This is a genomic window from Effusibacillus lacus (assembly GCF_002335525.1).
Taxonomy (GTDB): Bacteria; Bacillota; Bacilli; order Tumebacillales; family Effusibacillaceae; genus Effusibacillus; species Effusibacillus lacus.
This window is the reverse complement of the sequence record NZ_BDUF01000112.1, coordinates 19,048-76,718: the sequence shown is the minus strand read 5'-3', so window position 1 is coordinate 76,718 and position 57,671 is coordinate 19,048. Positions and strand designations below refer to the sequence as shown.

General features: G+C 47.9%; 56 protein-coding genes (1 of these 56 running past the window's edge). 17 read left to right on the top strand and 39 right to left on the bottom strand.

The window, feature by feature from the left end; translation table 11 throughout:
- From EFBL_RS19605 to EFBL_RS19575, 7 genes are all read right to left on the bottom strand, one after another.
- Positions 1–147: the start of a GT-D fold domain-containing protein gene (locus tag EFBL_RS19605; RefSeq protein ID WP_096184348.1), read on the bottom strand. 600 nt of this gene lie to the left of the window's left edge; the window shows 147 of its 747 coding nt (coding positions 1–147); the start codon lies at positions 145–147; the stop codon falls past the left edge of the window.
- Positions 117–1,295, bottom strand: a complete 1,179-nt coding sequence (locus tag EFBL_RS19600; RefSeq protein ID WP_165912618.1) for a YheC/YheD family endospore coat-associated protein — start codon at positions 1,293–1,295, stop codon at positions 117–119. The genes EFBL_RS19605 and EFBL_RS19600 overlap by 31 nt, the downstream gene beginning before the upstream one ends.
- A gap of 43 nt (positions 1,296–1,338) precedes the next feature.
- Positions 1,339–2,088 (bottom strand): glycosyltransferase family 2 protein, encoded by a 750-nt coding sequence (locus EFBL_RS19595; protein WP_165912619.1) that lies wholly within the window; start codon positions 2,086–2,088, stop codon positions 1,339–1,341.
- A 24-nt stretch (positions 2,089–2,112) separates the two neighbouring features.
- Complete coding sequence (locus EFBL_RS19590) at positions 2,113–3,183, bottom strand: glycosyltransferase (protein ID WP_096184342.1); 1,071 nt, start codon at positions 3,181–3,183, stop codon at positions 2,113–2,115.
- A 77-nt stretch (positions 3,184–3,260) separates the two neighbouring features.
- Positions 3,261–4,253, bottom strand: a complete 993-nt coding sequence (locus tag EFBL_RS19585) for a CotS family spore coat protein (protein ID WP_096184340.1) — start codon at positions 4,251–4,253, stop codon at positions 3,261–3,263.
- A 3-nt stretch (positions 4,254–4,256) separates the two neighbouring features.
- Positions 4,257–5,282, bottom strand: a complete 1,026-nt coding sequence (locus EFBL_RS19580; RefSeq protein ID WP_165912620.1) for a CotS family spore coat protein — start codon at positions 5,280–5,282, stop codon at positions 4,257–4,259.
- Positions 5,279–6,430 (bottom strand): glycosyltransferase family 4 protein, encoded by a 1,152-nt coding sequence (locus EFBL_RS19575; protein ID WP_096184336.1) that lies wholly within the window; start codon positions 6,428–6,430, stop codon positions 5,279–5,281. The genes EFBL_RS19580 and EFBL_RS19575 overlap by 4 nt, the downstream gene beginning before the upstream one ends.
- Before the next feature lie 651 nt (positions 6,431–7,081).
- Between EFBL_RS19575 and EFBL_RS19570 the strand changes: the two genes are divergently transcribed.
- The 4 genes from EFBL_RS19570 to EFBL_RS19555 all read left to right on the top strand — a co-directional run bounded on the left by EFBL_RS19570 (position 7,082) and on the right by EFBL_RS19555 (position 11,026).
- Positions 7,082–7,693, top strand: coding sequence for a glycosyltransferase (locus EFBL_RS19570; RefSeq protein ID WP_165912621.1), 612 nt, complete (start codon positions 7,082–7,084; stop codon positions 7,691–7,693).
- Positions 7,694–7,900: 207 nt separating this feature from the next.
- A complete protein-coding gene (locus EFBL_RS19565; RefSeq protein ID WP_096184332.1) occupies positions 7,901–9,151 on the top strand; it encodes a glycosyltransferase family 4 protein in 1,251 nt (416 codons plus the stop codon).
- Positions 9,126–9,761, top strand: a complete 636-nt coding sequence (locus EFBL_RS21010) for a hypothetical protein (RefSeq protein WP_096184330.1) — start codon at positions 9,126–9,128, stop codon at positions 9,759–9,761. Before EFBL_RS19565 ends, EFBL_RS21010 begins: the two co-directional genes overlap by 26 nt.
- Before the next feature lie 53 nt (positions 9,762–9,814).
- Positions 9,815–11,026: a glycosyltransferase family 4 protein gene (locus EFBL_RS19555; protein ID WP_096184328.1), complete on the top strand. Its 1,212-nt coding sequence runs from the start codon at positions 9,815–9,817 to the stop codon at positions 11,024–11,026.
- A 56-nt stretch (positions 11,027–11,082) separates the two neighbouring features.
- On the opposite strand, the gene EFBL_RS19550 is transcribed toward EFBL_RS19555, so the two are convergent.
- From EFBL_RS19550 to EFBL_RS19505, 10 genes are all read right to left on the bottom strand, one after another.
- Entirely contained in the window at positions 11,083–11,871 is a 789-nt protein-coding gene (locus EFBL_RS19550) for a carboxypeptidase-like regulatory domain-containing protein (RefSeq protein ID WP_096184326.1), read from the bottom strand.
- A gap of 60 nt (positions 11,872–11,931) precedes the next feature.
- The gene (locus EFBL_RS19545; RefSeq protein ID WP_096184324.1) at positions 11,932–12,555 is read right to left on the bottom strand and encodes a class I SAM-dependent methyltransferase; all 624 of its coding nucleotides are present in this window, start codon (positions 12,553–12,555) and stop codon (positions 11,932–11,934) included.
- On the bottom strand, positions 12,552–13,403 hold the full coding sequence (gene rfbD, locus EFBL_RS19540) for a dTDP-4-dehydrorhamnose reductase (protein WP_096184322.1): 852 nt from the start codon (positions 13,401–13,403) through the stop codon (positions 12,552–12,554). The genes EFBL_RS19545 and rfbD overlap by 4 nt, the downstream gene beginning before the upstream one ends.
- Positions 13,400–14,440, bottom strand: a complete 1,041-nt coding sequence (gene rfbB, locus EFBL_RS19535) for a dTDP-glucose 4,6-dehydratase (protein ID WP_096184320.1) — start codon at positions 14,438–14,440, stop codon at positions 13,400–13,402. The genes rfbD and rfbB overlap by 4 nt, the downstream gene beginning before the upstream one ends.
- A gap of 11 nt (positions 14,441–14,451) precedes the next feature.
- The gene (locus EFBL_RS19530; protein ID WP_096184318.1) at positions 14,452–14,907 is read right to left on the bottom strand and encodes a dTDP-4-dehydrorhamnose 3,5-epimerase family protein; all 456 of its coding nucleotides are present in this window, start codon (positions 14,905–14,907) and stop codon (positions 14,452–14,454) included.
- Positions 14,908–14,959: 52 nt separating this feature from the next.
- Positions 14,960–15,439, bottom strand: a complete 480-nt coding sequence (locus tag EFBL_RS19525; protein ID WP_165912622.1) for a methyltransferase domain-containing protein — start codon at positions 15,437–15,439, stop codon at positions 14,960–14,962.
- The gene (locus tag EFBL_RS19520; protein WP_096184315.1) at positions 15,436–16,296 is read right to left on the bottom strand and encodes a glycosyltransferase family 2 protein; all 861 of its coding nucleotides are present in this window, start codon (positions 16,294–16,296) and stop codon (positions 15,436–15,438) included. Before EFBL_RS19520 ends, EFBL_RS19525 begins: the two co-directional genes overlap by 4 nt.
- A 9-nt stretch (positions 16,297–16,305) precedes the next feature.
- Entirely contained in the window at positions 16,306–16,899 is a 594-nt protein-coding gene (locus EFBL_RS19515; RefSeq protein WP_165912623.1) for a methyltransferase domain-containing protein, read from the bottom strand.
- A 16-nt stretch (positions 16,900–16,915) separates the two neighbouring features.
- Positions 16,916–17,944 carry a glycosyltransferase family protein gene (locus tag EFBL_RS19510; RefSeq protein WP_131927723.1) on the bottom strand — a complete coding sequence of 343 codons (1,029 nt, stop codon included), beginning with the start codon at positions 17,942–17,944 and terminating at the stop codon, positions 16,916–16,918.
- Between the two features lie 83 nt (positions 17,945–18,027).
- Complete coding sequence (locus EFBL_RS19505; protein ID WP_096184309.1) at positions 18,028–18,570, bottom strand: CatB-related O-acetyltransferase; 543 nt, start codon at positions 18,568–18,570, stop codon at positions 18,028–18,030.
- Between the two features lie 86 nt (positions 18,571–18,656).
- On the opposite strand from EFBL_RS19505, the gene EFBL_RS19500 reads away from it, so the two are divergent.
- Positions 18,657–19,349, top strand: a complete 693-nt coding sequence (locus EFBL_RS19500) for a glycosyltransferase family 2 protein (RefSeq protein ID WP_096184307.1) — start codon at positions 18,657–18,659, stop codon at positions 19,347–19,349.
- Positions 19,350–19,498: 149 nt separating this feature from the next.
- On the opposite strand, the gene EFBL_RS19495 is transcribed toward EFBL_RS19500, so the two are convergent.
- The 9 genes from EFBL_RS19495 to EFBL_RS19455 form a co-directional block, all read right to left on the bottom strand.
- Positions 19,499–20,032 carry an acyltransferase gene (locus EFBL_RS19495; protein WP_096184305.1) on the bottom strand — a complete coding sequence of 178 codons (534 nt, stop codon included), beginning with the start codon at positions 20,030–20,032 and terminating at the stop codon, positions 19,499–19,501.
- Positions 20,029–21,003, bottom strand: a complete 975-nt coding sequence (locus EFBL_RS19490; RefSeq protein WP_096184303.1) for a Gfo/Idh/MocA family protein — start codon at positions 21,001–21,003, stop codon at positions 20,029–20,031. Before EFBL_RS19490 ends, EFBL_RS19495 begins: the two co-directional genes overlap by 4 nt.
- The gene (locus EFBL_RS19485; protein WP_096184301.1) at positions 21,000–22,124 is read right to left on the bottom strand and encodes a DegT/DnrJ/EryC1/StrS family aminotransferase; all 1,125 of its coding nucleotides are present in this window, start codon (positions 22,122–22,124) and stop codon (positions 21,000–21,002) included. The genes EFBL_RS19490 and EFBL_RS19485 overlap by 4 nt, the downstream gene beginning before the upstream one ends.
- The gene (locus EFBL_RS19480) at positions 22,105–23,316 is read right to left on the bottom strand and encodes a glycosyltransferase family 4 protein (protein ID WP_096184299.1); all 1,212 of its coding nucleotides are present in this window, start codon (positions 23,314–23,316) and stop codon (positions 22,105–22,107) included. Before EFBL_RS19480 ends, EFBL_RS19485 begins: the two co-directional genes overlap by 20 nt.
- 14 nt (positions 23,317–23,330) lie before the next feature.
- Positions 23,331–24,290, bottom strand: coding sequence for a GDP-mannose 4,6-dehydratase (locus EFBL_RS19475; RefSeq protein WP_096184298.1), 960 nt, complete (start codon positions 24,288–24,290; stop codon positions 23,331–23,333).
- Positions 24,287–25,354, bottom strand: a complete 1,068-nt coding sequence (locus EFBL_RS19470) for a glycosyltransferase family protein (RefSeq protein WP_096184296.1) — start codon at positions 25,352–25,354, stop codon at positions 24,287–24,289. Before EFBL_RS19470 ends, EFBL_RS19475 begins: the two co-directional genes overlap by 4 nt.
- Positions 25,355–25,360: 6 nt before the next feature.
- Positions 25,361–26,482: a glycosyltransferase family 4 protein gene (locus EFBL_RS19465; RefSeq protein WP_096184294.1), complete on the bottom strand. Its 1,122-nt coding sequence runs from the start codon at positions 26,480–26,482 to the stop codon at positions 25,361–25,363.
- Complete coding sequence (locus EFBL_RS19460; RefSeq protein WP_096184292.1) at positions 26,479–27,837, bottom strand: glycosyltransferase; 1,359 nt, start codon at positions 27,835–27,837, stop codon at positions 26,479–26,481. Before EFBL_RS19460 ends, EFBL_RS19465 begins: the two co-directional genes overlap by 4 nt.
- Positions 27,838–27,915: 78 nt before the next feature.
- A complete protein-coding gene (locus EFBL_RS19455) occupies positions 27,916–28,959 on the bottom strand; it encodes a glycosyltransferase family 2 protein (RefSeq protein WP_096184290.1) in 1,044 nt (347 codons plus the stop codon).
- 128 nt (positions 28,960–29,087) lie between these two features.
- Here EFBL_RS19455 and EFBL_RS19450 point away from each other — a divergent pair, with 128 nt between their 5' ends.
- A complete protein-coding gene (locus EFBL_RS19450; protein WP_165912624.1) occupies positions 29,088–30,134 on the top strand; it encodes a glycosyltransferase family 4 protein in 1,047 nt (348 codons plus the stop codon).
- Here the strand turns inward: EFBL_RS19450 and EFBL_RS19445 are convergent.
- Positions 30,068–30,811, bottom strand: a complete 744-nt coding sequence (locus EFBL_RS19445; protein WP_096184287.1) for a sugar phosphate nucleotidyltransferase — start codon at positions 30,809–30,811, stop codon at positions 30,068–30,070. The genes EFBL_RS19450 and EFBL_RS19445 overlap by 67 nt on opposite strands.
- Before the next feature lie 3 nt (positions 30,812–30,814).
- Positions 30,815–31,873 (bottom strand): mannose-1-phosphate guanylyltransferase, encoded by a 1,059-nt coding sequence (locus EFBL_RS19440; protein WP_096184285.1) that lies wholly within the window; start codon positions 31,871–31,873, stop codon positions 30,815–30,817.
- Positions 31,874–32,140: 267 nt separating this feature from the next.
- Here EFBL_RS19440 and EFBL_RS19435 point away from each other — a divergent pair, with 267 nt between their 5' ends.
- From EFBL_RS19435 to EFBL_RS19415, 5 genes are all read left to right on the top strand, one after another.
- Complete coding sequence (locus EFBL_RS19435) at positions 32,141–33,733, top strand: glycosyltransferase (protein ID WP_165912625.1); 1,593 nt, start codon at positions 32,141–32,143, stop codon at positions 33,731–33,733.
- A gap of 97 nt (positions 33,734–33,830) precedes the next feature.
- Complete coding sequence (locus EFBL_RS19430; protein WP_096184281.1) at positions 33,831–34,088, top strand: hypothetical protein; 258 nt, start codon at positions 33,831–33,833, stop codon at positions 34,086–34,088.
- A gap of 179 nt (positions 34,089–34,267) precedes the next feature.
- Positions 34,268–35,542, top strand: a complete 1,275-nt coding sequence (locus EFBL_RS19425; RefSeq protein WP_096184279.1) for a nucleotide sugar dehydrogenase — start codon at positions 34,268–34,270, stop codon at positions 35,540–35,542.
- Positions 35,543–35,553: 11 nt separating this feature from the next.
- Positions 35,554–36,519 (top strand): NAD-dependent epimerase/dehydratase family protein, encoded by a 966-nt coding sequence (locus EFBL_RS19420; RefSeq protein ID WP_096184277.1) that lies wholly within the window; start codon positions 35,554–35,556, stop codon positions 36,517–36,519.
- Between the two features lie 18 nt (positions 36,520–36,537).
- Positions 36,538–37,452 (top strand): NAD-dependent epimerase/dehydratase family protein, encoded by a 915-nt coding sequence (locus EFBL_RS19415; protein ID WP_096184275.1) that lies wholly within the window; start codon positions 36,538–36,540, stop codon positions 37,450–37,452.
- A 45-nt stretch (positions 37,453–37,497) separates the two neighbouring features.
- On the opposite strand, the gene EFBL_RS19410 is transcribed toward EFBL_RS19415, so the two are convergent.
- On the bottom strand, positions 37,498–38,580 hold the full coding sequence (locus tag EFBL_RS19410; protein ID WP_096184273.1) for a glucose-1-phosphate thymidylyltransferase: 1,083 nt from the start codon (positions 38,578–38,580) through the stop codon (positions 37,498–37,500).
- A 260-nt stretch (positions 38,581–38,840) separates the two neighbouring features.
- On the opposite strand from EFBL_RS19410, the gene EFBL_RS19405 reads away from it, so the two are divergent.
- Positions 38,841–39,185: a YhjD family protein gene (locus tag EFBL_RS19405; RefSeq protein WP_096184271.1), complete on the top strand. Its 345-nt coding sequence runs from the start codon at positions 38,841–38,843 to the stop codon at positions 39,183–39,185.
- A gap of 65 nt (positions 39,186–39,250) precedes the next feature.
- Here EFBL_RS19405 and EFBL_RS19400 read toward each other — a convergent pair whose 3' ends face one another.
- The 3 genes from EFBL_RS19400 to EFBL_RS19390 all read right to left on the bottom strand — a co-directional run bounded on the left by EFBL_RS19400 (position 39,251) and on the right by EFBL_RS19390 (position 43,922).
- Entirely contained in the window at positions 39,251–40,669 is a 1,419-nt protein-coding gene (locus EFBL_RS19400) for a SpoVR family protein (RefSeq protein WP_096184269.1), read from the bottom strand.
- A 95-nt stretch (positions 40,670–40,764) separates the two neighbouring features.
- Complete coding sequence (gene yhbH / locus EFBL_RS19395) at positions 40,765–41,919, bottom strand: sporulation protein YhbH (RefSeq protein WP_096184267.1); 1,155 nt, start codon at positions 41,917–41,919, stop codon at positions 40,765–40,767.
- A gap of 104 nt (positions 41,920–42,023) precedes the next feature.
- The gene (locus EFBL_RS19390; RefSeq protein ID WP_096184265.1) at positions 42,024–43,922 is read right to left on the bottom strand and encodes a PrkA family serine protein kinase; all 1,899 of its coding nucleotides are present in this window, start codon (positions 43,920–43,922) and stop codon (positions 42,024–42,026) included.
- Positions 43,923–44,269: 347 nt separating this feature from the next.
- Here EFBL_RS19390 and EFBL_RS19385 point away from each other — a divergent pair, with 347 nt between their 5' ends.
- Entirely contained in the window at positions 44,270–44,818 is a 549-nt protein-coding gene (locus EFBL_RS19385; protein ID WP_165912626.1) for a TetR/AcrR family transcriptional regulator, read from the top strand.
- Positions 44,819–44,850: 32 nt separating this feature from the next.
- Here the strand turns inward: EFBL_RS19385 and EFBL_RS19380 are convergent, their stop codons facing one another.
- The 5 genes from EFBL_RS19380 to EFBL_RS19360 all read right to left on the bottom strand — a co-directional run bounded on the left by EFBL_RS19380 (position 44,851) and on the right by EFBL_RS19360 (position 49,061).
- Entirely contained in the window at positions 44,851–46,140 is a 1,290-nt protein-coding gene (locus EFBL_RS19380; RefSeq protein WP_096184262.1) for a helix-turn-helix transcriptional regulator, read from the bottom strand.
- A 141-nt stretch (positions 46,141–46,281) separates the two neighbouring features.
- Positions 46,282–47,013 carry an HAD family hydrolase gene (locus tag EFBL_RS19375; protein WP_096184260.1) on the bottom strand — a complete coding sequence of 244 codons (732 nt, stop codon included), beginning with the start codon at positions 47,011–47,013 and terminating at the stop codon, positions 46,282–46,284.
- 17 nt (positions 47,014–47,030) lie between these two features.
- The gene (gene trmL / locus EFBL_RS19370; RefSeq protein WP_096184258.1) at positions 47,031–47,489 is read right to left on the bottom strand and encodes a tRNA (uridine(34)/cytosine(34)/5-carboxymethylaminomethyluridine(34)-2'-O)-methyltransferase TrmL; all 459 of its coding nucleotides are present in this window, start codon (positions 47,487–47,489) and stop codon (positions 47,031–47,033) included.
- Between the two features lie 79 nt (positions 47,490–47,568).
- Entirely contained in the window at positions 47,569–48,261 is a 693-nt protein-coding gene (locus EFBL_RS19365) for a response regulator (protein WP_096184256.1), read from the bottom strand.
- On the bottom strand, positions 48,222–49,061 hold the full coding sequence (locus EFBL_RS19360; RefSeq protein WP_096184254.1) for a sensor histidine kinase: 840 nt from the start codon (positions 49,059–49,061) through the stop codon (positions 48,222–48,224). Before EFBL_RS19360 ends, EFBL_RS19365 begins: the two co-directional genes overlap by 40 nt.
- Before the next feature lie 122 nt (positions 49,062–49,183).
- On the opposite strand from EFBL_RS19360, the gene EFBL_RS19355 reads away from it, so the two are divergent.
- Complete coding sequence (locus EFBL_RS19355; RefSeq protein WP_096184253.1) at positions 49,184–50,446, top strand: copper resistance CopC/CopD family protein; 1,263 nt, start codon at positions 49,184–49,186, stop codon at positions 50,444–50,446.
- A 45-nt stretch (positions 50,447–50,491) separates the two neighbouring features.
- Positions 50,492–51,151 carry a YcnI family copper-binding membrane protein gene (locus EFBL_RS19350; RefSeq protein ID WP_096184251.1) on the top strand — a complete coding sequence of 220 codons (660 nt, stop codon included), beginning with the start codon at positions 50,492–50,494 and terminating at the stop codon, positions 51,149–51,151.
- 97 nt (positions 51,152–51,248) lie between these two features.
- Here EFBL_RS19350 and EFBL_RS19345 read toward each other — a convergent pair whose 3' ends face one another.
- Positions 51,249–52,193, bottom strand: a complete 945-nt coding sequence (locus EFBL_RS19345; protein WP_096184250.1) for an amidase domain-containing protein — start codon at positions 52,191–52,193, stop codon at positions 51,249–51,251.
- Positions 52,194–52,347: 154 nt separating this feature from the next.
- Between EFBL_RS19345 and EFBL_RS19340 the strand changes: the two genes are divergently transcribed.
- A complete protein-coding gene (locus EFBL_RS19340) occupies positions 52,348–53,097 on the top strand; it encodes an IclR family transcriptional regulator (RefSeq protein ID WP_096184248.1) in 750 nt (249 codons plus the stop codon).
- 117 nt (positions 53,098–53,214) lie between these two features.
- Positions 53,215–54,291, top strand: a complete 1,077-nt coding sequence (locus EFBL_RS19335) for an isocitrate/isopropylmalate family dehydrogenase (RefSeq protein WP_096184246.1) — start codon at positions 53,215–53,217, stop codon at positions 54,289–54,291.
- A gap of 818 nt (positions 54,292–55,109) precedes the next feature.
- On the opposite strand, the gene EFBL_RS19330 is transcribed toward EFBL_RS19335, so the two are convergent.
- Complete coding sequence (locus EFBL_RS19330; RefSeq protein ID WP_096184366.1) at positions 55,110–57,458, bottom strand: immune inhibitor A domain-containing protein; 2,349 nt, start codon at positions 57,456–57,458, stop codon at positions 55,110–55,112.
- Positions 57,459–57,671: the final 213 nt, after the last annotated feature.

Here is a 57,671-nt window from a genome sequence, read left to right as displayed (position 1 = left end):
GGGCATTACATGCTGCTGCGCCAACACAAGATTCTCTCCATCCCCGACCCGGACGAGACTGAACGGCTTTTTGGCACGGATTGCCTGATCAATGATCTCGATAACCTCTTCCGTTTTCAGCGTTTTGCCGAACGAAATTTTTTCCACTTCCCGTCCCCCTTAGAACTGTCCTGTTTTTCCGTCCCCGCAGTTTCACTTCCTTGCTCTGCGTGATTGGAACCCAACAGGTAAACTCCGTATAAAATCGGGTTTTGAAATGTACGCCGCCACATTTGAGGCTTTTTGGCGTCCCGAAATGTGATGCGCAAGTCCCTTCCGTTCGCTTCAATAAATTTAATCGTGCCATCCATAGTAACAGCCAGGTCCAAACCGAAATCGGCCATGAAGGGACCGATCGTCTCAAGCTGTTTGGCGATTTTCAATGCGGCCTCTTTCATATCCGCATAGATCTGATCGGCTTTTTGCTTTTCGAATGCGGTCGTTAATATCTCAGTAGCCGAGATTGCTTTCCCCCCGACAGCCAGATTCGTTGCGTGAGCACCCGGAACTCCCACCTTGCCTACGACCCCTGAAACGGTCCACTCGCCTGCGGCACCCTTCTGAACGGACACCCGAAAATCTACCGGTTGCTCAGAAATCTGCAGCAACGAGATCCCTTCCTGTATCAGATAGGGGCGCCTTCTGATGCTCTTCTGAAGTCCCCCAAATCCGTCCATCGGGATTTCAAAGTGCAGTGAACTTCCTTTATTGCTATGGGATACCTCAAGCTGGTCAGTCTCTTGCCGTAGCCGGATCACTCCCATCCCTAAACTTCCGTTGCAGGGCTTGAGGTACACGTTGTCATATTGCTGCAGCCAATGCGAGACCTGCTTTTGAGACCGGAATACCTCTGTTATCGGTAAATATTGCAGAGTATCCGGATTTTGGGAGAGCAGTCTGTGTACTTCCCACTTATCGAACCGGGTAAGCCCGTTGTATAGGATTGCGTGTTTCGGGAGCAGCCCCCGAATTTTTCGCAGATTGGCTTTCGACACAATCAGTCGATTGTGTATTACGGAAGGAATCGTGTATGTGTCAGCCTGATAGCTTTTTGTTGACGAATTCCAGGCGTATGCCCGTATCCGCCCTGTTTTCAAGGGCGATGGAGGAAGAGTGAAAAAGATCACGTTGACCCCGGCTCTCTTGGCCGTCCTGACATAAAACGGCAAATATTCAAAACCGTAGCTTTCTTGCAATGCCGCCTTTAATTGAGACTCATCCAACAGCACTCCCAGATCCGCCTTTTGCTCTTCCAATTTGCGTCCCCCTTCCCTGGAAATGGGATCCGGCTTGTGGTTACTAGTGTTTTCTGCGTTTTATTCCGTATTTTTTCTCGAGTTTTTTCAGTTTCTTATTACTCCAGCCATAGAGTTTCAGGGTGGATTTGATGATTTCCGGATGATAGGTCTTCACACTCAGGCTGCTGCGGTTATTACCGTGCAGCAAGTATTCGGACAACGGTTCTTGCAGGCAATCCCCCCGGTAGCGGGAAGCCAGACGCAGCCACATATCCCAGTCCTGGGAGTAGAGATATTTTTCATTGAACATTCCGACTTTTTGAAAACATTTTTTGTGAATCAAGACTGTTGAAGTTCGGATGGTGAAACGGCGAGTGAACAAGCAGTACTGCAGATGCTCCCTGCCTTTGCACTTTGTCGGCTTTCTCAGCTTGGTTCTTCTTCCCTCGGCGTCAACGTTGTAGTACCAGGTGTATAGAAACCGGCAGTCGGGATGGCGCTTGATATAGTCCATTTGTTTCTGCAGCTTGTCGGGCAGAAAGCGGTCGTCCGAATCGCAAAAGGCGATGTATTTCCCTTTTGCATGTCGTATCCCCGTATTTCGGGCTGCGGAAGGTCCTTGATTTTTCTGATGGATATAGCGTACCTTGTCGCCGTACTTTTTCACGAGTTCCCGGGTATTATCGGCAGAACCGTCATCCACAACAATAATTTCATAGTCTTTAAAGGTTTGAGCCAGGACGCTTTCAATCGCATGGATGACAAACGACCCTCTGTTATAGGTCGGTATGATAACGCTGACTTTCGGCACATCCTCACCTCCCGAAACGATTGACTATTTTTTCAAAAGAATGTCATAGATTTTTTCCAACTCCTCCACCTGCTTTGCTGAATTGAATTTTCGTTTCACTGTGTCCCGGCCTTTCTTGCCCATCTTTATCCACAGGTCGGGATTTCTTATCAGATCCAGAATCCTCTCTGCCAACTTTTTCGAGTCTTTTTCATCCACAAGAAAACCGGATTTTCCATCACGAACCAGCTCCGGTATTCCCGCATGCTTTGTGGAAATCACCGGCATTCCGGTGGCCATCGCTTCCTTAAGCACATTCGGGATGCCTTCCTGATTCCCGTGTTTGCCGGTTACACTCGCCAGCACAAAGATGTGTGCCTTGTGCATTTCTTTAACGACTTCTTTATGCGAAATTTCACCGAGAAATTTAACCTTCCCCTCGATTTTCAGTTCTTTCACCTGTTTCTTCAGCTTTTTGCGGAGCGGTCCGTCTCCCGCAATGTGGAGCCGGATATTCGGATATATTTTGTAAACACGGTGAAAAGCATTAATCAGATATTTCATTCCTTTTTTCTCTACCATTCGGCCAACACAAAGCAGTCTGATTTTGTTATTTTCAGGAATTTTTCGTTCTTTGAACTCGAATCGATCAACATCTATGCCGCTGTAATGCACGATAATTTTATTTTTGGGACAACCGTAATCCATCAGTATTTTTTTCATGTTGTTCGAAGTAACCGTGAATGCTTCCCCTTCTTGAAACAATTGCTGCAGCTTCCCTTTGTATTTCTTGTAGCTGACCTTGTTGGATGGGAGATCAAATCCGTGAAATGAGGTTAGCATCGGTACTCCCAACTTTTTTTTGAGATCAAGCAATTCAACCGCTGTCGTCCCAAACCGTGCATGAATCAGATCGATATTTCTCTTCTTCAGAACCTTTTCCAATTCATTCGATTTTTTAAACAGATAGATCGAATGAAAGGGAAAACGCTCCAGGTTCATGACCTTTTTCGTGCAAACGATCGGGGCTACCTTGCTGAGATTAATCAATTCCGAATAGATGAAAGTTTCACTTGACGGCAGATACCAGGACCGGATTACTGCTATCCTGCTCACAACACCCCTCCTTCCAAACCGATCGCCCGAGCTAACCTATACTATGTGACCGGGGATAAATGTTCTTGTACTGCTGTCTAACCCGATAGAAGTCTTTGCAGGTGCCCAGCTTTTTCATTTTCCAGTTTCACCGTTCGCATCATTTTGTCGGAAGATATCGATTTCCCCTTCTGCAAAGGATTCTTGGCAGTATCGTGGAACAAGTGCGGGAAGAAACAGTCGATGTACAAGATGCGCAGTTGATCAGAGGTTAAAGAATGGACAGATGTGTACCATGCAATTATCTTTTCGAGGAGCTTGGGTTCCCACTTTCCCCGTTCACTCATCTGCTTCAGGATTACCTTCCGCAGGTCCCGCAAAGGCAGATCATAGGTGACGCTGTCAAGATCTAGAACGACGACACCGTCTTGGGTCAGCAGTGCGTTGCCCTCTCCATAGTCTTGATGACATAAGCATTTCATTTTCTCGGAGCGGCTTAACCAAGCTCGGTAATCCGATGCTTTAAGCAACTTCAAAGCCTGTTCCCCTTGTCGAATCATTTGATCCGAGTATTTGCGATAAAGTTCCGCTGTCGGGGAGGAAATCTTCGATTTCTTCCATGCCTTCATTCTTTCCAGCATCGATCGATAGTGATCGGGCCATTTGCCCCATTTGGTAGATTCTTTGCAGTTAACGGCGGGAACAAACCCGATTGAATCCTTGTGAAAACGGGCTAAACCGTGGATCGCTTTTTTGAGATGATCCGACCTGTCAAGGTGCAGATCCCTTCCCTCTATCCACTGGTATAACACGTAAACATGACCGTCTATTTCCGTATAAAGTGCTCCTTGAGCGTTTCGAAAAATGCCGGGAACATTCGCTTTTTTTGCTGCCAGGTAAGAATGGGCCTGAATTGAAAAATGGACTTTCTCCAGCGGGCGACCCAATCTCTTCAAACAGAAGGTTCCTTTCGGCGATTTTATTTTCCAGACTGTTCTTTGCTCGCCTCCTTGAATGACCCGCACAGTCTCCGGTTTCAACTTGTAGGCGGCCAGTACCCTTTGATCCAATCTGTTTGACTGTTTGCCCATTCTCTACTCCTTTCCGCTTCTGACCTGCTTGATAATGCGGTCCCAATCGGCAAGCACACTCTGCTTCGCTTGCTCAGACCGGACCATCAGCTTAAGCTTCTCCAGAAACTTGTCGGAATTCCATTCCTTTTCCCTTCTTTGAAAGTACTTGCTGCTGATCCCGTAAAACAGATTCGGGAATAGCAAATCCGCGTACAGCACCCGATATTCGTCGTCAGACAACGGATTGACCGAATGATAAGCTGATAGCATACGAGTGGCCTTTTCTCGGCTCCACTCCTTTTTTTTCATGACCTTGTTCATGATTTTGCGCAAATCCCGCGCCGGGACATCATAAGTGAGGGAGTCCATATCGAGTACCACTATTCCTCGTTTGGTCCGGACCAGGTTACCGGATGCGAAATCCTGATGGCAGAGGTTTTTATGCTGCCTCACTTTGCGGCACCATTGAGTGTAAACACCGGATTCGATAATCGCCAGTGCCTGCTTGCCTTGACGAATATAGGTATCGGCATGTTGAAGGAAGAGGGTGGAAAATTTACTTTTGTCCCGGGCAGCCATCCGCTTAAATTTTTCAAGATCCTCAAGATGCTTACGATAGCCGTCTGCCCATTTCCCAAGATGCTCCCTGCTGTCAGTTCCTGCGGGCGGATTGAATCCTTTCGATGCCCGGTGAAAAATTGCGAGTGCCTTCATAATCTCCTGCAGTTCCTGTTTGGAATCATATTCAGGGTTGGGTCCGGCCTCGTAATCACTCAAGACAAAGCAACTGCCGCCCGCTTCCGCAAATTCCTCGCCCGATCGGGCAGTTACGATCTTGGGGATGCGAACACCACCTTTTTGCAGATGTTCTACTGCGGCCAGTATGAAACGCAGACGGCTTTTGGAGCCCGGAAACTTTTTCAGTATTTTTGTTCCGCGGTCAGTATCGACCTTCCAGACCCCTTTTTTTCCTTTGTAAGAAATGACAGTGACCCGTTTGACCTTAAGCGGATACTGCCTAAGCACCACTTCAATCGGTTCTTTCACTGCAATATCCCCCCGACCGCTTCCAAATAAACTCTCTCCAGCCTATGCGCCACATGTTTGAACTGATAGTTGGTTTTGACGAACTGCCGTCCTTTTTGCGCCATTTTGGCTGCCTTTTGGGGATTTGACAGAAGCGAATCAATTGCTTCCGCGAAAGCCTTTGGATTTTTATAGTCTTTAATCACGATACCGTTTTGTTTATGTTTTACAATTTCCGCGTTGCCGCCCCGCTTGGTGGTGATAACGGGCAGACCAGCGGCCAATGCTTCATAGTGTACACGCGCCAGCGGTTCCTGCCATTGGGAACTGCAGATAAACACATCTGCCGCAAGATAGTATTTGGGGATCTCTTTAGGTGCAACATGTTTTGTGAATATTACTTGCTTTTTAAACGGCTTCGCCAACTTATGCAGCGAACGCACATAACCGTCGATACTGTTGTCGCTGAACCATTTGCCCCCGACGATCACCAGAACGACATCTTTATGCTTATTCAGCAGATATTTTAGTGACTTGATCAGAATATGAGGGCCTTTATTAGCACTCAGACGCCCCACGAACAGGATTATCTTTTTCCCCTCTGCTCCGATTTTCTTTCGTACTTTCTCCCGAATCCTGATACCCTCCTTTGACCAGACGGGTATGAACGTGCTCAGATCTGCCCCTGAGTAAACCGTACGCACCTTGTTTTTGGCGGAGGGAAACCGTTTCACGATTGTCCGTCCGATGTAATCGCTTACTGTCATGATTGTCCTGACGGACCGTATCGCTTCTTCCGCTTCTTTTGCTGAAATTTTCTCTTTTGCGAACATTTCGTTGTGAAGGCTTAAAACAAAACGGCTTTTGGGGGCCGCTTTGGCATATATCGGAACGTTTTTGGGGCGGTTGAATACATGAATAACATCATAATTCCCTTTTCCCAATTCTTTGGCTACAGCTTCCGGATATCGTTTCCCGGAGGGAAGTCGGATATATTCAATCCGTCCCCGTTTCTCTCTGTTTGGTAAACTCGGATCTTGTATTGAAAAGATCGTAAGTTCATAGTTCTTGCTGAGAATAGGAGAAACACCGTCAATTAAAATCTGAATAGCCCCTCCCTTGATTGCGGGACAAGGAAGCTTCTCGGTACAAATGAACGCAAGTTTCATAAGATCCCTCCAATCTTCGCACAATCTGTAGACTATACTATGAATTCTGCTGATGTTGTTCTTGGGCAGATACGTAAATTTCCTAAGAATATGGGCCTATTTTTGGCAATCAGATAAAGACCTTACACTTGAAAATCCTTACTCACATACGATAGCAAGGGGTGAAACCAATTGATTCGGTACGTTGTAGGGAGAAATTTGGGACATCTTACTCGTTGTGTAGCCAATATAAAATCATTTCGTAAAATCTCGGACAGGAAGATTGAAATTCATACATTTGGCAAATCTCCAGATTGGCTTCGTTCCAACCTGACCAACATAAAAATTAAAACGACCAGAAACAAAAAGTTACAAGCGGACATGGACAGATTCTTGAAATCGGATCTGATCGTACATGACTGGAGAGAAGAAGTGAAAAAAATTAAAGAGGCCCGTACAGGGACGGGCCCTATCATCGCGGGGATCTATCACAGTGACATAAGTTTCTCTGACAAAGACACAATGTTAACCAAAAAATTTAAACGTCAGATCCGTTATATTTCCCAACGAACAACAGATATTTTCTTTCATATCAACCTTAAATCCCCTAGGGGTATTCCAAAACTTGACACTTATTACGTTCCTATTCCCTTGATTGTTAGAAAACCAACCATGAAACCGTCTCGGGTCAAATCCCTGTTGGGAATTCCTGAGAACGAACAGTTTATTCTTGTTCAAATGGGAGGTGGAATCGGGAAGTACCGATATGCTTACATGCGGGAGTGGTACGAAAAAGTAAACAAACTTCAACTCCCTTACCGAATAGTAATCGCCAACCAATTGAATGGAGTTGACTACCAATTCAGACATGGGATCATCAGGGCCCCCTTATTTTCAAACGGTAGCGATCTGGTTAACGCTGCATCCCTTGTGATCAGCAAACCCGGTATGGGAATTCTTACAGATTGCATCTCCACAGGAACTCCATTGCTTGCTTTGCCTGCCGATTCTAAAGAAAGGGAAGTGAAGAACATGATGCTGCGGGATCTTACAGGCAGCAGCCTTTGCTTGGCCTCCAACCAACTTAGTCCGGAGGACCTGGCTCATCGGGTGGAAAATGTGTTGTCCAACGCTTCCCGAATTGAACGTGCCTTTCAGAAAATACCCCGAAACGGTGCGGAGATAGTAGCAAAGTCTTTAAAATTGCTGTCAGGTCGTTCTCTGAAGGATTTACCTGACATTTACAGTGAAATCCTTAAACTGACTCCTTTCAACGTCAAGTGAGACCGCTCCACTCGGAGCGGTCCCGTCTCTACATAGTCTCTGCAAGCCTATCCGTTCGGTACAAGCCCCAACAGTAAAGTTCATTGGGCACAGGATGGGAAGAGTCAGCAAGTAAAAACGGGTCTTTGTGTTAGTTCTTATATCCATTTCAAGGGGGCAAATTTGGACATAGAATGTAAAGACATCGGTGCAGAAAGGATGGTGTGAATGAAGATCTTGCTGGCAACTTATTGGTATCTTCCCCATGTGGGTGGTGTATCAACCTATGTTTATACGCTTAAACGAGAGTTGGAGAAAATGGGGCATGAAGTTGATATTTTTGCCCATCATCCTGACATGCAAAAATACTACATGCCAAACAATGGACGTTACATTGACAAACCTAAAATCAAAGACCCGATTTACGAGAAAATGATGACCTATTACGAACAATATCTGCCCCAGGTTGACCCCTGGATTCGCTGGAGAGACATCGAACGTTACAGTTTTGAAGCCGCAGCTGCCGTTTTTGGCCTGAAAAAGTATGATTTGATCCATACCCAAGACTTGGTTTCCACCAGAGCTTTGTGGCGCGTGAAATCAAATGACACCCCATTAATTGCTACCATCCATGGATGTCTCGCTACAGAATTCATTTATTCCAGGGAAATCAAAAGCAAAAATTCTCTCCCCTGGCACTATGTCTCCGCCGAAGAATACTACGGATCCACATCGAGCAACATTACAATGGTCCCGACACATTGGCTGAAGAACCTGTTAAGCACAGATTTTAATGTCCCGGGTTCCCACCTGACTGTCGTTCCTTACGGTATGGATATAAACGCTTTCTTTAAGAAAATGAATGCCAAAACTGCGGTAAATGTCCCTCCAGACAAAAAAATTCTCGTTTGTCCGGCACGTCTTGTCCCGGTTAAAGGGCACAAGCATCTCCTCAATGCATTGGCAAAGCTGAAGGAAGAACGCGATGACTGGCTTTGTTGGCTGATTGGAGACGGAAGATTACGCAGGAAACTGGAAAAACAGACAATATCCTTAAATCTTCAGGATCACGTGATTTTCATGGGAAACCGACAGGACGTTCCGGCCTTGCTCAAACAAGCGGACATATTCGTACTGCCCAGCCTGCAAGACAACCATCCTTTCTCCGTGATGGAAGCACAGGTTGCCGGTAAAGCAGTTGTAGTGTCTGACGCCGGAGGCATACCGGAAATGGTGACTCATAAAATAACCGGCCTTATCTCCCCTGCAGGTGAAAGCGAACTTTTATTTCAAAACCTGAAAAGGGTGATAGAAAACGATTCCCTGCGCTGCCAGTTGGGTGAGAACGCCCAACAATGGGGCATGCTGCAATGGTCTTTGGATACCATGATGGAGCGAATTTTGACTATCTATGAAAAAGTGACTCCGAATCTTCGAAAAGGGGGGATTCGCGGTGGACGGAAAAAACAAACAAACTAAGAGGAGAGGAAAATCGAAGAAAAAAACAAGTTCGTCGAAACTGCGTAAGAATAAGAAAGTCGCCAAACGGCGAAACAAGCAGACTTTTAAAAAAAGGAAACTGAAAACAAAGAAGAAAAACAGACAGAAGCGGTCAAAGGCCAGACCCAAGACAACCAAAAAATCCAAAACCCGAAACACTAAGAAAACAAAGAACACTAGTAAAAAACAACCCTCCAAAAGTAAGAACTCCAAGCAGAAGAAAGACAAGGAGGAACTCCTCGAGTACGCAGTTCCTTTGAACACAAACTGGAACACTTTAAGCCCGGGAGACAAATTGTACAATTCCCTGTTCTCATTTGAAGCCGAAACTCCTAACGTTTGGATGGATCCTTTGACATGGAACATTGTCTATGCAGCCGTTCCGACGGGCTATTCGATTCCCGACCCTGCCTTTATCAATGTCCTGTCACAACGTGTTGCCTGGAATCTGCTGCAACCCACGATCTCTGACAACAATTCCATTGACTATAACAGATTCTTGGCAACAATTACACATGAAGAAGCCACAGCCTTCCAAAGTGAAATGAAAGATTCAAATGAAAGTACTGCGCCCCCTTCGTTGTCTTAAACGGGGGGCAGTTTTCATACAGAATTCATTACGATTTTAACGGAGGCAAATGGATGAAAATATTGTTGGCAACGTTCTGGTATTTACCGCATGTGGGCGGGGTGGATACCTACTTGCGGATCTTAAGGGAAGGATTGGAGAAGCGGGGACATCAGGTGGACATCATGGCGCATCACCCGCCTATGAATTCTGTTTATTTGGTTACAGGTGAAAGGGTCGTCGAGAAAAAACCAATCCTTTTCCCGATGCACGATATGATGATGGATTACTTTGACCAGGAACTGCCGGATCTGGACAATTGGGCCCGTTATCGGGAGATTGAACGATATGTGTTTGAGATGGCATCCGTGTTACTGGGATTGGATGATTATGACATCATTCACACCCACGATGTCATTTCAACAAGGGCATTTTCCAGAGTGAAACCTGCAAACATCCCTCACGTAGCCACTATCCACGGATTATTGATGGAGGAGTTTTTCATAACCAAAGAAATTGAGCAAGAAGGGACGATGCGATGGAAATACAGTTTTGTCGAAGAACATCTCGGAGCTTCCTCGCCGGATGCCACAATTCTGCCAAGTGAATGGCTGCGCAGGGAATATATCAACCGTTTCTTTGTCCCCCCCGACAATTTAACGGTGATTCCGTACGGGTTAAACACTGAGAAAATCATACGGGAAACGGATTCGATCAAACGCATTCCCCGGTCGGACAATAAGTTGGTGATCATCTGTCCGGCACGGTTGGTACCATACAAGGGACAGCGTTATCTGTTGGAGGCGCTTGCCAAACTAACCGGGTTCCGGGATGACTTTGTCTGTCAATTTGCCGGAGACGGCCAAATGAGAAAAGAATTGGAAGAACTGGCTGAAGAATTGAATTTGCAGGATCATGTCGAATTTTTGGGCAACCGAAAGGACATACATTACTTATTCAAACAGGCGGATCTATTCGTTCTGCCCACTTTGGTGGAAAACCATTCTTTAGCCGTGATGGAGGCACAAGTGACAGGACTTCCCGTAATCACCACCCGTGTGGGGGGAAATCCTGAACTGGTAAGTCACCTGCACACCGGTATGCTGGTGGAACCCCGCAGCGTCATGGAGTTATGCCAAGCGATTCTGACTCTTATGAATAACCCCGAATTACGAAAGAACATGGCAGAAAACAGCAAACACTGGGCCAGAAAATACTGGCGTCCGGATATCATGGTGGAACGGACACTGGATGTATACAGAAAAGCAGCTGATAAATACAAATGAGGCGCTTGCCAAGCGCCTCATTTGTATTGACTCCGGGGTTGTTTGTCATCAGAACATCAGGAAAGCGGCAGCATCGGAATATGAATGAGTTTTCCATATCCGGCTACCTGGACTCTGATTTCCTGGTCCCCATATGTTTTCGATGTTCCTTTTACCATATATTCTCCCGGCGCCAGTCCGTTGAACTCATAGTCCCCCGTGTGATGAACCGGGATTTCCATTATGAGATTCTGATCCCTGTCAAAAATCTGAACTTCCGCCTTTTCTAAGGGTTGACCGGAAAATTTGTCATACACTGTCCCTTTTAACGAAGAAGACGGTAAAGGTTGAATCTTCCCCCACCATTCTCCTCCTTTTAACGGTTCCAACATTTCCTTGTCAGGAATCTTGTAAGTGTCAGCCAGTAAAAAGGACAATTCATCCCATACCTCTTCTTCCAAAAAATAAACCTTTTTCGATGGTTTAAAGCTGAATATATTGACGTAGGGCTCCATTAGATCCGGCAGACCGGGAACGATGATTTCATCCAATAAAAAGGAAAGTTTTCGCTCGTCTTCGTTGATTCCTTTTTCCTTGGGAACAAATGTATCGCTCGCCACAATCTCCAAATTTCCCCTGAACAGCGGCGGAATTTCGGCACGAATCGAAAACTGTCCGCCAAGATTGCTTGCTTGATGAATCAATTGTCCGTTCACATAGATGGAAAGATCCAATTTTTCCGGATAAGGCAGTCTGCGGCCTTCAATAGTCAGGGAGGATTCCTTCTTAATATTCCGAAGCGGGAGTACAAACCGCCTGGAAACCCATCCATCGTGGTACCGGCCTGTAAATTCCTCGTTATTCATGAGTGCCCTCCTGTTTAAAAATTCCTCCGATACACAAGACCGGGAACCATTTGCTCCTGTTCATGGAATGATATCCTCCTGACTACGAACTGATTTTCTGATAACCAGCATTGTTTTGCACTGCATTAATTTTTCATATGCCGGATTTCTGTCTAAAAATTGATCGACCACCTTAGCCACATCGGGTTCACCCGGGTAACCATAATCATGAAACACAATCAGGCCACCTTCTGAAATTTTCTCGCTGTAGTTTTTTATATCATTCCAAACCCCTTCAAAGCTGTGGTCCCCATCAATGAATAACAGGCTGATGGGATCCGTTACCTGATCCTTCACCAATCTGGAATCTCCAATAATGCAGTCAACACGATCCGTCAATTCAAATTGGCTGATATTTGTCTTGAATTCCTCCAAGGTGGACTCTCTTTTTAGACTGCCAAATCTTCCCCGACAATCAAAAGTATCAATCGTAACTATTTTTTTCTTTTTACGGCTGACATATTGACTGCCCAAACCAAGACAAATCGCAGACTTTCCCATCCATGTTCCGATCTCCACAATCTGTCCCTCTATTTCATCTACCATCGAGGGCAGTAAGAACAGGGTGATCATTTCCCACTCTTCCAAAAATCCCTCAACCTTATGAATACGGCCGATTATCTCCGTCATGTCGATTTGTTTCACTCTGCTCCCCACTTTCCCGATCCCATGAAATCCCGCAGGGCATCTTTCCAATGCCGGAATTCGGCAAAGCCATTTAACCGAATGGATGTATGGTCAAGAACGGAAAAAGAAGGTCTTTGCGCAGGGCGAGGAAAATTTTTTGTTTCGACAGGGGTTACTTTTACTTCGATTCCTGCTTCGGTAAAAATTGCTGTCGCGAATTCGTACCAGGAACACATACCGGTATTGGAGGCATGATAGATGCCATACTTGTCTGTCACAAGCAAATCCTTTAGAAATTGTGCCAAATCCGGCGAATAGGTTGGACTTCCTGTCTGGTCATAAACTACGGACAATTCATTTCTCAACTGAGCAAGTTTTAACATGGTATTTACGAAATTATGGCCATGCTTGCCGAATAACCAAGAGGTTCTCACAATGAAGTATTTGTCGGAGAGAGTCTTAACCATTTCTTCTCCCGCCAGCTTTGATTTCCCATACACGCTCAGCGGGTTGGTCCGGTCAAATTCTTTATAGGGAATTGAGCTCTGCCCGTCAAATACATAGTCTGTACTGATATAGACGAGCTTTGCCCCCACTTTTTGGGCGGCTGCAGCCAGATTACGGGTGCCATAGGTATTGGCAAGATAGGCTCGGTCCTGATTGGATTCAGCCTCATCCACTTGCGTATAAGCTGCGGCATGAATGACAGCGTCCGGCTTGATTTGCTGAACCACTTGAAGGACTTGGGGCAAGTCGGTAATATCCAGCTGCTGCCGGCCAAAGCCAAAGATTTGGTGATGATCCGACAGGGTACTGACCAGGTCGGTCCCCAATTGCCCGTTTGCTCCAGTAATCAAAACTCTCATCGAATCAATCCCTGCCTTCGATAATCGTCCCTGGAAGCTGCACTCTTCATGTGTATCCACCAGTCTCGGTTGTTGATATACCATTCCACCGTTTCTTTGATCCCTGTTTCAAATGTATATTTCGGCTCCCATCCCAATTGGGTTCGCAGCTTGGAGGCATCAATCGCGTAACGACGGTCATGACCAGGCCGGTCTTCGACAAAACGAATCAAGCTTTCCGGTTTATTTACCAGAGACAAAATTTTCTTTACAATATTCAGATTGGACCACTCGTTGTTTGCTCCAATATTATAAATTTCACCAGGCTTCCCCTGATGGATCACTGCGTCAATTGCTGCACAATGATCTTCCACATGCAGCCAATCCCGCACATTCCCACCGTCACCGTAAACCGGAAGCTCTTCATCCATCAGGGCATTCGTTATCGTTAGAGGAATCAACTTCTCAGGAAACTGGTAGGCGCCATAATTGTTGGAACAACGGGTAATATTTACCGGTAATCCGTATGTTTCGCGATAGGCACGCACCAGCAGATCTGCCCCCGCCTTGCTGGACGCATAAGGGCTATTGGGAGCAAGCGGTGTCTCTTCTGTAAAATAGCCGGTTGTACCGAGAGTTCCATAAACTTCATCGGTGGAAATTTGGATGAACTTCCTAACGTTGTATTTACAGGCCGCTTCCAATAGGGTTTGTGTCCCTAAAACATTGGTGCGAATAAACAGATCCGGTTCCTTAATACTTCGGTCCACATGAGATTCGGCAGCAAAGTTGACAATCACGTCTGAACGCCCTGGAGAAATGCCGGCAATCCCTGAGTTCTTCCCGGAGACGAGAGTGTCAACCAATTCCCGGTCACAGATATCTCCTTGAATAAACCGATACTTTGGATAATTTTTTATATCTTCGAGGTTTTCCGGATTTCCCGCATATGTGAGAAGATCCAGATTGATGATCTCATAATGGGGATATTTGCGAATCATATACCGTATAAAGTTACTACCGATAAAGCCGGCTCCGCCGGTAATAAGTAATTTCATGAGTATGCCCCTTATTTGAATTTTGTGGTCCAATCAAAACCGATACCCGGATCATTGTATGGAATTCTGTATTCATCCGGCTCCAAAGGATTATAGGAGTATGTCGTTATATACATAATAATGGCCGGTTGATTGCCAAGCACCCGGTATCCGTGAGCCACCATGCGGGGAATTAAAAGGGAAATCGGATTGTTTTCTCCCATATAGTAAACATCCGTGCATTTATATGTCGAAGAATCTTCCCGTAAGTCATGAAGGACGACCTGTACATTGCCTGTTGGAAAAAACCATAAATCGTCCTGTTTTTTATGATAATGGAAGGCTTTGATTACCTGGGGATAACTGAGGGAAGCCGACAACTGGCCAAACCGCTCTAAAAGATCGTCATCATCACGCAGCACTTCCATAAAATATCCCCGGTCATCGGTGTATTTCTGCAATTTTTTGATTTTTACCCCCTCAATCAAAACCAGTCATCCTTTCCCCTTTAATTGGAACCTTGCCGACCACTGTCTCCGCTTACTTTTTCTTCAAAATAGCCTTTAAGTGAGACCCGGGCGATGTATGATCGACTAAACCCTGTTCCACCATTTCGAAGTGTGTCTGAATGCCGTACATCAGATTAGGGCTGGCAAAATACTGCAGGGAAGCTTCGGTCCAGACAGATTTATGTGTTGGATCCTGCCACACCTCCCGTTTCGGGTACACAGGGCTGAATATTTCGAATATACCGTCCGGCTTTAATATCCGGTAAACTTCATTAAACAGCGTGATGACCGGGTACTCCACTTGCCATTTTCCATTTTCCTTGTAATAAACATAGGGAGGCACATGCTCAATAAAATCGTAAGCCACCACCTTGTCTGCCGAGTTGTCGCCCAAAGGAATCGGTTCCAAACCCAAATTGCAAACAATATCCGCGCTGCTGGCAGGCGGCGGAACAATATCAATGCCAATGTCTCCGCGTTTATGGGGACCACATCCCAAATCTACAATCATGCTCTCTCTTCCCTCCAAATGTTCCTCCATTTTTCGATTCGCTGTTGATTCAACTGATGCAGCTTTAAATCCTGATAGATTTTGTCGCCGATGGAACCCCATTTTCTGGTGAAAGCCTTGCCTGAATCAATCAGCTGCGGATGGCCAAATTCACGGCTGGTTGCATTGCCAAAGTGATGAACATATGCCCCCCCATAAATCTCAACCTTGTTCCAGCAAGAAGCGATCAGCACTCTTTGCACAAAATCAACGTCTTCCCAAAAAGCCTTGCCGAATCCTTCTTCAAAACCCCCAACCAGATCAAACAGGCTTTTCCGGATCACCACCACGGAAAAATGGATATCAAAGATGCGCAGATCACAGTTTCTTCCGGTAAATGATTCGGCAAATTGGGAAAATCCGCCATAAAACCGGTCCAGTTCCGGCAAAGACCAGCCAATCGGTTCATCTGACCTGTTCACGATCGATTCATCGGGAAAATTGTGCGGGTGTCCCCACATATATGTGTTTTCCACCGGACTGACCAGACCGATTTGATTGTCCCTTTCCATTTCAATCAGTAAAGATTCCAACCAGCCTTTGGTGACAACCACATCGTTATTGCAAATGCAAACGTAAGGCGCTTTCGCCATCTGAACTCCCTGGTTCCATCCCTTGCTGACACCATAATTCTTGTCATTCTCAATCACTGTGACATCAGACAGCCCCTGTAAATACTCCCTGGTACCGTCCGTCGAGCCGTTATTCACGACGATTAACTGATAAGGAATCAAGGTATGCCGGCGGACGCTCTCAATAAAAAGTTTCGTTAAGGGAAGCTGATTATAGACACAGGTTATAATGCTGCACCGGATCATAGAAAACCTTTATCCCGTAATATTCAAATTTTGGGATCGAACGGCAAACCCATATCTTCCTCTTACCTCGTCAATAAACGATTGGATGTTGGCAAGGGGAGGCTCACTGTTTTTGACTGCCACGGCATAAACTTCGGCAGGATCCACCTCAAGCGGATGTTTTTCCCATAAAACAGTGCAGAAAGAGAAATTCTCCAACAGCATATCGACACAAGAAGGTGTATAACGCCAATAGTCAGAGGGATAATCATGTATTTGAAAATTGAAAGGCACCGCCAGCAGCAGAATTCCACCATCCTGCAGCACCCGATAGATTTCCCGGATCGCGTTAAAAGGGTTTTTCACATGTTCCAACGTATCTACCGTGATTAGGCTGCCGACCGACCCGGATGCCAGGGATAAGGATTCCACGTCTTCAATCTGATCCACCCCCGGACCCATTCTCATATCGCATCCTACATATTTTTTCCCTGGGAAGTAGGGGCGCAGGTCGGCATACCCTTCCTGACCGGCAACCTGATAGGAGCCAATTTCATAGATTGGTTCAGGAACTGCAAAATGTTTAATGGCGATCTCCAGGAACTGTTTTACTATACTTTGCAATTTTCTCATCTCCCGCTTACTTGTTTGTGTTTGGTTCAGCCAGCAGCTTCAGGTATTTTCCGGCCACATTTTTCCACTGCCGCTCTTCAACAAATTCCAGTTGTGTTTGATTCTGTCCCAATTGATTAATAGATAAAAGCTGCTCCTGCAGTTCTCTTTCGTTTCTTACCTTGATCACCACCCCTTCCGGGACATCCTTGAACCATCCGACATCATTGACAATAACCGGTCTGAGCGTGGCCAATGCTTGATTGACTGCACTTGAAGAAACACAAGCCGCGATCTCCGGATACCAGAGGACGATCACGTCCGCTGCGGCAAGGCGCATCATCAACTGATCCAGCGGCAGCCAGTCAGTATTGCGGATGATATGGTCACCGCTGACGAGACAGCTGTTGGTCGAATCCAGCACCAAAAATTTATAACCTAAATCGGCCGCCATTCGGGAAATCAAATTGTAATCGGTGCGTCCCAAGCCAAATGTGGATACAAGAGGACCCTGGTAGTTGAACATTTGTTTAAGTTCATCTTTGGTAAAATGGACGGGAGTCGGAACGCCATGGGGAATATGGTGAGCATTGGGCAGCAGCTGTTTCATTTGCAGATTGGCACAAACGAATTTGTCTACCAGATGGAACGGGAAGTGGGGGCCAATACAGGAATCGTGAAAAGTTACGATAACCGGAATCTGTTGTTGCCTTAAGTATTGAAATAACGGAATCAGGTTTATGTCATTAAAAATTCCGTTTTGATACTGCAAAATGACTGCCTCGATGGCTCTCCGCCGCAATTCCTGAAACATCACCGGGTAATCAAAATCCCCTGTTTCGCTCCACGCCCCGGCATTAAAACAGCGGACCAAATCGCTGCTTTCGACATCATCGCCGCTTGCTATCAACCATCTCCGATCCGCTCGAACCGTTTCCAGCCGATTGCCAAAGATTGTGACAGAATGCCCCAACTCCACCAGCGCGTGGAAAAGAGAAAGATTGTATTGAGCAATTCCGCATTTCATGCCATAGGAGCTAAATAATCCGATCTTCAAATTTCTGCCCCCGTTCTTCATTCATCGGCCTCTGTTAACATGCTTATGTTTTGCGCCAATCCATGGAAACCCGGTCATTATCATCAAAATCTGTATTTGGCAATAAACTCATTTACGTTTCCGGAAAGCAAAAGCGGCCAAGCCTCCCTGATTTGCTCAAGATTCCAGTTCCACCAGGCTATTTTTTGCAATTCATCTATCACGTCTTGCGGAAACCGAAAACGGATGATTTTTGCCGGGTTCCCACCTACAATCGCATACGGCGGAACATTCCTGGTGACCACGCTGCGTGCGCCAATCACCGCCCCGTTTCCGATCGTTACTCCCGACAGAATCAATGCATCTTTGCCAATCCAAACATCATGTCCGATATTGATGTCTCCCTTTGTTTTGGGATGTCCTTTGTACTGGTCTGCCTCTGGAAAAATCGGATTGAACGGATAAGTTGTCACCCAATCAGACCGGTGTTCTCCCCCCAACATGAGGATGACGCCATCGGCCATCGAACAAAATTTGCCGATCCGCAATGTTGTGCCGTCCCCGTATGAATAAATTTGCGGCGTGCCATATGTCCAATCCCCTACCTCGTAGATGGAATAGTGAGAGATTTGATTTGTAAAAATCATGCAAAATCCTCCCTTGTTTGTATGTCACACCCGGCGGCTGCGGCATACAACATATAATGAACAGTTAACGCGGAAGGAGCACTGCCATGGTTGGTATCATGCTGACCACTTACAATCAGCTCGAAGACACCAAAAGGTCTTTGCAGAGTCTCAGAGAAAACACAACGATTCCTTACAAATTGGTAATTGTGGATAATGCCTCCACAGACGGCACTGTGGATTTTTTGCGTGATCAGGGATATCAGATCATTGAAAATCAACATCCTGTCTGTTTGTCAGTTGCGTTAAATCAAGGCTTAAGACACTTGTTGGCCGATCCCGACAATCGGTACATCGGTTGGGTCCATAATGACATGCTGTTTTATCCGAAATGGATGGAAAGGATACTGGATTTATTCGCTCAGGAAACCGCTTTCGGCAAGATAGCTCCCGTCAGTCTGCATTTATTCGGCCCCGACGATCCGAAGTTCGCGGAAGAATTCATGCTGAAACATCATGCTGTTTGTTATCCGGGAAATGCATGTCCATGGGTGATGCCGCGAGAGGTGGTTGAGAAAGTAGGTTATTTTGACGAGCGTTTTATTCAGTGCGGCGGATATGAAGATTGGGATTACAACAACAGAATTCTCGAGGAAGGTTACCAGGTCGTGATTACAATGGGCAGCACGGTTTGGCACCCGGCAATGGGAACCAGAAAAAACCATGACGAATCTGCATCCGCTTTGCACAATGCTGCAGTTTATCATGAAAAATGGGGCATCGACCACCCAAAGGTTTAGCGGTCTAAAGAAAACTTGGTATTCACCAAGTCCCCGGACTTGTGAATGCCTTAGTTGCACTTATGTCGATAGGACAAAATTTATAATTTCCTATCGACCAACGGAAGTAAGCCCGTCACCTTGTCGAACCTTCAGGTGACGGGTATGCTTTATTTCAGCTTTCGTTTACATTCTGAACAAGTTGTGCCCGGTTCGATGCGCACCCCGCATTCGCATACCCAGCCGATTTGTTTGGCAGGATTCCCCACTACAAGGGCAAATGGGGCCACATCCTTGGTCACCACCGCCCCGGCCCCCACCATCGCATACTCCCCTATGGTTACACCGCATACAATCGTCGCATTCGCTCCGATGGAAGCGCCTTTTTTCACCCTGGTGGGCGTGATTTTCCAGTTTGTATTGAAAGCTCTCGGAACCAGGTCGTTAGTGAACGTCATATGCGGCCCCAAAAACACATCGTCTTCAATTATTACCCCATTGTAGATCGAGACGCCGTTTTGAATTTTGCAGCGGTCGCCGATTCGCACTCCTTGATCAATGTAAACATCTTTCCCGATACTGCATTCGCCACCGATAACAGCACCTTCCCTGATTTGAACCTGGTTCCAAACCGCAGTATTTTCTCCCACCGATGCTGTTGGGGCGACTTCCGCGCTCTCGTGTATGCGAATCCCCGGTTTCATTGTTCGCTACCTTTCCCTGCGTACTTGATAATACTTTGCTTAACAGCTTCCGCCATCCGCAATGTATCCAATCCTTCTTTTGCCGAAACGATGGGAGTTTTATCGTTCTCAATGCAATCGATAAAATGCAGCAGCTGCTCTCTTAACGGTTCGTAGGCGGGAACGATCACCTTTTCCACGATATTTTGCTGTTTGTAATCCGCGTCCCGATTGGACAAAAAGAAATTTGTGGAACGGGAAATCAGTATTTTTTTGTCCAACAGATCCGCACGGATATATGCCTTTTTGGTGACCGCATGTATCGTTCTGACCTTTTCCTCTGTCACCAGGCTGGCTGTCAAGGTAGCCAGCATCCCGTTTGCAAATTGAAACGTGGCGACCACATGGTCAAGCTGTTCATGCAAGCGGCTTCCATAAGCTGTAAAGGAGACAGGGACGAGTCCGCTTAAATAGGACAGGATATAGAGATCGTGAATCATTGTATCCATAATCACGTCAATATTTTTTACTCTTTCCTCAAACGGGCTGAGACGATGAATATCAACAGCTATTACTTCTTCTTGCTGCATAATGTTTTTCAGCACGCGAATTGTCGGATTGAATAATTCTATGTGCCCAACCTGCAGCTTGCGATTTTTATCCCTCGCCAGTTCCCGCAAACGTTCCCCTTGTTCAACAGTGGCAGTAATCGGTTTTTCTACCAGTATGTGAATACCGTTCTCCAAACACTGTTTGGCCACCTGGTAATGGTCAAAAACCGGAACTGCAACAATTGCCGCATCGACTGATTGTAATAAGCCCGCAAGGTTGGAGAACGCCTGTATTTCATAGTCCCCCGCGATCCCGGCCGCTTTTTTGCAGTCGATGTCAAACACTCCGGTTAACCGGCAGCGATCCTGCAGTCCGGACAAGACACGGATATAATTTTTTCCCATCACGCCTGTGCCGATCACACCGATCTTCAAAGTCATGAATCTCCTCCACCTTTATAAAACGCAATTACACTGCGGGCCACATGCAAAACCGCTTTCCCGGCCATCTCGGGATAAAGCGGCAGACAAAGCACTTGTTGTGACAGCTGCTCCGCCACCGGACACAGGCCCTGTTTGTATCCCAGCTGTTGATAACTGGGCTGCAAATAGATAGGTTTTGGGTAATGCACGGACACCTGTATGCCATTTTGCCCGAGGAAAGTAATCAATTCTGTCCTTTCGCGACTATCGGACGTTCGGACCGTAAATAGATGATAAATGTGATCAGCGGCCGGCTTGGTTTGCGGGAGTACCAGCGGGAGGCCCTGCAGGAGGGAGCTGTATTGGGCTGCTATCTCTCTTCGCTTCCTGTTCCATGCGTCAATGTACCTGAGCTTAATCCTCAGGACAGCGGCCTGGATTTCGTCAAGCCGGCTGTTTATGCCTAGCATTGTATGATGATATCTGGATTCGCTGCCATGTTCCCGCAGCAGCCTGATTTTTTTAGCCAGGTCCCGGTTGGAACAGGTAATCATGCCTCCGTCTCCAAAAGCGCCAAGATTCTTGGTCGGAAAAAAGGAAAAACATCCGGCATGTCCCCAAGTACCCGCTTTCTGCCCGGAAAAACCGGATCCAAAAGCTTGGCATGCGTCTTCAATCACGATCAGAGAATGCTTGTTTGCAATTTCTGTAATTTTGTCCATTAAGGCACATTGGCCGTAAAGATGCACCGGTAAAATTGCCTTCGTCCGGTTGGTGATTCGCTCTTCAATTTGCTGCGGATCCAGATTGAAGGAATCAGGGTCTATATCCACAAACACGGGTACCGCACCCGTTCGCAAAATCGAGTCACCTGTAGCTACAAATGAAAATGGGGTGGTAATGACTTCATCACCCGGTCCGATATCAAATGCCTTTAATGACAAATACAACGCATCGCTGCCGTTGCCGACTGAAACCGCTTCGGCTGCTTGCAAATAGTCGGCCGCCTCATGCTCAAACTCTGCCACATTGTCTCCCATTACATATTGACCGCTTTCGAGGACCTTTTGGATCGCTTCCTCCACCTCAGTCCGGATTAAACTGTATTGGGCCTTTAAATCAACGAATGGAATTCTCATTGTTGTTCCCACTTCTTTCCTGCTGATTTAATGCGATCCATTGCAAGAAGGTTCTTTGCAGGCGGCTCTCGAAACGTTTAAATGCGTAGATTCGGGCGGCGCGTTTTCGGCCATGGGATCCCAGTCTTCTGATTTTTTCCGGATCTTGAATTAAACTTGTCAGCAGCGCACTTACCGACTGGATATCCCCTTTGTCTGTCAACAGACCGGTTTTCTGATGAATGATCATCTCTTTCAGGCTGCCCGATTGATAGGCAACGATCGCTTTACCGAATGCCATCGCCTCCAATACCACATTGGGAAAAGCTTCTTCCACCAAACTGGGGACAACAACCACATCTACTGCAGGCAGAATGTCTTCGATTGCCGGGACGATCCCCCGATATTGAAACTCTACGGAAGCAAGCTGTTTCGATTCCTCCATGCAGAGAGTGAAATATCCGGGGTCGACGATATTGCCCGCAGCAACCACGGTAACATTCGGAATGTGTTTGAAGAGAACAGCTGCACGGACTACTTCCAGCAATCCTTTTCCCGGATAAACCGATCCGAACCATCCGATCACAATCCGGTTGTCGGTCCACCCGTTCTGGCTACGGGTGATTTTTCTTTTTTTCGCAATCGACTTATAGGGAGGAATCTCTACACCGTAAGGCAGTAAAACAATTGAATCTGTTCTGCCGGCAGATTGGGAAAGGGAATCCTTAACCGCCCGTGATGGGACCAGGATTTGACTGGAGTGGGACAAAATCAGCGTTAAGAGAGGATGCATCCCATCCTGGTTTGGCATGACTTCGTGGATATACCACCATAAGGGTATTTCTCGTTTACGGGCAATCAATGCCGGCATTACATTAATGACACTGTTGGCCACAATCAAATCCGGCGAATAACAGGCGATTGCCTGCTCAAGCTGACCGCCTTCCGCATCCTGCTGCAGCAAATTCAATTCATCAGGCAAGCTGTTGGGGGCATGAATAAAACTCCACAGCAAAGGAAAAGGAATCACTTTTGCCTTTACCCCCATCTCAATCGCTCTTTGCGTGGACAGTCCGGGTTGCGGACTGAACCACATTACCTCAAGCTGCAATTTTTGCAGAACGAAAGCAACCATCAGCAATACCTTTTCGGAACCGGTAACCATTTCAGGATTGGAGTCGTGACTTACCAGCAGCACCTTTTTGATTGTCAAATTCGGTCACCCGGCTAAACTCTGGCCCGCCAATAATCAAGCAAGTCCTGTAATGTTTGGTCAAAAGGGATTTCCGGTTTCCAGCCGGTTTGTTTATGAAACTTCTCATAATTGCCCAACAAAATATCCACGTCGGATGGTCTCATTCTGCCTGGATCCTGCCGGATTTCAATTTCCGCTTTGCTCATCCGCAGCAGCTTATGCAGCATCTCTTCAATCGTATAAGTAACTCCGGAAGCGATGTTATAAACTTCTCCGGGAACTCCCTTTTCAACTGCCAACCAATAGGCTCTCACTACATCCCTTACATCGGTAAAGTCCCGTTTTGCCTTTAAATTTCCCACATAAATCACCGGAGGGTTGTTCCCTTTTTCGATTTCCGCAATTTGCTTCGCAAAGTTTGAGGTAACAAACGATTCTCCCCGCCGGGGGCCGGTATGGTTAAAAGTGCGGGTGCGAAACACTTTCAGCCCGTAACTTTTGTGATACTGATATCCCAGATAATCCTGCCCCACTTTGCTTACCGCATAGGGGCTCAATGGACGCAGAGGATTCTCCTCTTTAATCGGCACTTCATCCGGATATACCTGACCGTACTCTTCACTGGAACAAGCGATCTGAATCCTGCAATCCAGGTCGTGCTTCAGTACCGCTTCAAATAAGTTTAACTGTCCGACTTGGTTGGCAATCAGAGTCTCCCCGGGGGAATTCCAGGAAGTGGGCACAAAACTCTGAGCCGCCAAATGAAAAATCACATCCGGTTTGATTTTTTTAATCATTTCGGAAACAGAGTGAGGATCTTTCAATTCGCATTCATACAAGTGGATTTCACTGAGGATATCCTGAATATTTTCCATCCGGCTCCTTACCCGATAGGTGCCGTAGACTTCAACGTCCTTTTGATTGCTTAATACCCATTCTGCCAAATGGCTTCCGGCAAATCCGGTAATGCCGGTAATTAAAACTTTTCTCATCGTCTCTCCTCACCCGCTTTTTTACTAAGATTTTGTTTATAAAATTCTCTGTATGCCCGACCGACTTTCTCCCAACTGTTGTCTTTGAGAAATAAGTCTCCCTTTGCGATCAACTCTTGCTGCAGGCTGGAATGCAGGAAAACCCGGCATATGGAGGAGGCGATGGTATCCGCTTCCGCGTTCGGCATTTTGAAGACTTCATTTTTCAAATCGGAAAAATACAGGTAATTCGTTGTAATGACCGGTCTCCTGGCAGCCAGCATCAGCCGCACTGCTGCCGAAATTCCTTTTTGGTTGTGTTCCACATAGGGAAGCACATTCATATCCATTGTGCTCAGCAAATTCACAATCGCTGGCTCTGGCAGATATTCTTTTATCCAGATTAGATAGTCATTTTTTTCAAACCGGGTTTGCAGTTTCTGATAAAACGAATAGTAGGGATGTTCGTGATCGAGGTAATTGGGATAATGGGAGAAAAAATAGCCTTTCAAATCGGGAAAATAAGCCTTCAATTCGATCAGGGCATCCATCAGATTGGCGATCCCTTTATGCGGAAAAGGAAAACCAAAAAAGCCGATGGAAGGATGTCCGTTGATGGTAAACAACTTTCTCGTTTTGTCAGCTGGCTGCAGCGGAAAAGACTGGCAGCCGATCGGCATTACGGCCAATTGTTCCTGCCGGAAACCGTCAGCAAGGCACAGTTGTTTCATTTGTTCGGAATGAACGATGACAATGCAGCTCCTGCCGGATATCAACAAATTATGACAAGCCAACTCGCTGCTCCATGAGTGCAGTGTGGTGACAATAGGGATTGATTGCTGCTGCAAAGCAGTCAGAATCTGATATAAGGCAGTAAAGTCATAGATCGAATGTTCATATTGAAAATGGGCGATATCAATCCCATCTTTTCTCATAACGGAAGGCAGGTCCGGATTTACATCGGAATAAACCTGCACGGTAATCGATTGGTCTTGGGTATGCTCAATTAACTGTTTTGTGTAATCGGCGACTCCGCATTGTTGTCCCCATGTAGGGATGACCATACCGACTTTTATTTTTTTCATATCCAGTTATCCCTCCAGGGAGCGCAATAAAGGAATCACTTGGTCAATCATGCTGGGGGTGCTCCAACGGCGAATAACCTGTTCTCTTGCCAGTTTGCCTTTTGCTCTGACTTCTTCCGGATGCTCCATTGTGTAACGCATGAGCCTGCGGATATCCGGCAAAGAAGGGACCGCCCAATGGGAACCCTGATAAATTTCATCATTGGGGATCCCCAATGCGGGAATTTCCTCCAGTTTCTCCACCTGAATCAAATATCCGTTTGCTTCATTCACGAAGTCCAGATGCGCTGACCAATTGGTAGTAATTACAGGAATCCCCGATGCCATGGCTTCCAATGCAGGCAAATTCCACCCTTCTCCCCGCGTGGAAATGATATAGCAGTCGCCGGCAGTGTACAACGAAGGGATTTCTTCATAATTCATTCCATGTGTAATCAAATGCAGCCGGGGCGGCTGTTTGTTTCCCGACCGCTGGATCATTTCGTTCCATAGGCGGTGCATTTTACTTCCGTTCGGATCGAAATCGCTGCCATCATATGTCTTGATCACTAACGCCACCGGATCCTCATACGTAAATTCTTCCAGGTAAGCCTGCAGCAAAAATTCATAACCTTTACGCGGAACCCATTCAAAATTGGATACAAACACAAATCTGCCTTGGGTCTTTAGATAAGATAGAGGGGGAACCGCCGGATGGAATCTATCTGCGTTAATCCCGATCGGAACCACCTTTATCTTTTCCGGGTCTACTCCGCTGGCGGTAAAAGTGTTTCTGTTGAAAGTTGACGGTGTCCAAACCTGATCCATTTGGTTGCATTTTTTTGCCCAGTGGGGTGGAAGACGGTCACATTCCAACATTGTCATTCCGATATTCACTCTTCCCGGGTAAAGGCGAAAATCTTGAGCTTCACAAATTTGAATGACCGGACCTGCAGAGAAACTATCGGATCCGCATAAATCCAGCAGTTTTTTCTTTTGTACAGGAGGCAATCCCGAGTCCAATTGGCTCCAATCCCTGGGCAGGATACGGATAAGGTATCCACGCTCAAGCAGACCGAAAATAAGGTTTCTCGCAGCTTCTGCGTAACCGGATGCATCGAAAACCGGACATTTGAAAGTCAGTTTCATTGCTGATTCCTCTTTTTCAAACGACCGATGTGAGGGAGAAACAGATCCTGAGCCACAGCGCGTTCCCCAATCGTTGTTACCGGTTTCGAACCGCCAATCTGAACCATCCAATTTTCGTAATACTCCAGCTTCACATTTTCCAATCCGGCCTTTTTCATCAATTCTGTCAGAGTGGCATTGTCAAGGATGCAGCGGTGTCTCTCCCATCCTTCGCGGTCGTCTCCAAATATCAGTTTGTTGAAGCTTTCGTTGCTGATTTCGCCCTTGGCGTAAGCGGTGGCGATTTGCCGTCCGTCATAGATTCGAACCATCACGTGACCGCCCTCTTTAGCGATTCGGCGGCACTCACTCAGCGCCCTTCCAATATCGTGATAGGGCAAATGTTCCAACAAATAGCCGGGAACGATTACTTCGTCATAAGTATTGTCCGGTACAGGCATGTTTCGAATATCGGCAACAATGTCCACATGGGGTAACGGACGAATGTCCAGATGTTCGAATCCAAGGCTGATGCAATTCGGCAGGCAGCCGATTTCCAATGATCTGATTCGCTTTTCTGCCTTGCTTTCATCGACCGTAACATGGGAACGAGCAGCATTATCCAACCGTTTTCTCAATTCGCCGATCTCCACCCGGGGTTTTCTCTCGCCGCCGCAATATCCCTTCGATTCGATATAGTCCTTGATTACATCGGGGTGAGCGTAAGGAAAAGGCCTTCTCTCCGCCTGTTCCCAAAAGTGTTTGCTCGTTCTACCCTCGTAGTAATAGGGATCCCCCATTTTTCTGGCGTATTGTTTCAGCTTGTTTAAAATAAAATGCATCGGTTTGGCATACCCGTAATGAACATAATGGAGGCCTGAGTCCGCAATTACAGGACCTAAGCCAACCAATGATTCATGCAGCCGGTTAATGAACCTTACTTCCGGAGTTCTGCGAAACAGGAAAATGCGTTGAAAGCGGCTATCATACTCATTGACGTTCTGCATATGGTCCCAGCCAAACATCAGATTAAAAAATCGGCAGGTGTAACCATCTATCTGATCGTACTGCAACAGAACCGGAAGCACCTCTTCAATGTCCTCGTAGAAAACTTCGTCTCCGCCCAGATAGAGAACCCAGTCACCCGTACACTTTGAGAGGGCCAGATTGCCTAACTCGGAGAAATCCTCTGCGGTCGACTCAAACAACCTTACCTTGTCAAAAACACTTAACCGTTTGCGGGTTTCATCCGTCGAACCGTTGTCGATCACAATGATTTCATCTGCGACGTTATAAATCGAAAGGATCGAAAAAGGACAAAACTCCTCCTCATTTTTCACATAATACATCGCGCTAACCTTAGGACGATGAGGCAAAAACTCCAACCTCCTTCCAATCCTCTATAAGCTTTCCTGCCAACTCTACCGTAAGGTATGCCGGTACAAAAGAAATCGTTATGAGTTTTGGTAAAATTTGGGCTTTGAGACCAAACGGGAAGCCATATTTATACAGACATGAACGTCTTGTGGAAATGGATGCCGATTCCATACGGAAGCCAGTTTTCGATTGTCGGCAAACAAAATTGCGCCTTCACAATCTATTTTTTCTACCTCAATCCTGCATCCCTGTTCCCGCAGGCCAGCCATCAAATTTACCAGTTTTTGATTGATATCCGGATTGGATGTTTCGCAAAGAAAAAAAAACAGGGTAAGGTAAGCTAAAGGCCGGACCAAATCATATTCGTGCCAGCGGGTCCAAAAAGTCTGGTGGGATTGCAATTCCTCTTCGTACCATTGTTCCGGCTTATCTTCCCTTCTTCTCCCCCTTGTCGACCCTTCCTTATGAATGGCAATCGCTGTTCCGCAATATACCACTCGCCACCCGGCCTGCCTGGCGCGAAGGCAAAAATCAACATCCTCGTATGACAACTGATAATCCTCGCATAAAAAGCCGATCTCATTGAGAACTTCCCTTTTTATCAGCATCAGGGCACCGGTAACGGACGCAACATCGTAAATTAGGCAGGCCTTTGGAAAATCGCCCGGTTTGCCCCGATACAGATGCTCATAATGTTCGGGAGCAAACAATGCGCCTCCGGCATGCTGGATTGTGCCGTCAGGGTACAGCAGCCGACACCCAACTATGCCTATATTCCCTGCCGCTTCCGCTGTTTTCAGCATCCGGTTCAACCAACCCGTCTGCTGAAAAACCACATCATTATTTAAAAGCAATACATAATTCCCGGATGCCGCCTGCAGGCCGGCGTTAACCGCTCTTGCATAACTCTTGCGCGACGGCATTTCGATTACCTTGATTCTGTATTTGCAAGCAAGGGAACGGATCTTTTCCTTTTCCTCTTTGTCGCTTCCATCATCTACGACAATCAATTCGTAATTGCTGCTGCGAACGGTTAGAATAAAGCTGGAAATACAGCTTTCGAGCAGGTTGGAACCGTTTAAAGTCGGAATAATTACTGTGATGAGCTGCTGAAGTTCCAATCGGCTCTTTTTTTTTTCTCACGGCTATCCCCCCGCGAATTTTCAGTCAAGCAGACTCATAATTGATTAAAATGGATTCTATATATAGCGTAAGGCTTCATTACTACCGGAGAGGAGGATGGCAGCAGGTGAAAATTGCGTTCTATTACGACTCTTCGTTTGACTGGAATGACAGTGACCTTGAAATAAAAGGAGTTGGCGGTTCCCAATTATCCCTGATAAGGATTTCGCGTGAATTTGCGAAACGGCACCATGTTACCATATTTAACAGCACTTCCCGGGAAGGTTTGTACAACGGGGTACAGTATCGCCACTATCGGTCATTTAAAATTGAAGAGTATTGGGATGTTTTTATCAGTTTCCGGTGTGCCATCCCCTCCCCTGACGTAAGAGCTTCCTGTAAAATTCATTGGTGCATCGATCCGGGCGACAATACTGTCGAAAGGGATCTGCCTTATATAGACAAAATCATCACGATCAGCCCGTTTCATACGAAGATGATCCGCAATATATTTCACATAGACAGCAACAAGATTCATGAGGCCCGTCTTGCCATTGATCCGGACGAATACAAGGAATCTCTGGAAAAAATACAGAATCAGCTTATCTACTGTTCAGCGCCGGAAAGAGGGCTTCAACACGTTCCTGCCATTTACTCTCTCATTAAACAGCAAGTACCTGATGCCACATTGGTAATCACCATGGATTACAGCCTTTGGGGGTTTGAGCCGGGAATTGATGAATTTCGCGGTTTGTTCAAAGGTTTGGATGGAGTCAATTATCTCGGAAATATTCCCCGTGAACAGTTGATCAAGCAGCAGAAAGCAAGTATGCTTCATATTTATCCGTGTGATGGACCTTATGAAATGTTTTGTTTGGCTTCTATGGAATGTCAGGCTGCCGGAACTCCAACGGTCGCCACCAGCCAAGGAGCCCTTTCCACAACCGTTCAGGACGGCGAAACAGGTTTGTTAATCCACTCACTGCCTGACTACGATTCACGCTTTTACCAATCATTCGCAGACACGGTAGTCAGACTTCTGAATGATCCGGTAACCTGGCAGAAGATGAGCAGCAAAGCCCGGTCACGGGCATTTGCGCAATTTTCCTACAGAGATCTGGTTAGCGAATTGGAAAACAGGTTTGCCGTTTGGAGCAGCTCGTTCACATTATAATAAGCTGTCAAAGTACCTGCATCTTCCCAAAAGCCTTGCAGTATATCATGGGAAAGCTCTCCCGTTCGTATGAAATAATTATTGACATCAGATATTTCCAATTCCCCTCTTGTGGAAGGAACCAACCGGGCTATTACCTCAAAAACCTCAGGCCTGTACATATAGATGCCGGTTACCGCGTATCTTGATTTTGGTACAAGCGGTTTTTCTTCAATCGCAACAATGCGCTGCTCTTTTAGCTCCGCTATGCCAAAACCAAAGGGATTTTCCACTTCCTTCAGAAGCACCTTGGCTTTTTTGTTCCCCTTAATAAACTCCTGGACAAATGGCGTTAAATCATCTTCCAAAAGGTTGTCGCCCAAAATTACGGTGCATGGGGAATTGCCGACAAAATTTTTCCCCAAAAACAGAGCTTCTGCGATCCCGCCCGGCTTATCCTGTACACGATACGTAAAATTCAATGCAAAATCGCTTCCGTTTCCCAACAATTGCGCGAACTGTCCTACATCCTCTTTGCCTGTAACAATCAGAATATCGTTGATTCCCGCTTGTCGTAACTTTAAGACAGGATAATAAATCATTGGGAAAGGCCCGACCGGGAGAAGGTGCTTATTCGTAATTTTCGTCAGGGGATATAAGCGGGTTCCTTTCCCGCCAGCCAGAATGATTCCTTTCATACTCTACTCTTCCTTCCCGGTCCGGCGGTAAGTATTTTTTAAAAAAAGTTTTTTGATCTCCTGTTCCTTGTCTTTATGGCAAATAAGGACAGCCTGGTCGGTTACGGTAATGATCAGATCCTCCAAACCGATGGCTCCGACGAAAGCCTTTTCGCTGTAGATGATGCAATTGTTTGTATCCAGCAGTTCATGTTCGCCTACCACAACATTCCCTTCGCGATCTTTGTCAATCAGTCTTTCCAGTGCGGTCCAATTGCCCAAGTCATCCCATACAAAAGATCCCGGCACAAGATAAATGCATGTGGCTTTCTCCAATACACCGTAGTCGATCGAGATTTTATGCAAATCCATATACTCTTGCTGCAAAATATGGTTTGCGTCCGATTTTCCAATCGAAGCCTGGATTCTTCGGAGACTGCCGGCCAACAGCGGCATATGCTGTTCAATCAAAGACCGAATGACAGACGCTTTCCAAACAAAAATCCCGCTGTTCCAATAATACTGGGGGACATCAATCCATCGCCTGGCCGTTTCCAGGTCAGGTTTTTCGGTAAATCTTTCAACAGGCAAAGCAAGGCCGGCTCCCCCTTCTTTTACTTTTATATAGCCATACGCTGTCTCTGGCCTGTTTGGTTTGATACCTACCGTGACGACACCCGGAGATTTTTTCGCCTGTTGATAAGCTGTCATGATTGCGGTTTGGAAAGCCTCTTCACCATCGATATACTGATCGGAGGGGAGAGTGATCAAAACCGGATCGATATTTTTTTTCAAAAAATGGATGGCCGCCAGTCCGATACAAGCGGCAGTATCCTTTGCTGCCGGTTCGACAATGATATTTTCATCAGGCAGCTCCGTTTGTTCTTTCACATACGGAATGTATTTTTCCGTCGTAATCACATAAATGTCTTCAAAACGCATAAAAGTGGCCAACCGGTTGACCGTTTTTTGAAACATGGATTGTCCGTTGAAAAAAGGAATAAATTGTTTAGGGAAATCAGGCTTGCTTTTCGGCCAGAGTCTGGTGCCGTTACCACCTGCCATGATCACTGCTTTCAACAAAATATCCTACCTCCTAACTCCTCCGCCAGTCGTTTCGTTCTAGCATATTATTTCGTCCAACAAATCGAAACGGCATTTGACCCCTCAAGATCGCAATAAAAGAAATGCCCTCCTGCATTCCGGAAAGGCATCTTCCCCATTGGCTGGTTCGATCAAAACGAGCGGCCGCTTTGCGGGAGCAAATAGCAAATCGCCGAGCGCGGAATATATTGAGAACTGTAAGAAATTTTTTAAATGGCAAGAGGAGAAGAGAGGAGAGAAAGACCTGTGTTGCAAATTCTTTTGGCAACCTACTGGCCCCTTCCGCATATCGGAGGGGTATCAACATATGTGGATGCATTACGACGTCAACTTGAAGATCTGGGGCACAAAGTGGAAATTCTGGCGCAGCACCCGGATCTGACAAAGTTTTACTTGCTAAAACGCGGCACGGAAATCAGTAAACTCTCTCTTCTGCAGCATGTCGAATCGGAGGTACTCAATAAGTATCGACAGCTGGAAACCGTGCTTACCCCTTGGATGGCCCGGCGCGAGATCGAAAAATATATATGTGAGACTGCATTCCGGGAAATGGGGCTCGATTCCTACGACATCATTCATACACAGGACATTCTGTCAACCTTTTCCTGCGCAAGGGCAAAACCCCCTTTGACTCCTCTGGTAGCTACGATTCATGGCTGCCTGGCGACAGAATGGATCGTCAACGGGGAAATTCAAGTCCGTACCAGCCTCGAACAAGAGTACCTGGCGATGGAGGAATTTTATGGCGCCATGTCGGCAGATTATCTGATTCTACCAAGCCGCTGGCTTTCCAGCCGCCTTTCCGCTTTTCAAATTTCACATCCCCAACAGCATATCATCCCCTATGGCCTGGACCCGAAAACGTTTCAGAAAAGATTACAACAAACGGAGCCGATCCCCGATGAAACCGGCAAAAAGATCATCGCCTGCCCGGCCCGTTTGGTAGCCATCAAGGGACATACTTACCTGCTCAAGGCGCTGTCGCTTCTTGTCCAAAAAAGAAAGGATTTCGTTTGCTGGCTGATTGGTGACGGAATCATGCGAAAAGACCTTGAGGAACAGGCATTTGAACTTGGTCTGTATGAATACGTGAAGTTTTTGGGAGATCGTATGGATGTTCCGGCTCTTCTGTCTCTTGCCGATATCGTCGTGCTTCCTTCCCTCCAGGATAACCTCCCGTTTGCCGTAATCGAGGCACAGACCGTTGGTAAACCCGTGGTCGCTTCCAAAGTCGGAGGAATCGTCGAATTGCTTGAAGACGGAAAAAACGGCATGCTTGTGGAACCAGGAAATTATCGTCAACTCTTTGAAAAAATGCTATTGCTGCTGGAAAACAGGGACCTGTACCGTCGACAGTCCGAGGCGGCGAGGAGGCAATCACAGAATGACTGGAGATTAGGAACCATGGTGGAACGAACTTTGGGGGTTTATCACGAGGCAATGGAAAATTCTTTAAGACGCTGCGCTGGATCATGTTTAAGGTTTCCACAAATTCCGGATCCTTGCTATACGGAAGAATTAAAGAAAAAATACGATAGATTGGCCAAGACGGGCGATATCGAGGTACCTCCCGTCGCTGATTTGTTTGGTCAAGTAAAACTGAAAAGCACTCAGGCGACAGTGTCAAATGCATTTGTTCACTTGGTTGATATGTCCGGAATTGTATTGCAAACTGTTTCAACGGATAAGCGCGGAGAATACTCGATCCGGAACTTGCAGCCCGGCAACTATGCCCTGACTTGTTTTGCCGAAACGTACGGATCACATTCGCAAAAAATTTGGGTGCCTGAATCTTCAGCGTTAAAAATAGACATTGAGATTCCTTCAGATTCTGCTTAAAAAGGGCGAATTCCTTGCTGAAAACGTCCAAACTCCTCGGATTTCTCCAAAATAGAATGTAGTGTAGTCAAACCATCAAATCCCGGGAGGCGATCTAATGCCAAAAACAAAGGACAAAGAGGACAAAGGAAAGAAAAAACTGATCGACATTACGAAGGAATGGAAAAAATCGATAAAGGGTTCTAAAAACGGCGGGAAAGACAAATCCGGCAAAACCAAAAGCCGGGCAAAGGCAATAGACAAAGAAAGAGCCTTAAATCCTGGAACAGCGCCCTATACCGGCCCTGGTACCGGTCCAAACACAGGTCCCGGAACAGCACCCGGCACCGGTCCCGGAACCAGTTTAATGTCTTAACGTACCATAATAGGCCCCCTGTACCCACAGGGGGCCTTTGCATTGGCTTTTGTGCAATTTTATCACTGGCAAATCTACCATTTTTATACCTGCTTGGACACGAATCCATACCAAAAAAGGGTTGGCCCCGTAGGATAAGGTACGGTCAACAACTTATTTTTTGGGAAAGGAGTAGAGTCATGGAAAATAACACCTATTCTGTAGCAATTATAGGCCTTGGATATGTAGGTCTTCCGCTTGCGCGTTTGTTTCTTGAGAACGGTCATACCGTTTATGGCATTGATGTCGATGCGGCCAAGATAGAACTGCTTGCCAAACGGCAAAGCTATCTGTCCGATTTTACCAATACGGATATCAGAAACATGTTTGCCAAAGGCAAATTTTATGTCGCTGCTTCCTATGAAACAATTACAAATGCGGAAGCAGTAATTCTATGTGTGCCAACCCCATTGGACGATCATGCAAGACCGGATCTCAAATATGTCCGGGATGCGATGCAAAATGCCCTCCCCTATCTTAGGGCCGGACAATTGGTCAGCTTGGAGAGCACGACTTATCCCGGAACTACCGAAGAGGTACTGCTTCCCATAATCGAATCGACCGGGCTTAAAGTCGGAAAAGATATATTCCTTGTGTTTTCTCCCGAACGAATCGATCCGGGCCATACACAATTTAAGCTGCATGAAATCCCAAAGGTATTGGGCGGGGTAACGAGATATTGCGCAGAAATTGGGAAAAAAGTCTATGAATCCATTTTTGATCAAGTAGTCGTAGTATCTTCCTCCAAGGCAGCCGAAATGACCAAACTTCTTGAAAACAGCCAACGTCTGATCAATATCTCCTTCGTTAACGAACTGGTTATGCTTTGCAACGCAATGAATATCGATCTGTGGGAAGTCATCGAAGCCGCACGAACGAAACCTTACGGTTTCACCCCTTACTATCCCGGACCGGGAATCGGCGGCCACTGCATCCCGGTAGACCCCTTGTATCTGTCAGCGAAAGCAAAAGATTACAACTTTGACGTGGAATTTATTGAACTGGCCCACAAAATTAACGAAAAAATGCCCGACTTTGTGGTTGAAAAAGTTCGAACGTGCCTTTCGTCAAAACCTCTGTCAGATTGCCGGATTCTTGTAATTGGAGTTACGTACAAAAAAGATGTCGATGATTTGCGCGAATCACGGGCGTTGAAGGTGATCGAAAACCTGATGAATACCGGTGCCACGGTAAATTTCTACGACCCCTATGTTGATGAAATTCAAATTCAGGATAAGCGCTTAAAGAGGATTACCCTCACACACAGGTCTGTGAAACAGCACGATTGCTCATTGATTCTTACGGATCATACCCGAATTCCGTATGAGCAGATCGTAACCCATTCGCCTCTTGTCATCGACACTCGAAATGCAACCAAACACTTAAAGCAACGTTCCAATGTGATCTTGCTCTAGGAGGGATCGACATGAAGATTCTTGTTACCGGAGGGGCGGGGTTTATTGGGTCGCATCTTGTCAATAGACTCTTGCAAATCGGTCACAAGGTGTTGACTTTGGATGACCTGTCGAACGGTAAGTTGGAATATCTAGATCGGGCATTAACCCACAACAATCACACATTTGTTCATGATACGGCTGCCGACCGGGACACTGTCCGGAAACTCGTCGAAAACTGTGATGCGGTTTTCCATCTGGCCGCGGTTCTGGGTGTAAAAAACACGGTCGAAAATCCGCTAAAACTGATGGAAGTGAACATTGACGGAACACGTAATGTATTGGAAGCAGCCCATAAAGTCCGGGCAAAAGTCGTGCTGGCGTCCACATCCGAAATTTATGGCAAGAATGAGAAACTGCCTTTCAAAGAGGATTCCGACCGAGTCCTGGGGGCTCCCTCGATTCACCGCTGGTGTTATTCCACAGCGAAAGCAATTGACGAACATTTTGCCTTTGCCTATGCGGAGAAAGGCCTTCCGGTTACCGTAGTTCGCTACTTCAATGCATACGGACCGGGACAAACTTCCTCACAGTATGGGGGTGTGGTCCCTCGCTTCATAAGAGCGGCCTTAAACAACGAACCCATTGAAGTTTATGGAGACGGTACGCAATCCAGATGCTTCACGTACATCCAGGATACAGTGTCAGGAACGGTGGCTGCACTTGGTCCCAGAGCAAACGGACTTGCGTTCAACATTGGTTCCGATCACCCCATCACCATTCGCGATTTGGCGGCCACCATACGTCAACTCACCGGTTCTTCGTCTCCGATTGTATATGTTCCCTATGACGCAGCATATGGTCCTGGCTACGAAGACATGAGAGCGCGCATTCCCGACCTCACCCGTTCAAAATCGGTTCTAGGCTACAAACCGACAATTTCCCTTGAAGAAGGATTGCGCAGAAGCATTGAATGGTACCGGAACAACCTCACTTAAGAATCGGAGGTGAAAAAAATGAAAGCCATTGTCACCGGGGGAGCGGGGTTTATCGGATCTCATTTAGTTGACGAACTTGTAACGATAGGGGCTGACGTTCATGTGATTGACAACCTGTCAACTGGACGACCTGAAAATGTTAACCCCAATGCCAGCCTACACGTATTGGATGTGTGCAGCAAAGAAGCAAAAGATCTGATTGTTCGCCAACGGCCCGATGTAGTGTTTCACGAAGCCGCTCAGGTCGATGTACTGCGTTCGATTCGGGAACCCGACTTTGATGCCAGCGTGAATATTGTAGGAACGATTAACGTATTGGAAGGCTGTTGCCAGGCGTCTGTGAAAAAATTCATTTACGCTTCTTCCTGTGCCGTATACGGAGACTTAAAGAAAGATCTGATTCGCGAAGAGGATCCGGCTGACCCGATTTCGTTCTACGGAACTTCCAAATTGACATCGGAATCGTTTGTCCGTTTGTTTCATCAGATGTACGGAATTCCCTACACAATTTTAAGATACGCAAACGTTTACGGTCCCCGACAAACGCCTAAAGGGGAAGGGGGAGTAGTATCCATTTTTCTCGACCGCATTCATAAAAGTCTTCCCCTCGTGATACATGGAGACGGAGAACAAACACGGGACTTCGTATATGTGAAGGACGTAGTAAACGCAAATCTCGCAGCCATACAACAAGCGGACCAGGAAGTTATTCACGTTGGGACCGCGACCCGGACCTCCATCAACCAACTGGTTTCGGTGTTAAACCGAATCCACGGTTCCAAGTTGCCAGTTGTACATGAACATGAAAGGCCGGGAGATATCAAACACAGTTGTCTGCACAACAAAAAGGCTTATAACAAAATGGGGTGGATTCCCAAATACGATCTGAATACAGGTCTTCTGGAAACCTATAACTCCGTATTTCGGAACTGACAATTGGTTGCCCGTACTTGGTAAGTTCAATTACGGGCAATCCTGTTATTCATCCTCTATGGGAAGGAACATTGTGGTGTGATCGCCCACATTCATCCGTATTGATCGGGGGTTCCCACGGCTTCCTTCGATTTGGACCTCACTTCCAATAATGCTTTCATCAATTCTTTTCGAGACTTTTTTAACATGTGAACCATTCAACACAATGCTGTTCTCGATTTCGGCATCCACAAGATGCACTCCTTCCCCAACCGACGTGAAGGGCCCTACGTAAGATCTGATGATTCTTGCACCGATACCGATAGACACTGGTCCGCGAATAACCGAATCCTCAATGTAGGCTCCCGTCTCAATTACAACCGGTTCCTGAATCATTGATGATACAATGGTAACGTTGGAACCACGGATTTCCCCTTGCAGATTTAATAGAACCTGCCGGTTGCATGCAAGCAAATCTTTTGGTTGACCGGTGTCTTTCCACCAGGAACGGCAAGGGCTGGCAGTCACCGCATACCCCTTGTCGATCAAGCCTTGTATGGCGTCAGTAAGCTCGTATTCTCCCCGGGCGGAGGGACGCAAATCATCGATAACATCAAATATTTTCGGTGTCAGGATATAAACCCCAATTATCGCATAAGAACTGGGAGGATCCTTCGGCTTTTCCCATAGACGAACGATTTGGGAACCCTTAAACTCAACCACTCCAAATTGGCTGGGATTCTGAACCTGACTTACAAGAAGCAATGCTTCCGGTCCTTCTTTTCTGAACCGTTCGATCAATTCATTGAGCTTTCCATCGTAGAAATTGTCCCCCAGAAAAAGCAGGAACGGATCGTTCCCGATAAAATCGCGTGCCATCCCGACAGCATGAGCCAATCCTTTCGCCTCCGGCTGTTCAATGAAAGAAAGGGCAACATCACCCGAATATTGACCCAGCACTTCTTCAAATTGAAAACGGAAATAAGGAGGGACCACAATCCCAATTTCTCGAATGCCCGCTTGCCGCATTTTATCGATCACATATGCGATTACAGGACGGTTGGCTACCGGCAGGAGATGTTTGGGTCTTGAATAGCTATAGGGGCGCAGCCGAGTCCCTCTTCCACCGCAAAGGATCAATCCTTTCATTTTGACCTCCCCCTATCCGACAGTAAAAAATGAGTTCCATTTACCCAGCTTTATAGGTTAGCGTATGAATCGGATAGGGGACTGGGACACGGCGTACTTCCCTGTGCGGGAGCCCTTTTCTTTCTTTTTTGTCTTCCTGATCCGTTAGCAAACAGATGATCCCTGCCAACCGGCTCCTTTGTTGTTATTTTGTTCCACTTGATACGAACGTATGTCCTTGAATATAATATAGAACACAAGTTCGTATAAGGTGGTAAAGTATGATCGAATTCCGTGCCACAGCTCTGCTTCGTGAAATGTTTTTGCGGTCGATCATGATGGAATGTATTCGACTGGACGCAAAAGATATTAAACAACTATCCTCCGGCCGTGGTGACGTCTGGATACAGGGTCTGTTTGAACCGTTGCATAAAAAATTGACAGACGAGTTAATTGAAATCAAAAGAACTTTGCGAAGAAACGCCGTGTTTATCGTTGAGGAAGAATGGCGGGAATTCGATATCTTTGTAAAGTACAAAGAAAACAACATCATTAAAGAGGCCATATTCCCGATGCCCATGCTCGCTGCAGAAGTACAGGGAAGGCTGAAGCATATTTTAGAGTGAAAAAGATTGAAGCAAGCCGGACTCTCTCGAATAGGAGCTGGCTTGCTTTGGCTACGGGTATAGAATTACAAAAACTTTCGGTGCGACTTCTTCCCGTCATACGTGAACAGCACCGATCGGTTCTCCAGGACGGTTTCCAGATGGACCGGGCGGCCCCAGAGGCGATGGACATAGGGAAGGGTCTTCTCCACATACTTGATGTCCAGTTCGACCCCTTCGTATTCATGCTTGATGTAGAGTTCCCCGTTGCGCAGGTAGTCGCCGTCCTGCACCAGCAGCACCGGGAATCCTCCGTTCACCCGGGCCGCACACAGCTGATCGCGAACCTTCTCCCAGTCTTTCTCCACAATCTTCCACTCGTTTCCGACCTTTTGGTACAGGTAGAGATCCATTTCCTCGACCAGATCCTTGGTCAGGTAGTTGCGCAGGAAGGAAATGTCCGACTCCGCTTCCCGGATTTCAAACATCTTCTCCCGGCCCTTGCCGGGTTGCCGTCCCCACCGTTCCCGTTCTTCCCTGGTCGGATTGTTCCAGCGTTTCTCGATATCCTCCCACATCTTGAGCCCAACGTGGTAAGGGTTAATGCTGGTCCGTGACGGCAGGACCACCCCCGCATGCATCCGGGCAAAATCGATGGTTTCCTCCTCCGTCAGATCCAGTTCGCGCATGATGCGCAGGTGCCAATAGGTCGCCCAGCCTTCATTCATGATCTTGGTTTCCAGCTGCGGCCAGAAGTAGAGCATTTCATCCCGGATCATCGACAGAACGTCCCGCTGCCAATCGGTTAAGATTTTGCTGTGTTCCATAATGAACAGAACCAGGTCTTTCTCGGGTCTGGCGGGTATTTTTTGCGGAACGGGTTCCTCCTGATTCGGTTTTTCCTTGCGGTCGGATCTGTCAAGATCCCACAAATCCTGGTAAGGCGACTTCACGTCCGGCTTTTTCTCTTTCGGCACCACATCTTCGCGGGGACGTTTTCTGCCCACGAAGGAAGGGTCGATGTGTTCCTGAATGGCAAGCGCCGCATCCAGAAGTTCTTCCACCGCGTTTTTCCCGTATTGGATCTCATAAGACCGGATGCGATCGGCTGACACTGCCATGCTCTCCACCATATAGCGGGAAGTATGGGCGAACCGGGCGTTGTTCTTGAAGAAATCGCAGTGGGCCAGTACGTGCGCGGACACCAGTTTGTTCTGGATCAACGTGTTCCCGTCAAGCAGAAAGGCGTAACACGGGTCGGAGTTGATGACCAGTTCGTAGATGCGGCTCAGTCCGAAATCGTACTGCATCTTCATGCGGTGGAAGGCTTTCCCGAAACTCCAATGGGAAAATCGGGTCGGCATGCCGTAAGCGCCAAATGTGTAGATGATGTCTGCCGGACAGATCTCGAACCGCATTTCATAAAAATCAAGCCCGAAAGATCGGGCAAGTTTCATCATCTGATCGATTGAGGCTTCAAGTTTCCTGATTTCTTCGTTAGTCATTTCAGTCCCCCCATAGCACGACCGGGCACTCGTGGCCTATCCGCAGATTCACGGGGCCCCGGTGCCCAGGCGCAACTGGCTCTTCTCCAGGTGTCCTAAGACACCAATTGTTCGCTTCGTGCGAAGAAAGTGGTCAGAGCTTTATAGACTTCGCTTTTCTCCCGAATCAGAATCGTCTTGAATTTGGGATCCTGAATGTACTTGAACGCATTCATCAGAGTGGAACTGCGGTTGTACTGGTTAACCTCTCCGTAGCCGAAAATGTTGCAAAGGGATGTAAGTTCCCGGATGATGCGGACACATTTTTCATTGTCGGAGGTCAGATTGTCCCCGTCCGAGAAGTGGAAAGGATATACATTGTAACGATCGGGATGATACCGTTGATGGACAAGATCCAGAGCCAATTGGTAAGCGGATGAACAGATGGTGCCCCCGCTTTCTCCTTTGGTGAAAAACTCTTCCTCCGTAACGATCTTCGCTTCCGTATGGTGGGCAATGAACTGGATGTCCACATGTTCGTATTTCGTTCTGAGGAACCGGACCATCCAGAAAAAGAAACTGCGGGCAATGTACTTTTCGAAAGAGCCCATGGAACCGGACGTATCCATCATGGCCAGAACCACCGCGTTGCTCCGGGGAATGCGAACTTCCTCCCAGGTCTTGTACCGCAAATCATCCGGCTTGATGCCGTGAATTCCCGGCTGTCCCGCCAAGGCGTTGCGCTTGAGAGTTTCCATGATGGTGCGTTTCTTGTCGATATTGCCTGTGAGCCCTTTTTTGCGGATATCGGTAAACCGTACATCGGGAACTGTAATGTCATCTTGTGTTTTCTGCTTGAGATTGGGAAGTTCCAGGTTCTCAAACAGAATGTTTTCCAGCTCTTCCACGGACACTTCCGCTTCGAAGTAGTCGACTCCCGGTTGATCTCCGGCACCTTCTCCCTGCCCAGGAGCCTGTTTGGGATCCCCGTCGCGTCCGAGAACGTCGCCCGGCTTGGACGATCCGTCCCCCTGCCCTCCATGCGGCTGTTTGTTGTAGTTGAATCGAAAACGGTACTCATCCAGGGAACGGATTGGGACTTTGATGATCTGCCTGCCGTCGGTCATGATGAGGCTTTCTTCGGTAATCAAATCTGCCAGATTCTTCTTGATGGCTTCCTTCACTTTCTCCTGATGCCGCTGTTGATCCTGATAGCCTTTGCGATGCAGTGACCAATCCTCCCGCGAGAGGATAAAATTGGGCCTAGTCATGCGCGTTCCCTCCTTCCCGTAAACATTTGGATTGAGATGTCCATTATCATAGTATTCAAATGCTTCGCAACTCGTCCCTGAACAAACACCCCGCAGGTGGCAACTTAGCGGTTTAAGAGACTGCCGGTGTAGCGGAGCAGCTCGTTGGCGCAAACGGGACAATAGCCATGCTCGTCAATCAATCGTTTCGTCACTTCGTTGATCTTCTTCAGTTGGGTTGCATCGGGGGTCTTGGTGGAGGTGGTGATCTTGACCACATCCTTCAGGTCGGCGAACAGTTTCCGCTCTATGGCTTCCCGCAGACGTTCGTGCGAGTTGTAGTCAAATTTCTTGCCGCGTCTCGCATAAGTGGAGATACGAATCAGAATCTCTTCCCTGAATGCTTTCTTCGCGTTTTCCGAGATGCCGATTTGTTCCTCGATGGACCGCATCAGCTTTTCATCCGGGTCGATCTCTTCTCCGGTAATCGGGTCTTTGATCTTCTGCCAATTGCAATACGCTTCCACATTGTCCAGGTAGTTTTCAAGAAGTGTCTTGGCCGATTCTTCATAGGAGTAAACAAATGCCTTCTGCACTTCTTTCTTCGCCTCATCGTCATACTCTTTGCGGGCGATGGAGATATAGTTCAGCAGTTTCTCCCGCTCGTCCCTGGTGATGGACGGATGTTGATCCAGCCCTTCCTTAATGGCTCTCAATACATCAAGCGCATTGATGCAGGCGGTGTCTCTTCGAATCAATGCACTGGAGATGCGGTTGATTACATACCGCGGGTCGATTCCGCTCATTCCCTCGTCCGGCGATTCCGCACGAAGTTCCTGAACGTCTTTTTCCTTGAATCCTTCCACCGAACTGCCGTCATACAGGTACATCTTCTTCACCAGGTCCATGCCCTGTTTTTTCGACTCTTTCAAGCGTGTCAGGATGGAGAAGATGGCGGCTGTTCTCAGTGCATGGGGCGCAATGTGAACGTTCTTGAGATCGCTTTGCCTGACCAGCTTTTCGTAGATCTTGACTTCATCCGTCACTCGCAAATTGTAGGGAATCGGCATCACAATCATGCGCGATTGCAAGGCTTCGTTTTTCTTGTTGGCGATAAAAGCTTTGTACTCTGTTTCATTCGTGTGGGCGATGATCATCTCATCCGCCGAGATGAGAGCAAAGCGCCCCGCCTTGAAGTTCCCTTCCTGTGTCAGGGACAGCAAATGCCAAAGAAACTTCTCATCACATTTCAGCATTTCCTGAAATTCCATCAGCCCGCGATTGGCTTTGTTCAATTCGCCGTCAAACCGGTAAGCGCGCGGGTCAGACTCCGAACCATACACCGAAATGGTGGAAAAGTCGATACTCCCCGTCAAATCGGCAATATCCTGGGATTTCGGATCGGATGGAGAGAAGGTTCCGATCCCGACCCGCTCATCTTCCGAGAAGAGGATCCGTTCCACCAGGACGTCTTCAATCTTCCCGTTATAATCCTGCTGCAGCCTAATCCGGCAGGAAGGGCAGAGGTTTCCTTCAATCCTGACTCCAAGCGCCTGTTCAAAATCGGGGCGCAGCTCCTGGGGGATCAGATGCAGCGGTTCTTCGTGCATGGGGCACCCTTTGATCGCGTAGACCGCCCCTTCATCCGTACGGGAATACCGTTCCAGCCCTCTTTTTAACATGGTGACAATGGTGGACTTGCCCCCGCTGACCGGCCCCATCAGCAGCAAAATCCGCTTTCTGACATCCAAACGCCGTGCCGCGGAATGAAAATATTCCTCCACCAGCCGCTCCAGCGCCACATCGAGTCCAAATATCTCACTCTCAAAGAATCTGTAGTGTTTGCGTCCCTGTTCATCTGTGTCAATACCGGCAGATTCGATCATATGGTATATACGGGAATGTGCGGTTTCGGCAATCTTCGGATTTTTGCGGACCAGGTCAAGATAGTCGACAAACCTTCCTTCCCAGGCGAGTTGCTGTTCCTGAGCCCTATATGCATTCAACTTTTCGAGAATGTCCATCCTCACTCCCCCTGAGTCAAAAACTCCCCGCATGTGACCAGAAGCGCGTCACTCTGTGGGGGCTCCAATAAATCCATGCCAGTCCGGGTATTCTCACCAGGGAATCCTATGCCGGTTGAAAGGCCCTTGCCTTAAACTCCTGGGTGCCATTATGCTTTTGATCAGTATATTGTGGAAATCCTGTTTGTATAACTATTTGTATGCAAGCTCCCCTTGTCCGTTTCCAAGGGAAGGGGCTTTTTCTTTGGGACAGGAAGTGTTTGCAGATGGGGAATAAATGTGGTAGGGTGAGGTAATAGAGTGAATAGGGGTGTGGTGAGAGATTCGTGCGTCAGGATAAAACAAACATGATATTCCAGGCCGCCATCGACATTTTTTCCGATCGCGGGTTTGACAGAGCGACAATGGATGACATTGCTGCCCGCGCCAATGTCGCCAAAGGAACGATCTATTATCATTTCAAGAGCAAGGAAGACTTGTTCCTCTTTCTGGTGGAGGAAGGAATTGATCTGCTGCAGGAGTCGGTTCGGGAAATGATCCGGCCCGAGATGAAGGGGATTCAAAAATTGGAGGCCGCCATCCGGCAACAAATCGCTTTCTTCGATCATTACCGGGATTTCTGCATCATCATGCTGCGGGAAGGCTGGGGTGCGGAAGAACGGCAGAAAGAGTTCCGTCGAATGCTCACCGAATACATTTCCCTGCTGGAAGAATTTATCCGTCAGGCCATGGAAGAAGGAGACTGCAGACAAACAGACCCGGAATCCGCCGCATGGACGGTGTTTGGGGGAGCCGCCATCACATCTTTGCACCAACTGTACAGCCGGAAGATCTACAAAACGGACGAGCTGTTCAAACAGACCAGCTCCATTCTATTGCAGGGATTGAGGAAATAGATAAGGGGCCCGGCAGCGGCCCCTTTGTACAATTATAACACGATTCCCCGTTCCTTGAGGTTGGTCTCCATGGCCATCCTCATATTCTCAAGAGCTTGGACCGCGCCGGAGTAATTGCCCGATTCCTTGTACAGATCGCCCAGCAGTGAATAGGAGTATGCAAGGTCCCGCGGCAGATTGGCCCGCGTGAAAAAGTTGACCGACTTCAAAGCGGCTTCCATTGCATCTTCCAACTGTCCCATCTCTTTGGCAGTCTTCGCCCATGTACGGTACAAAGCAGCCTTCTCCGCCTCGTCCGCCGCTTTCTCAAGTGCCAGTTGACAATGATATCGGGCTTTGTCAAACTGCCTTTCGCGCAGATAAATGTTCGAAAGAGCGCCATGCACAGATGCGAACCGGTCGCCAAATCCGTACTTTTCGTACTCCTCCAGACACTGAACAAGAGCATCAATCGCCTCCTGAACCCTACCCGCTTCCGCCTTCAGAACGGCGTTCATCTCCCGGATCCGGATCATCGCTTTCAGGTCGTTCAAGCTTTTGTTTATGCTGAGAGCATGCTCAGCATAAGCGGTCGCTTTCTCGTATTCACCCGTTTCCCGGTACAAGCGGCTGAGGTTCAGATAAGTATCGGCGATTCCCTTCAGATCGGAGGTGCCGGATAGCAGTGTCATTGCCTTCTCATACGTGGACTTCGCCAGATCCATCTCACCAAGATCCCTGTGCAGCGCAGCCAGATTCCGGAGCAAATCGGCCCATTCCAGTGAATTGACAGGTTGCGTTTCTTCCAACAAACGATTGGCCCGATTCCAGTGGTAGATGGCCAACCGGTAATTGTGCCGCTCTTTCTCAAGCATCCCCATCTCCTTCAGGATTTGCACCATGGCGGAAGTATCCCGTTTCATGAGAGATGCCGACAATACTTCTTCCAACATTTCCAGCGCTTCTTCCAGTCTGCCCACACTGCGATAGCAGAACGCCAGTTCCCGCTGAATCTCCTGTTGGTGCATGGGCAGGGACTGGCCGTCCGCGAGAGTCTCCAGAATGGAGATGGCCTGCCGCGGTTCCCCCGCTTCTATCAACGCTTTCGCAAACCGGAAGGAACTGATTTTTTCGCTTTGCAGCTGCATGTCGGTCAGGAAATATTCAATCGGTGTCTCCAGCTTGTCCGATATCCACTTCAGCAGTCTGTGAGACGGATTGGCTTTGTCTGCCTCAATCTGCGAGATCATGCTTGGCGTTACCTTACCGCCGCCCAGATCTCCTTGGGTCAGACCTTTTTGCATGCGAAGTTCACGAATTTTCTGGCCAAGAGTTTTGGTCATGGGTATCCCCGCTTTCTAAATACTGGTATTTTTGCTGTTAGTCAGTATTAACGGGGTTAAAGATTTTCATACATGAAAAAGAGCCGCCAAAGGCGGCACCCTTATTCAACATCAGTTACCGGGTTGGACCCGGGGTCGTCTTCACACAACCCGTGCCCCTTTGAGATCCGGCAGTCCCTTGATAAACTCAAGCAAATTTTCCATGGTGCCTTGCTGGTGAATAGGATCGCTCAGCAGGTTCCGTTCAATCAGGCAGTCGGTGACCAGATACGTTTGCATGCCCAGTTTGCCGGCAATCATGTCCTCAAACCCGTCGTTGCCGATCATCATGCACTCATCGGGCTTCCTGCCGATCTTTTGCAGGATTTCCTTGTAATAGCTGAGGTTTGGTTTACAGAAGTGCATCTCTTCCAAGGTGGTCACCAGCTCAAAGGGAAGGTCCTCAATGTTGGCCCATTTCATCCTCGCTTCAATTGCCGCTCTCGGGAAAAGCGGGTTGGTCGCCAACACCACCGAATACCCTTTCTCCATGGCAGTCTCAACCGCCTTGCGGGCCAGTGGGGTGGGGCTGGTCAAGTGGCTCAACTGATGGAACTCCCCTTGGTAGAAGTCGACCAGGATCGGCCAGATCTCCTCTTCCCGAATTCCGCTCTTGCCCAGGAAATCCTCCTTGAAGACCTGCTCGTTGGTCCTGGATGCGTCGTCGCTTCGAACCATGGCTTCGGTGGAGGCCCATAACTGTTTGATGAACTTGTCCTGGTCTATCAGGTGCATCACGCGGGGAATCAGGTGTTTGAAATAGCCTTTCGTAAAATGATCGTTATCCATGGGCAGCAGGGTGCCGTCCAAATCAAACAGCAAGGTGTTCAGCATATCTTCCACTCCTCATTCTACCTCAAATCCGGGAATCCCAACTGCCTGAGCGCCTCAAACACCACAATCGCTACCGCGTTGGACAGGTTCAGGGAACGCGCCCCTTCAACAAGCGGAATGCGAATGCAGGTGTCGAGATTCGCCTGAATCAGGTCGTCCGGCAGCCCCTTGGTTTCTTTGCCGAACACAAAAAAATCATCGGGCCGGTATGTAAAATCGGTATACCGTTTCTTCCCCTTGGTGGAGGCATAAAAAAAGCGCCCGTGCGGATATTTGGCCTGCAAATCCGCGAAACTGTCGTGATAATGCAGGTCCAGAAGGTGCCAGTAATCAAGTCCGGCACGCTTCAATTGCCTGTCGTCGGTGGAAAATCCGAGCGGGCGCACCAGGTGCAGGGTAATGCCCGTAGCGGCGCAGGTTCGTGAGATATTGCCCGTATTCGCGGGGATTTCCGGTTCTACAAGTACAATATGCATGATGAAAACGGACTTCCTTCAACTGTAATATCTTTAAGATTACCTCAAACCCGAAAGGGGTTGCAACTTGCTGCAACTGTTACTCTTTTTCCTTGCTTTTGTGGATCCACCCTTGTTCATAGGCATAACTTGTCAATTGAACCCTGTTCTCGAGATGCAGCTTTTGCATGATATTTTTCAAGTGGTTTTTTACCGTATTCTCGGAGATATAGAGGTTTTCCGCTATCTCACGGTTGGTGTGTCCCATGGCAACCCACTCCAATACTTCCTGTTCACGCTCCGAAAGCGGGGTAACCTTGGATGATTGCCGTTCCCTTTGGGTGAATTCGTGCAGCAATTTTACCGCCAGTTCCCGCGACATAGGCGTCTCGTCAAGGGCCACCTCTTTCAGATATCCAAGCCACACGGAAGGTTCCAGATTTTTCAGCAGATACCCCTGGGCCCCTTTTTTGAGAGCTTCAAACAGATCGGCAATATCGTCAGAGACGGTAATCATGATAATCTTGACGGAAGGATGCCGTGCCTTGATTCTCTTTGTCGCTTCCAGGCCGTTCATCAAAGGCATGTTTATATCCATCAAAATCAGGTCGGGGTCCAACCGGTCTGTCATCTCAATAGCTTCAATCCCGTTATGAGCTTCCCCGACCAGATCAAACTGTGAGTCAAGCATGAGAAGTTCCCGAATTCCTTCTCTGGCATGTTCATGATCATCGGCTACCAATACCCGAAACGTCACCCGGCTCCCTCCTTCCTTATTTCCAGGCGGGTCCATCCGTCTTTGGAATAAACGGTAAACTTCCACCCCATTTCAGCTGCCCGCTCCCGCATCATTCGCAATCCATAACGGGACGGATCTCCAAAGGGGTCCCCCTGAATTCCCTGCCCGTCATCTTCCACCACAAGGCTCCAGCCACCAACTTCCGTTCGGAAGAGAATTCGAACCTGTCGTGCATGGGAATGCTTCCGAATGTTCATCAAGGCTTCCCGTACGCAGGAAACAATCTCCATTTTATCCTTGGGCGACAGCATCGTCTCCAGTTCACCGCTCTTATCCCAATCAAGGGTTGCCTGCAACCTGCTTTCCTCTTCAAAATTTCTGACGAAAGCCCTGATCGACTCCTTCCAGGGTGCCACTGTGGCGGCAGGAGGCAACCGCAAGTTCGAGATGGCCTGCCTTACATGATCATGGACTTTGCGAACCGTCTCCTTGATACCCCGTATCTGTTCCTTGTGTCCATCCGGGCAGTCTTCTTCCAGTTTGTGAGTTTTCACCGACAGGAGAAACAACGACTGCGCAATCCCGTCATGCAGTTCCCTCGCAATTCTTTCTCTCTCCACCAATACGGCCTTGTAGGCCCGTTCCCGGTTTAATTCATCCTGCATCTGTTCCATTCGCCTGAACAGTTTCATGGCCAGCCACAGTGTCACTACAAATACAAGCAGCGCCGACAACCAGTTGCCGATACGCATCGAAATAAACGGATGCAAATATTCATGCCTTACGTACTCCCAAACCTGAATCGTGATCATGGGAATCAAGATAATCATCCATTTGATCTGCCTGTAGGACATCCCGCTCCCCCTTCCATTCCTTTTATAATACCAAGAATTGTTTTAAAAAATAGCCCACTCGGGTAATTCGCAGTCAAAACGAAACCTGATAGAGTAAAAATGTCCAAAGGGCGGAGGGAAATATGACACGAATCGGAACTTGGCTAGTTGTGTTGCTGTTGACGTTATGGGTCAGTACAGGCACTGTTTCTGCTCATGCAAACTTGACGGGAACCGATCCAAAGGACGGGGCGGTCCTGGACGAAAGCCCCGAACAGATTGTTCTGGATTTCAATGAGTTTTTGGAACGAGAGGCAGTGGATCTGGAGATTCTTGATGGAAACGGCGTTTCGGTGACCCCGGTTGAGATTCGCATTGCAAGGGATAACGCCAAGCGGATGCTTACAGACGTTCCTCCGCTGAAGGAAGGTACCTACACGGTCAGATGGAGTGTTCTGTCCGAAGACGGGCATCCCGTAACTGACTCTTTCCGTTTCTCGGTAGGGAAAGAAACATCGGAAGCGGTACCCGTATCTCCAATTAAGAATCAACTTGCTAATTCTGTGGAACCGATCCTGCTTGTCCTTCGGTTTCTTGCTGAGTCGATCCTGTTGATTGCAGGCGGTTTCTTATGGTTTTCCTGTTGGGCGGGCAAACGAGGCTTTCCTGATTTGGTTTCTTCGCTATCGAAACTTCGAATAGCAGGGTTGATCCTGCTTGCCACAATAACTGCGGCAGAATTGCTTGCTTACCTGACTTACCTGCCGAATTCCATCAGTGCATCCCTGCTCCGTGCGGGAGATTGGTCAGCCCTGAAGCAAATTCCCTTTGCCGTGGTGCTGGTAATCCAATTGGGACTTCTGGCATTGCTCGCCCTGCCTCAGATGCAGAAGAGTTGGTACCTTGGTCTATGGGCAATGCTTGTCGCCAGTTTTGCTTTCAGTGGTCACGCATGGGGTGTGGAACCGGTTTGGCTTGCCCTGTTGTTCCGTATCCTGCATTTGCTTGCGCTGGCTTTATGGCTTGGCGCGATGAGTTGGCTAGTTGTCGCTCTAATGCGGGAGAGTCGTGTAAACCAGCCGATTAACCGTGCGGCACTGCGCCCCTTTTTCGTGAAGGTTGTGTTTGCAGCTTCTGCTATGACTGTTTTGTCCGGGATCGTCATGACCAATATTCAGACAGACTGGTGGATACTGACGGCAAAGGCCGGACTCTGGTCAACTCTGTTGCTGGGAAAAATCGGCCTGGTGCTGGCCATGCTGGGTCTCGCATTACGGCAAACCCTGCAGTGGAGAAAGAATTCTCGCTTGTTATCACCATGCTTGCTGCAATGGGAGTGGATAGCCGGAGTTCTCGTTCTGGCTGCCGGGGTCTGGCTGAGTCAAATCAAGTATCCTTTGCCCTAATCAAAAAAGTTTCATAGACAAAAACATTTAGCGGAGGGAATCGAAATGACAATGCAAAAAACTGCAGCCATTCTTGTACTTGGTGCATCCGTTCTGGTTTGGAGCGGCACGGCAAGCGCCCATGTCACCGTCTGGCCGAAGGAGTCCAAATCGGATTCCTACGAAAGATATACCATTCGGGTACCCGTTGAAAAAGAGACCAACACAACGAAAGTACGGATTGAATTCCCACAGGGGGTTAAGGTAGGTACGGTGCTTCCCGTTCCAGGCTGGAGTTATGAATTTGAGAAGAGTGGTGACGGACAATTCACCGCCATTACATGGACCGCGACAGCCGGCGGAATCAAACCTCACGAGTTCATGGAGTTTGGCATTTCCGCCAAGAATCCGAAGGAAGCCGGCACCCTTATCTGGAAGTCCTATCAGACCTATGCAGATGGTTCGGTTGTGGAGTGGACGGGCGCTCCGGATGCCAAAACACCGGCTCCCACAGTCACTTTGAAAGAAGCAGAGAAAGACACCGATTCCCACGGGAGTCATAATGACAATTCCCAAGACACAAAGAAGGAAACGGTCCCACAACCGAAACACGAGGCTGGCAAAGAGAACGGCGCTTCCGCAACAAACAGCAATCTGGGGCCATGGTTTCTTTCCGGAGCGGCGCTTCTGCTCTCGCTCATCGGTTTATTCCGCAAGAAAGCCTGATACGCACATGATAAAGGGGGCTCCCAGTCAGAGCCCTTCACAGGGTGCTTCAAAGATGCGGCTGTCCACAAGGGAAAGCGCATCTTTGAAGTCTCAATCAAAACGCATCCTTGATATGAAAAAACCGATACTTCGTCTGCTCCGTCCAGGCGTAGCTGTCCTTGTAATCCCAGTACCTTCTTTGGCTGGCCACGGTGTGGGCATTCACCAGCGGCATGCCTTCATGGTTAAAGTCCACCACGATTGTGTTATGCTGCCACATTCCGTCACCTTCCCAGTCGTAACAGATTACGTCCCCGATTTTTAACTGTTGCGGGTTTGTCACTACTGCTGCACGGCCCGACCCTTCCAGATACCATCTGAGGGCGTGGGCCACTGCCCAGCTGTAGCTCCAGGAGGCATTTCCCCCTTGATGCCGGTACCACCAGCCGCGGTCTTTCCGCGGATTGAAAGCCATCGGCATGCCACCCGCATGCATGCATTGGGACACATAGTTTGTACAATCCACTTCAAACTTCTTGTATTGAGGATTGAATCCGTTCCACCAAAGCTCCGCGTACCGCTGCGCTTTCCTTCTGTCATACCGGGCCTGACGGGTGCCCAACTCATGGTCAAAGGCGCGGAAATCCAGCTGGCCCTTGATCAAGCTTCTTTCCTCTTTTTCCCCGATCGAATCGAGCTTCTCAATCTTCCACCTGCCTTCCGAATGATCAAGGGTCACACGAATCGGCTGCAGCCTCGCCTGGTGATCGACTTCCACCCCGTCATTGTAAATCCAGGTCATCTGTTCCAGCAGGTCAACTCTGATTTTTCCATCCCTGACCGGTGTTGTTTTCAGGATCTTCACATTGGTCCGACTCTTGCGGTATTGCACACCCCGGGCAAGGGCCGATCGTCGCAGAGCTTCAATATCTTTCAAACAAGCTCGGATGGCTTCCGGCCGGCTGGCCATCTTCACCAGATTCTCCCCGTCTCCGGTCAGCCACGCCTTGTTTTTGGCTTCATAAAAATTCCGGATTGCTTGTCGCCACTCTGTATTCACCACGGAGCCCTCCTTCAAGCGATTAGTCTAAAATATGCAGGGGCACCTGGCGTGGTGAAATACCCATTTATCAATTCCTTTCGTTGTGGTATACTATTGTGTGAAACATTGTTCCATATAATGAAACTTTTGACTCTTGCGGGGAGGTGTTGTCATGGAGCGGGATAAGGGTACTGTTAGGGCAGTGGAAAGGGCTTTGGACATACTTCTTTGCTTTTCCGGTACCGAAATGGAATTGGGGTTAAGTGACATTGCAAAAAAAGTGGGCCTGCACAAAAGCACGGTGCACCGGTTATTGGCATCACTTGAGAGCAAAGGGTTTATCCGCCGCCATCCGCAAACGGAAAAATACAGGTTGGGCTGGAGCGTGCTGGAACTGGTCAGCAACGTCTATCAGTCCGACGATCTGGCGTCTATTGTTGTCCCCGAGATGACACACCTTCGTGATGAAGTTGGGGAAACGATTTCCCTATACATTCGCGCCGGAAAAGAACGCATTCGAACCCAAGCGGTGGAAAGCAACCAACCGGTTCGACGTGTGGCCAACATCGGGCAGCGATTCCCGCTTTATATCGGTGCCTCCGGGAAGGTTCTGCTTGCTTGGGCGGACCCACTGTTCGTCCAGGAAGTGATGAATGATCCCAATTGGCCGAAAGAACTGTCCAAATCCGACTTTAAGAACAAACTGGCCCAAACGCGGGAGAATGGATATGCAATCTCCATTGAGGAACGGGAGGCTGGAGCGGCTGCCCTGGCCGTTCCCATCTTCGGACGGGATAATCAAATTGTGGCTGCCTTGTCCATCTCAGGTCCGGTCGACCGTTTTACCCCGGAAGCCGTAAAGCGATTCATTCCGGCAGCCCAGAAAACAGCCACACTGATCGGCAAAATGTTGACCCGATAAGATTGAGTAACGCATGCACCATGGCCCCGGTTGGGAAGGCTATGGTGCATAAATTATCCTAACCGGCGTTGTCAGTTTGCAGGAAACTCGTGAGCATTTTGTATAGAGGTGGAATCTATGGAGAAGAAAACTGTAGTAGTAATGGAAGGCGATCAAACCGGGCAAGAGCTTCTGGAAGAAGCGTTGCGCGTGCTGGATCCATCCGTTACCGGACTGGATATAGAGTTTCAACGTTTTGATCTTTCCTTGGAGAATCGCCGTGCAACCAACAACCAGATTGTGCATGATGCAGCCAAGGCCATGAAGAATACCGGTTATGGAATCAAAGCTGCCACCATCACACCGGAGACCCCTGGAGATGTAGGTTCCCCCAACGCTATATTGCGGAAAGGAATTGACGGAACTGTTATCATCCGTACCGGCCGTCGAATTCCCGGCGTCAATCCGCTTCCTGGAATTCACGCCCCCATTTCGGTCGTTCGCATGGCGGTTGATGATGCATATGGTGCAAAGGAATGGAGGGAAGGGGAGGGGCTTGACGAATTGGCTTTCCGTACGGAGAAGATCAGCCGTCGTGTATGCCGCGGTGTTGCCGAATTCTCCTTTATCCAGGCCCGCCGGATGAGGGCCAAAGTGTTTGGCGGACCGAAATACACAGTATCCCCCGTCTATGAAGGAATGCTGAAAGAAGAACTGGACCGGGCAGCTGCCAAGAACCCGGACGTTCGGTATGAACCGCAGCTGATCGATGCTACATATGCGCTGCTGCTCAATAGTTATGGGGAACCGCTGGTGATTCCGGCGCTCAACCGGGACGGCGACTGCCTGTCCGATCTGGTGCTGCAGATGTTTGGATCGATTGCCGGTGCGGAGTCCCTGTTGATTGCGTTTGACGAACACTACAACCCGCAAACGGTGATGGCGGAGGCACCGCACGGAACCGCACCGTCCCTGTTCGGGAAGAATGTAGCCAATCCGATGGCGATGATCCTCGCCGGAGCGGCTCTCCTGTCCTTCTTCCAGGACGAACAGGCGGATCGGGTATCCCGTGCCATCTATGAAAGCACGCTGGAAGCGATCGTCGAAGGAACCCGCACCTCCGACCTTGGCGGTTCCACAGGAACCCGCGAATTCACCGACGAAGTGATCCGTCGGGTGAAAACCAAGCTGGAAGTCTGGAGCACGTTGGCTTAGAAAGAAAAAGGGCTGTAGATACCTACTTATGGGCACAGCCCTATAGCCTCGTCATTCAATTAAGGGATTTTGAGGGATTTATTTTGTGTTATAACTCTCAATTCCTAAAGTAAGGGATTCTGAGGGACTTATTTGGCTCTTTTACACCCCTCGCCCCCTTAACCCCCGGGGATAAGCGTCTAGAAATCCCCTATTATAAAAATTGCCCGCCAAAATCTAGAAATAAGTACCTCAAAACCCCTAATTTGTATGCAGGGGATGCCCCATGAATGGATCAGCCCGTCTTTTTTTATCGAATAAAGGATTTCCACTCTAAACCAGCAAAAATTCCAATTGCGTTTTTTGCATCTTTACAATTCCTTTTTATTCTTTCTCCTTTGATATACTGTTGATTCAACTAATAGGAAAAACACGTATAACCCCATCAGAATAAGCGAGGCGTTAGTAAATCCTTCATGATAAGCCTTAAACAACTGTTGAGACCAGCCATCGTAACCAATAATAAATGTCGCAAGGTTATTAGAAGTAGAGATACCGTCATAGATGCCAGGAATGCGGCTTTGACCATAATTCTGCCCAAGAGCCCCGGTAGCCAGGGCAGAAAAGATTAGTAAAATCAGAGTCTATCGAGATAAGGGATATGATACACCGAACCTTCTGAACAAGAAATAGACCAGGGGTACCGTTAAGATTAGAGTGTATAGAAAAATGGCCATAGAATCACCTCATAGTTCTAAAAATAAGGCTGATAATCAGTCCTACCAAACCAAACAACAACAAAGACCCAGCCAAAAGGCTGGGTCCTCTTATCCACTAACTTACTTTCGGATCCAAACCGCGCCGGCGGAGTTGTCTTTCGCTTCGCCGATCACCTGGATCTTCAGGCCGTATTTCGGTACTTTGCGGCCTGCATCAGGGATCTCGCTGTTGATGTAGGACTGAGAGTCATCAAACTTGGTCACGCCATCCGCACCGGAAGATGTGATGTGACCCCAGGTCGGATGAGTGTAATCCCAAGCCGGAGCTTGATCATAAGAGAACGCAGCGTCCGCAATTTGGTAACGGGTTGAATTTGCCGTAGTCTTTTGACCGTTCACATCGAAGTAGAGAACATTGTGAGCGTGGGAATCCACAACCCCAAGGAATCCTTCGCCCGGATGAATGCCTACCCAGTTATCCAGATAGCTGTCGTCGCCGTACCAGATAACGAGACCGGTGTTGTACTTCGCTCCGCGCGCATATTGAAGAGCGGCGTCGGCACCCGCATAGTTTCTCCACTCGAGGTAGTAATAGTGTTTCTTATAGTCGATGCCGTTGGATACACGGAACCCGTTCAATTCAAACTTCGGAGTTTCTTCCGCGTCATCGGAAAATACGACATTGCCGTCGACCGTCAAAGTTGCATTGTCCAGGGCAAAACCGTCATAAGCCAAACCGCCGTCAGTTACGTAACTAAAGCGAAGCTTCACTTTCTTTCCCGCAAACGGACTCAAATCGTAGGACTTGTCCACCCACTGACCTTTGGAAGATTCTGCACGGGCATCCCCGTCGGTGTCCTCATCGCCGATGACGTCGATCTGATTCAATTCGGTGCCGTTCTCGTCCAATACGTCCACATACAGGAAATCATAATCGTATTCAATGTCAAAGTAAGCTTTGTAATCAAACGCTGCCTCTTTGGCATATACCAGATCAAATACCGGGGTGGTCATTTCGGTATGCAGACCGTCGCCTTTGGTGCTGTAATAGTATTGTTTGCCAAAGGCGGGGTCAATTCCCTTAACCGGTTTATCGGGCAAGTTGACCTTGACGATGCCCGGCATTTTGGATTTGGTTACGCTCTGGTCGATTAGGAAAGCCTTTCCGATGCTGTCAATCTCGTCATAATTGATTTCTTTGATCTTCGCCCAGTTGCCGCCCATCGTCTTCTGGAAGAATTCTTTATTCTGCGGGCTGAAACTTACGGGTGCGGTACCGGCAATCTTGCCTGCCCAGCTGCCGCCGCTCATGATGGACCATACGCCAACCGGCTCACCTTGCCCGCTGTATAGAGTGTCATATTCATCAGGCAGCCCCAGGTCATGTCCAAATTCATGGGCGAACACGCCGACTGCCCCGTCTTCCGGCTGAATGGTGTAATCAAATGCTGCCATCTGGCCTCCCCAGTAATCCACTTTTGCGGTGGTGTTGGGAACTGCATAGACACGGCCAAGTGTCCAGCGATGGGACCAGATCGCATCGTCACCCAGTTGACCGCCGCCCGCTTCCTGACCGGTACCCGCATGAATGATCATCAGGTGGTCAATCAGGCCGTCCGGCTCATTTTGATCGCCGTCACCGTCAAGGTCATAGAGATCAAACTCGTCAAAATCAGCAAGGTTAATACCGCTTGCAGCTGCCGCATTCAATGCATCCCTTACCAGATCCCGCGGACCTTTCGGCGCCAGGTTGTCGTGGCCGCCCGCCGGATTGTCATCCCCATACTCCCTGGCGGTGCCGGGAACCGTCAACCAATCGGACACAACCCCATCAACGGTATAGCTGCCGCCCGATTGTTCTTCATAGTATTGCTTGAAGGTTTGCACCCTGGAGCCGTCAAACAGCGTAAAGTTTTCGTCGCCAAACATCAGTTTCTGGTAATGTTCGCGGTTGAAATCTTCCGCCCACATGAAACCGGGACGCTGTTCCACGTTGTTATGTTTAAAATCACTGAACTCCGTAAGCAACACGAGGACTTTGTCTGTACGTACCGGACCGTTATAGGAAGCTTGCCTGGCTTCCGGAACGGGGATTCCCTTCTTCTCAAGCTGCTTGTCCAGTTTGCCGTCCAATATCTGGTCGATCTTCTTGTCGGCAAGTTTCTGCTTGATCCGTTGTTTCTGTTCTTTGATAAATTCCTTCGCTTTCTTCTCGATCTCATCCGGACGTTTGAAATCTTGCGCAGGAGCAGCTTCCGGCGATTTCTTTACTATGTAGTTGTTCATGGCTTTTTTCACCTGTTCGGCAGATGCGTTTGCCGGTATAATTCCCCGTTTTTTCAATGCTTCTGCAAGCAACTCTTCCGGAATGATGTTCGGATCGACGGGTGCGGATTCCAGCAGCGACCCGTTCTTGGCCGCTTCAGCCGTTGGCACACTTGCGACGGGAAATGCCAGAAGAGATCCCATCAAGGCAGCGGCCAGTGTGGATGATACCAACTTCTTCAAGCTATTCGTCCCCCTTTGTTACTGCGATTCAACTAAACTATATAATAGTTTCCAGGAAAATAATAGATATAATTTTCGATTTTTTTCGACTTAATAGTTAAATATTGTAAATTAAGCGCACGCATCCTGCCGAATCCATTTTCGCACCTGCTTCATAGCTTATAGCAGGGAGGT

Excerpts from the sequence above, each read along its gene's own strand:
- EFBL_RS19585 (WP_096184340.1), bottom strand. The coding sequence starts at position 4,253 with ATGGGCAAACAGTCAAACAGATTGGATCAAAGGGTACTGGCCGCCTAC.
- EFBL_RS19575 (WP_096184336.1), bottom strand. The coding sequence starts at position 6,430 with ATGAAACTTGCGTTCATTTGTACCGAGAAGCTTCCTTGTCCCGCAATC.
- EFBL_RS19570 (WP_165912621.1), top strand. The coding sequence starts at position 7,082 with ATGAAACCGTCTCGGGTCAAATCCCTGTTGGGAATTCCTGAGAACGAA.
- EFBL_RS19565 (WP_096184332.1), top strand. The coding sequence starts at position 7,901 with ATGAAGATCTTGCTGGCAACTTATTGGTATCTTCCCCATGTGGGTGGT.
- EFBL_RS19555 (WP_096184328.1), top strand. The coding sequence starts at position 9,815 with ATGAAAATATTGTTGGCAACGTTCTGGTATTTACCGCATGTGGGCGGG.
- EFBL_RS19550 (WP_096184326.1), bottom strand. The coding sequence starts at position 11,871 with ATGAATAACGAGGAATTTACAGGCCGGTACCACGATGGATGGGTTTCC.
- rfbD (WP_096184322.1), bottom strand. The coding sequence starts at position 13,403 with ATGAGAGTTTTGATTACTGGAGCAAACGGGCAATTGGGGACCGACCTG.
- rfbB (WP_096184320.1), bottom strand. The coding sequence starts at position 14,440 with ATGAAATTACTTATTACCGGCGGAGCCGGCTTTATCGGTAGTAACTTT.
- EFBL_RS19525 (WP_165912622.1), bottom strand. The coding sequence starts at position 15,439 with ATGATTGTAGATTTGGGATGTGGTCCCCATAAACGCGGAGACATTGGC.
- EFBL_RS19520 (WP_096184315.1), bottom strand. The coding sequence starts at position 16,296 with ATGATCCGGTGCAGCATTATAACCTGTGTCTATAATCAGCTTCCCTTA.
- EFBL_RS19505 (WP_096184309.1), bottom strand. The coding sequence starts at position 18,570 with ATGATTTTTACAAATCAAATCTCTCACTATTCCATCTACGAGGTAGGG.
- EFBL_RS19500 (WP_096184307.1), top strand. The coding sequence starts at position 18,657 with ATGGTTGGTATCATGCTGACCACTTACAATCAGCTCGAAGACACCAAA.
- EFBL_RS19495 (WP_096184305.1), bottom strand. The coding sequence starts at position 20,032 with ATGAAACCGGGGATTCGCATACACGAGAGCGCGGAAGTCGCCCCAACA.
- EFBL_RS19490 (WP_096184303.1), bottom strand. The coding sequence starts at position 21,003 with ATGACTTTGAAGATCGGTGTGATCGGCACAGGCGTGATGGGAAAAAAT.
- EFBL_RS19485 (WP_096184301.1), bottom strand. The coding sequence starts at position 22,124 with ATGAGAATTCCATTCGTTGATTTAAAGGCCCAATACAGTTTAATCCGG.
- EFBL_RS19475 (WP_096184298.1), bottom strand. The coding sequence starts at position 24,290 with ATGAGAAAAGTTTTAATTACCGGCATTACCGGATTTGCCGGAAGCCAT.
- EFBL_RS19470 (WP_096184296.1), bottom strand. The coding sequence starts at position 25,354 with ATGAAAAAAATAAAAGTCGGTATGGTCATCCCTACATGGGGACAACAA.
- EFBL_RS19465 (WP_096184294.1), bottom strand. The coding sequence starts at position 26,482 with ATGAAACTGACTTTCAAATGTCCGGTTTTCGATGCATCCGGTTACGCA.
- EFBL_RS19445 (WP_096184287.1), bottom strand. The coding sequence starts at position 30,811 with ATGAAAGGAATCATTCTGGCTGGCGGGAAAGGAACCCGCTTATATCCC.
- EFBL_RS19430 (WP_096184281.1), top strand. The coding sequence starts at position 33,831 with ATGCCAAAAACAAAGGACAAAGAGGACAAAGGAAAGAAAAAACTGATC.
- EFBL_RS19425 (WP_096184279.1), top strand. The coding sequence starts at position 34,268 with ATGGAAAATAACACCTATTCTGTAGCAATTATAGGCCTTGGATATGTA.
- EFBL_RS19420 (WP_096184277.1), top strand. The coding sequence starts at position 35,554 with ATGAAGATTCTTGTTACCGGAGGGGCGGGGTTTATTGGGTCGCATCTT.
- EFBL_RS19415 (WP_096184275.1), top strand. The coding sequence starts at position 36,538 with ATGAAAGCCATTGTCACCGGGGGAGCGGGGTTTATCGGATCTCATTTA.
- EFBL_RS19410 (WP_096184273.1), bottom strand. The coding sequence starts at position 38,580 with ATGAAAGGATTGATCCTTTGCGGTGGAAGAGGGACTCGGCTGCGCCCC.
- EFBL_RS19405 (WP_096184271.1), top strand. The coding sequence starts at position 38,841 with ATGATCGAATTCCGTGCCACAGCTCTGCTTCGTGAAATGTTTTTGCGG.
- EFBL_RS19400 (WP_096184269.1), bottom strand. The coding sequence starts at position 40,669 with ATGACTAACGAAGAAATCAGGAAACTTGAAGCCTCAATCGATCAGATG.
- yhbH (WP_096184267.1), bottom strand. The coding sequence starts at position 41,919 with ATGACTAGGCCCAATTTTATCCTCTCGCGGGAGGATTGGTCACTGCAT.
- EFBL_RS19390 (WP_096184265.1), bottom strand. The coding sequence starts at position 43,922 with ATGGACATTCTCGAAAAGTTGAATGCATATAGGGCTCAGGAACAGCAA.
- EFBL_RS19385 (WP_165912626.1), top strand. The coding sequence starts at position 44,270 with ATGATATTCCAGGCCGCCATCGACATTTTTTCCGATCGCGGGTTTGAC.
- EFBL_RS19380 (WP_096184262.1), bottom strand. The coding sequence starts at position 46,140 with ATGACCAAAACTCTTGGCCAGAAAATTCGTGAACTTCGCATGCAAAAA.
- EFBL_RS19375 (WP_096184260.1), bottom strand. The coding sequence starts at position 47,013 with ATGCTGAACACCTTGCTGTTTGATTTGGACGGCACCCTGCTGCCCATG.
- trmL (WP_096184258.1), bottom strand. The coding sequence starts at position 47,489 with ATGCATATTGTACTTGTAGAACCGGAAATCCCCGCGAATACGGGCAAT.
- EFBL_RS19365 (WP_096184256.1), bottom strand. The coding sequence starts at position 48,261 with ATGGACCCGCCTGGAAATAAGGAAGGAGGGAGCCGGGTGACGTTTCGG.
- EFBL_RS19360 (WP_096184254.1), bottom strand. The coding sequence starts at position 49,061 with ATGTCCTACAGGCAGATCAAATGGATGATTATCTTGATTCCCATGATC.
- EFBL_RS19355 (WP_096184253.1), top strand. The coding sequence starts at position 49,184 with ATGACACGAATCGGAACTTGGCTAGTTGTGTTGCTGTTGACGTTATGG.
- EFBL_RS19350 (WP_096184251.1), top strand. The coding sequence starts at position 50,492 with ATGACAATGCAAAAAACTGCAGCCATTCTTGTACTTGGTGCATCCGTT.
- EFBL_RS19340 (WP_096184248.1), top strand. The coding sequence starts at position 52,348 with ATGGAGCGGGATAAGGGTACTGTTAGGGCAGTGGAAAGGGCTTTGGAC.
- EFBL_RS19335 (WP_096184246.1), top strand. The coding sequence starts at position 53,215 with ATGGAGAAGAAAACTGTAGTAGTAATGGAAGGCGATCAAACCGGGCAA.
- EFBL_RS19330 (WP_096184366.1), bottom strand. The coding sequence starts at position 57,458 with ATGGGATCTCTTCTGGCATTTCCCGTCGCAAGTGTGCCAACGGCTGAA.